The sequence below is a fragment of the Cupriavidus sp. 05N39 genome (genome assembly GCF_056397325.1).
In genome coordinates, this window is sequence record NZ_JBFTNE010000003.1 from 114,372 (window position 1) to 172,042 (window position 57,671).

Annotated in this window: 52 protein-coding genes (1 of these 52 only partly in view); 25 read left to right on the plus strand and 27 right to left on the minus strand. The window is 65.4% G+C overall.

Going from position 1 to position 57,671, the window contains the following annotated elements:
• The 11 genes from pnp to AC1DN0_RS02435 all read right to left on the minus strand — a co-directional run.
• Positions 1-891 carry the 5' end (the start) of a polyribonucleotide nucleotidyltransferase gene (gene pnp / locus AC1DN0_RS02385; protein WP_477111089.1) on the minus strand. The gene continues 1,305 nt to the left of window position 1, outside the view, so 891 of the gene's 2,196 nt are visible here — the first part of the coding sequence; its start codon is at positions 889-891; its stop codon lies off the left edge, out of view.
• A 460-nt stretch (positions 892-1,351) separates the two neighbouring features.
• On the minus strand, positions 1,352-1,624 hold the full coding sequence (gene rpsO, locus AC1DN0_RS02390; protein WP_035868720.1) for a 30S ribosomal protein S15: 273 nt from the start codon (positions 1,622-1,624) through the stop codon (positions 1,352-1,354).
• A gap of 202 nt (positions 1,625-1,826) precedes the next feature.
• On the minus strand, positions 1,827-3,071 hold the full coding sequence (locus AC1DN0_RS02395) for a branched-chain amino acid ABC transporter substrate-binding protein (RefSeq protein WP_441630155.1): 1,245 nt from the start codon (positions 3,069-3,071) through the stop codon (positions 1,827-1,829).
• A gap of 204 nt (positions 3,072-3,275) precedes the next feature.
• Entirely contained in the window at positions 3,276-3,482 is a 207-nt protein-coding gene (locus AC1DN0_RS02400) for a hypothetical protein (RefSeq protein ID WP_441630157.1), read from the minus strand.
• Positions 3,483-3,716: 234 nt separating this feature from the next.
• Positions 3,717-5,255 carry a 2-isopropylmalate synthase gene (locus tag AC1DN0_RS02405; RefSeq protein WP_477145509.1) on the minus strand — a complete coding sequence of 513 codons (1,539 nt, stop codon included), beginning with the start codon at positions 5,253-5,255 and terminating at the stop codon, positions 3,717-3,719.
• Between the two features lie 370 nt (positions 5,256-5,625).
• Complete coding sequence (gene lysM, locus AC1DN0_RS02410; RefSeq protein WP_441630161.1) at positions 5,626-6,117, minus strand: peptidoglycan-binding protein LysM; 492 nt, start codon at positions 6,115-6,117, stop codon at positions 5,626-5,628.
• A gap of 162 nt (positions 6,118-6,279) precedes the next feature.
• Positions 6,280-7,182 (minus strand): CDP-diacylglycerol--serine O-phosphatidyltransferase, encoded by a 903-nt coding sequence (pssA, locus tag AC1DN0_RS02415; RefSeq protein WP_477102672.1) that lies wholly within the window; start codon positions 7,180-7,182, stop codon positions 6,280-6,282.
• A gap of 42 nt (positions 7,183-7,224) precedes the next feature.
• A complete protein-coding gene (locus AC1DN0_RS02420; protein WP_035868739.1) occupies positions 7,225-7,869 on the minus strand; it encodes a phosphatidylserine decarboxylase in 645 nt (214 codons plus the stop codon).
• A gap of 156 nt (positions 7,870-8,025) precedes the next feature.
• Positions 8,026-9,042 (minus strand): ketol-acid reductoisomerase, encoded by a 1,017-nt coding sequence (gene ilvC, locus AC1DN0_RS02425; protein ID WP_043344720.1) that lies wholly within the window; start codon positions 9,040-9,042, stop codon positions 8,026-8,028.
• A gap of 97 nt (positions 9,043-9,139) precedes the next feature.
• On the minus strand, positions 9,140-9,631 hold the full coding sequence (gene ilvN / locus AC1DN0_RS02430; protein WP_035868746.1) for an acetolactate synthase small subunit: 492 nt from the start codon (positions 9,629-9,631) through the stop codon (positions 9,140-9,142).
• Positions 9,631-11,391, minus strand: a complete 1,761-nt coding sequence (locus AC1DN0_RS02435) for an acetolactate synthase 3 catalytic subunit (protein ID WP_035868748.1) — start codon at positions 11,389-11,391, stop codon at positions 9,631-9,633. The genes ilvN and AC1DN0_RS02435 overlap by 1 nt, the downstream gene beginning before the upstream one ends.
• A gap of 375 nt (positions 11,392-11,766) precedes the next feature.
• Between AC1DN0_RS02435 and AC1DN0_RS02440 the strand changes: the two genes are divergently transcribed.
• The 10 genes from AC1DN0_RS02440 (at position 11,767) to AC1DN0_RS02485 (ending at position 19,588) form a co-directional block, all read left to right on the plus strand.
• On the plus strand, positions 11,767-12,333 hold the full coding sequence (locus tag AC1DN0_RS02440; protein WP_035868751.1) for an RNA polymerase sigma factor: 567 nt from the start codon (positions 11,767-11,769) through the stop codon (positions 12,331-12,333).
• On the plus strand, positions 12,330-12,764 hold the full coding sequence (locus AC1DN0_RS02445) for a DUF3619 family protein (RefSeq protein WP_477111090.1): 435 nt from the start codon (positions 12,330-12,332) through the stop codon (positions 12,762-12,764). Before AC1DN0_RS02440 ends, AC1DN0_RS02445 begins: the two co-directional genes overlap by 4 nt.
• A 1-nt stretch (position 12,765) precedes the next feature.
• Complete coding sequence (locus AC1DN0_RS02450; protein ID WP_477111091.1) at positions 12,766-13,518, plus strand: DUF3106 domain-containing protein; 753 nt, start codon at positions 12,766-12,768, stop codon at positions 13,516-13,518.
• Between the two features lie 276 nt (positions 13,519-13,794).
• Entirely contained in the window at positions 13,795-14,361 is a 567-nt protein-coding gene (locus AC1DN0_RS02455) for an RDD family protein (protein ID WP_477145510.1), read from the plus strand.
• Positions 14,358-15,335, plus strand: coding sequence for an esterase/lipase family protein (locus AC1DN0_RS02460; RefSeq protein ID WP_477102673.1), 978 nt, complete (start codon positions 14,358-14,360; stop codon positions 15,333-15,335). The genes AC1DN0_RS02455 and AC1DN0_RS02460 overlap by 4 nt, the downstream gene beginning before the upstream one ends.
• 335 nt (positions 15,336-15,670) lie before the next feature.
• On the plus strand, positions 15,671-16,561 hold the full coding sequence (locus AC1DN0_RS02465; RefSeq protein ID WP_477145521.1) for a UDP-2,3-diacylglucosamine diphosphatase: 891 nt from the start codon (positions 15,671-15,673) through the stop codon (positions 16,559-16,561).
• An 87-nt stretch (positions 16,562-16,648) separates the two neighbouring features.
• Positions 16,649-17,794: a glycosyltransferase family 4 protein gene (locus tag AC1DN0_RS02470; RefSeq protein ID WP_441628042.1), complete on the plus strand. Its 1,146-nt coding sequence runs from the start codon at positions 16,649-16,651 to the stop codon at positions 17,792-17,794.
• Positions 17,694-18,194 (plus strand): diacylglycerol kinase, encoded by a 501-nt coding sequence (locus AC1DN0_RS02475; protein WP_441628044.1) that lies wholly within the window; start codon positions 17,694-17,696, stop codon positions 18,192-18,194. Before AC1DN0_RS02470 ends, AC1DN0_RS02475 begins: the two co-directional genes overlap by 101 nt.
• Before the next feature lie 114 nt (positions 18,195-18,308).
• Positions 18,309-19,007 (plus strand): TetR/AcrR family transcriptional regulator, encoded by a 699-nt coding sequence (locus tag AC1DN0_RS02480; RefSeq protein WP_441628046.1) that lies wholly within the window; start codon positions 18,309-18,311, stop codon positions 19,005-19,007.
• Entirely contained in the window at positions 19,004-19,588 is a 585-nt protein-coding gene (locus AC1DN0_RS02485) for an LOG family protein (protein WP_441628048.1), read from the plus strand. Before AC1DN0_RS02480 ends, AC1DN0_RS02485 begins: the two co-directional genes overlap by 4 nt.
• Positions 19,589-19,624: 36 nt before the next feature.
• Here the strand turns inward: AC1DN0_RS02485 and AC1DN0_RS02490 are convergent, their stop codons facing one another.
• Together AC1DN0_RS02490 and AC1DN0_RS02495 are read right to left on the minus strand one after the other, a co-directional pair.
• The gene (locus AC1DN0_RS02490) at positions 19,625-20,656 is read right to left on the minus strand and encodes a Bug family tripartite tricarboxylate transporter substrate binding protein (RefSeq protein WP_441628050.1); all 1,032 of its coding nucleotides are present in this window, start codon (positions 20,654-20,656) and stop codon (positions 19,625-19,627) included.
• Between the two features lie 162 nt (positions 20,657-20,818).
• Positions 20,819-21,727 carry a LysR family transcriptional regulator gene (locus tag AC1DN0_RS02495; protein WP_441628178.1) on the minus strand — a complete coding sequence of 303 codons (909 nt, stop codon included), beginning with the start codon at positions 21,725-21,727 and terminating at the stop codon, positions 20,819-20,821.
• A 167-nt stretch (positions 21,728-21,894) separates the two neighbouring features.
• Here AC1DN0_RS02495 and AC1DN0_RS02500 point away from each other — a divergent pair, with 167 nt between their 5' ends.
• Complete coding sequence (locus AC1DN0_RS02500) at positions 21,895-23,091, plus strand: M20 aminoacylase family protein (protein WP_477111092.1); 1,197 nt, start codon at positions 21,895-21,897, stop codon at positions 23,089-23,091.
• Positions 23,092-23,293: 202 nt separating this feature from the next.
• Here the strand turns inward: AC1DN0_RS02500 and AC1DN0_RS02505 are convergent, their stop codons facing one another.
• The 5 genes from AC1DN0_RS02505 to AC1DN0_RS02525 all read right to left on the minus strand — a co-directional run bounded on the left by AC1DN0_RS02505 (position 23,294) and on the right by AC1DN0_RS02525 (position 29,069).
• A complete protein-coding gene (locus AC1DN0_RS02505; RefSeq protein ID WP_441628054.1) occupies positions 23,294-23,911 on the minus strand; it encodes a DUF924 family protein in 618 nt (205 codons plus the stop codon).
• Between the two features lie 39 nt (positions 23,912-23,950).
• The gene (locus AC1DN0_RS02510; RefSeq protein WP_441628056.1) at positions 23,951-24,370 is read right to left on the minus strand and encodes a group II truncated hemoglobin; all 420 of its coding nucleotides are present in this window, start codon (positions 24,368-24,370) and stop codon (positions 23,951-23,953) included.
• 53 nt (positions 24,371-24,423) lie between these two features.
• Positions 24,424-27,054, minus strand: a complete 2,631-nt coding sequence (locus AC1DN0_RS02515; protein ID WP_477145511.1) for an ABC transporter permease — start codon at positions 27,052-27,054, stop codon at positions 24,424-24,426.
• Positions 27,055-27,245: 191 nt separating this feature from the next.
• Positions 27,246-27,863: a DUF4126 domain-containing protein gene (locus tag AC1DN0_RS02520; RefSeq protein WP_441628060.1), complete on the minus strand. Its 618-nt coding sequence runs from the start codon at positions 27,861-27,863 to the stop codon at positions 27,246-27,248.
• 108 nt (positions 27,864-27,971) lie between these two features.
• Positions 27,972-29,069, minus strand: coding sequence for a substrate-binding domain-containing protein (locus tag AC1DN0_RS02525; protein WP_441628062.1), 1,098 nt, complete (start codon positions 29,067-29,069; stop codon positions 27,972-27,974).
• A gap of 142 nt (positions 29,070-29,211) precedes the next feature.
• Here AC1DN0_RS02525 and AC1DN0_RS02530 point away from each other — a divergent pair, with 142 nt between their 5' ends.
• Entirely contained in the window at positions 29,212-30,066 is an 855-nt protein-coding gene (locus AC1DN0_RS02530) for an ABC transporter substrate-binding protein (RefSeq protein WP_441628064.1), read from the plus strand.
• Positions 30,067-31,141: 1,075 nt separating this feature from the next.
• Here the strand turns inward: AC1DN0_RS02530 and AC1DN0_RS02535 are convergent.
• Positions 31,142-32,086 (minus strand): LysR substrate-binding domain-containing protein, encoded by a 945-nt coding sequence (locus AC1DN0_RS02535; protein WP_045238672.1) that lies wholly within the window; start codon positions 32,084-32,086, stop codon positions 31,142-31,144.
• A 219-nt stretch (positions 32,087-32,305) separates the two neighbouring features.
• Here AC1DN0_RS02535 and xdhA point away from each other — a divergent pair, with 219 nt between their 5' ends.
• The 6 genes from xdhA to AC1DN0_RS02565 all read left to right on the plus strand — a co-directional run bounded on the left by xdhA (position 32,306) and on the right by AC1DN0_RS02565 (position 41,026).
• Positions 32,306-33,832, plus strand: a complete 1,527-nt coding sequence (gene xdhA / locus AC1DN0_RS02540) for a xanthine dehydrogenase small subunit (RefSeq protein ID WP_477111093.1) — start codon at positions 32,306-32,308, stop codon at positions 33,830-33,832.
• A gap of 12 nt (positions 33,833-33,844) precedes the next feature.
• Positions 33,845-36,208 carry a xanthine dehydrogenase molybdopterin binding subunit gene (xdhB, locus tag AC1DN0_RS02545; RefSeq protein WP_477145512.1) on the plus strand — a complete coding sequence of 788 codons (2,364 nt, stop codon included), beginning with the start codon at positions 33,845-33,847 and terminating at the stop codon, positions 36,206-36,208.
• A 69-nt stretch (positions 36,209-36,277) separates the two neighbouring features.
• Positions 36,278-37,312: a xanthine dehydrogenase accessory protein XdhC gene (gene xdhC, locus AC1DN0_RS02550; protein ID WP_477111094.1), complete on the plus strand. Its 1,035-nt coding sequence runs from the start codon at positions 36,278-36,280 to the stop codon at positions 37,310-37,312.
• Complete coding sequence (locus AC1DN0_RS02555; RefSeq protein WP_441628074.1) at positions 37,309-38,355, plus strand: adenosine deaminase; 1,047 nt, start codon at positions 37,309-37,311, stop codon at positions 38,353-38,355. The genes xdhC and AC1DN0_RS02555 overlap by 4 nt, the downstream gene beginning before the upstream one ends.
• Positions 38,356-38,417: 62 nt before the next feature.
• Positions 38,418-39,749 carry a guanine deaminase gene (gene guaD / locus AC1DN0_RS02560; RefSeq protein ID WP_477102385.1) on the plus strand — a complete coding sequence of 444 codons (1,332 nt, stop codon included), beginning with the start codon at positions 38,418-38,420 and terminating at the stop codon, positions 39,747-39,749.
• A 176-nt stretch (positions 39,750-39,925) separates the two neighbouring features.
• The gene (locus AC1DN0_RS02565; RefSeq protein WP_441628078.1) at positions 39,926-41,026 is read left to right on the plus strand and encodes a fatty acid desaturase; all 1,101 of its coding nucleotides are present in this window, start codon (positions 39,926-39,928) and stop codon (positions 41,024-41,026) included.
• Between the two features lie 27 nt (positions 41,027-41,053).
• On the opposite strand, the gene AC1DN0_RS02570 is transcribed toward AC1DN0_RS02565, so the two are convergent.
• Positions 41,054-41,911 (minus strand): NADPH-dependent F420 reductase, encoded by an 858-nt coding sequence (locus AC1DN0_RS02570; protein WP_477145513.1) that lies wholly within the window; start codon positions 41,909-41,911, stop codon positions 41,054-41,056.
• A 301-nt stretch (positions 41,912-42,212) separates the two neighbouring features.
• On the opposite strand from AC1DN0_RS02570, the gene AC1DN0_RS02575 reads away from it, so the two are divergent.
• From AC1DN0_RS02575 to AC1DN0_RS02590, 4 genes are all read left to right on the plus strand, one after another.
• Complete coding sequence (locus AC1DN0_RS02575) at positions 42,213-44,549, plus strand: TonB-dependent receptor (RefSeq protein WP_441628082.1); 2,337 nt, start codon at positions 42,213-42,215, stop codon at positions 44,547-44,549.
• Between the two features lie 129 nt (positions 44,550-44,678).
• Positions 44,679-45,776 carry a cytochrome D1 domain-containing protein gene (locus AC1DN0_RS02580; RefSeq protein ID WP_441628084.1) on the plus strand — a complete coding sequence of 366 codons (1,098 nt, stop codon included), beginning with the start codon at positions 44,679-44,681 and terminating at the stop codon, positions 45,774-45,776.
• Positions 45,777-45,980: 204 nt separating this feature from the next.
• Positions 45,981-46,961: an amino acid ABC transporter substrate-binding protein gene (locus AC1DN0_RS02585; RefSeq protein WP_441628086.1), complete on the plus strand. Its 981-nt coding sequence runs from the start codon at positions 45,981-45,983 to the stop codon at positions 46,959-46,961.
• 35 nt (positions 46,962-46,996) lie between these two features.
• Positions 46,997-48,337, plus strand: coding sequence for an ArsB/NhaD family transporter (locus AC1DN0_RS02590; RefSeq protein WP_441628088.1), 1,341 nt, complete (start codon positions 46,997-46,999; stop codon positions 48,335-48,337).
• Between the two features lie 69 nt (positions 48,338-48,406).
• Here AC1DN0_RS02590 and AC1DN0_RS02595 read toward each other — a convergent pair whose 3' ends face one another.
• From AC1DN0_RS02595 to AC1DN0_RS02615, 5 genes are all read right to left on the minus strand, one after another.
• Positions 48,407-49,189 carry a hypothetical protein gene (locus tag AC1DN0_RS02595; protein WP_441628090.1) on the minus strand — a complete coding sequence of 261 codons (783 nt, stop codon included), beginning with the start codon at positions 49,187-49,189 and terminating at the stop codon, positions 48,407-48,409.
• 11 nt (positions 49,190-49,200) lie between these two features.
• The gene (locus AC1DN0_RS02600; protein ID WP_477145514.1) at positions 49,201-50,076 is read right to left on the minus strand and encodes a DUF2092 domain-containing protein; all 876 of its coding nucleotides are present in this window, start codon (positions 50,074-50,076) and stop codon (positions 49,201-49,203) included.
• 46 nt (positions 50,077-50,122) lie between these two features.
• Positions 50,123-50,419, minus strand: coding sequence for a hypothetical protein (locus AC1DN0_RS02605; protein WP_045238578.1), 297 nt, complete (start codon positions 50,417-50,419; stop codon positions 50,123-50,125).
• Between the two features lie 205 nt (positions 50,420-50,624).
• Positions 50,625-51,365 (minus strand): acetoacetate decarboxylase, encoded by a 741-nt coding sequence (locus AC1DN0_RS02610; protein ID WP_477145515.1) that lies wholly within the window; start codon positions 51,363-51,365, stop codon positions 50,625-50,627.
• A 25-nt stretch (positions 51,366-51,390) separates the two neighbouring features.
• Positions 51,391-52,839 carry a patatin-like phospholipase family protein gene (locus AC1DN0_RS02615; RefSeq protein ID WP_441628096.1) on the minus strand — a complete coding sequence of 483 codons (1,449 nt, stop codon included), beginning with the start codon at positions 52,837-52,839 and terminating at the stop codon, positions 51,391-51,393.
• A gap of 374 nt (positions 52,840-53,213) precedes the next feature.
• Here AC1DN0_RS02615 and AC1DN0_RS02620 point away from each other — a divergent pair, with 374 nt between their 5' ends.
• Positions 53,214-54,743: a sensor histidine kinase gene (locus AC1DN0_RS02620; protein ID WP_477111095.1), complete on the plus strand. Its 1,530-nt coding sequence runs from the start codon at positions 53,214-53,216 to the stop codon at positions 54,741-54,743.
• Complete coding sequence (locus AC1DN0_RS02625) at positions 54,740-55,414, plus strand: response regulator transcription factor (protein ID WP_441628102.1); 675 nt, start codon at positions 54,740-54,742, stop codon at positions 55,412-55,414. The genes AC1DN0_RS02620 and AC1DN0_RS02625 overlap by 4 nt, the downstream gene beginning before the upstream one ends.
• A gap of 36 nt (positions 55,415-55,450) precedes the next feature.
• Here AC1DN0_RS02625 and AC1DN0_RS02630 read toward each other — a convergent pair whose 3' ends face one another.
• Positions 55,451-55,735, minus strand: a complete 285-nt coding sequence (locus AC1DN0_RS02630) for a hypothetical protein (protein ID WP_441628104.1) — start codon at positions 55,733-55,735, stop codon at positions 55,451-55,453.
• Between the two features lie 217 nt (positions 55,736-55,952).
• Between AC1DN0_RS02630 and AC1DN0_RS02635 the strand changes: the two genes are divergently transcribed.
• Positions 55,953-56,828, plus strand: a complete 876-nt coding sequence (locus tag AC1DN0_RS02635) for a transporter (RefSeq protein WP_441628106.1) — start codon at positions 55,953-55,955, stop codon at positions 56,826-56,828.
• A 17-nt stretch (positions 56,829-56,845) separates the two neighbouring features.
• Here the strand turns inward: AC1DN0_RS02635 and AC1DN0_RS02640 are convergent, their stop codons facing one another.
• Positions 56,846-57,607 (minus strand): bestrophin-like domain, encoded by a 762-nt coding sequence (locus AC1DN0_RS02640; RefSeq protein ID WP_441628108.1) that lies wholly within the window; start codon positions 57,605-57,607, stop codon positions 56,846-56,848.
• Positions 57,608-57,671: the final 64 nt, after the last annotated feature.

Below are 57,671 nucleotides of genomic sequence, written 5' to 3' on the forward strand. Positions count from 1 at the left end.
GTTGCCCACTTCGACCTTGTCGGCTTCCACGCCGGCTTCGGCCAGCTTGGCCGTCACGGAGGCGTAGACTTCCTTGAGCTTCTGGCTGCGCGCCGACTTCTGGCGCAGCTGGTAGGCGTCCTGCAGCAGCGGCAGGGCGATCTCGCCAACCTTGGCGATCAGCGCTTCGTTCTTCGGTGCGGCGGTCCAGTCCCACTCCGGCTTGCCGCCGTCGCGCACCAGCTCATGGATGGCGTTGATGGCGGTCTGCATTTGCTCGTGGCCATAGACCACGGCGCCCAGCATCACTTCTTCCGACAGCTGGCGGGCTTCCGACTCCACCATCAGCACGGCGCGCTCGGTACCGGCAACCACGAGGTCCAGTTCCGATGCGGCGATCTGCGAGCGGGTCGGGTTCAGCAGGTACTGGCCGTCCTTGTAGCCAACGCGCGCTGCGCCGACCGGGCCGCTGAACGGAATGCCCGACACTGCCAGGGCAGCCGACGCGCCGATCAGGGCGGGGATATCCGCCGGCACTTCCGGGTTCAACGACAGCACGTGGATGACCACTTGCACTTCGTTATAGAAACCTTCCGGGAACAGCGGGCGCAGCGGACGGTCGATCAGGCGCGAGGTCAGCGTCTCGTTTTCCGACGGACGGCCTTCACGCTTGAAGAAGCCACCGGGGATCTTGCCGGCGGCGTAGGTCTTTTCGATGTAGTCGACGGTCAGCGGGAAGAAGTCCTGGCCGGCCTTGGGCGACTTGGCAGCGACAACGGTGGCGAGCACCACGGTGTCTTCAATGTCGACGATCACGGCACCGCCAGCCTGGCGGGCAATCTCGCCAGTTTCCAGGCGCACCTTGTGCTGGCCCCACTGGAATTCCTTGACGATCTTATTGAACATGGTCATGAGCGTTCCTTTAATTCGCGCTTGCACGCTTGTGCAACGCCCGCGTTAGCAGCCGCGGGCGAACTGCCGGATCATCGTCGGTCGCAGTTGCAGGGAAGTGCTATGCCATTCCAGTGCGGCACCTGCTCAGTTGGTGCTCAGGTGGATACCGCCCTGGAATGACACAAAACCCCGTTTCCTTGCCCGACTCCGGTATTTGAATGACTGCAGACGAATCACTGCAGAAAAAGCTAAAGAACGAAGTAACTTACTCCGTTGCACGTCTTGGCGCAACGGGCGCCAGCCCGGGGGGCATGGCGCCATCAAGTGAAATAAAAATCACTTTAAGCGATTCAAGGCATCGACCTTCCGGCCGCAAAAACAAAATGCCTGCATCAGCGGGGCTGACGCAGGCATTCGTGGCTCACGCGAAGGCGTGCAGTGCATCCATTCGTGCTGCCATCCGGACGATCCTGACTGCTTACTTACGCAGGCCGAGCTTCTCGATCAGCGAACGATAACGGTCGGCATCGTTGGCCTTGAGGTAGTCCAGCAGGCGACGACGACGGCTCACCATGCGCAGCAGACCGCGGCGGCTGTGGTGATCCTTCATGTTGGCCTTGAAGTGGGGGGTCAGTTCGTTGATGCGGTTGGTCAGCAGGGCAACCTGGACTTCCGGGCTACCGGTGTCGTTGGCGGCGCGTGCGAACTGCTTGATGACTTCGGTCTTGCTGTTGATTTCGGCTACTGCCATGGTGATTTCCTTTTCACTTGCGAACGCTACAGCGCGGAATGTGCCGTATGCGTCGTGCCTTTGATGTTGCTGTCAGGCAATTTCCGTCCTGGCCGGACCGATTGAGCAACCGGTTGGCCGTGACAGCCGGCGATTATAGCGGAAATTGGGATGGGGATGGAATTTGCCCGGTTGCGGGCTGGTTGCCCCCGCCGAATCCCCGCTAAAACCTCTCCATCTTGCAACTGGTGGACAGTGTAGTCTGGGCGGACTTCAGCTTCCTGACAGTCCGGAACCCATACCCCGATCCTTCGTTATCGAACCGCACATCCCCGCCCTGCCGCTCCATCACGGAAACATAAAGCGGCTGCAGCACCTGATGGTCATCGGCCCGGATAGTCGCCTCATGAAAATCGTTGACATAGCGCATACCCTCGAGCGCCCGCGCCACCTTGACGGCATCCGTCGACCCTGCCTTCTCGATCGCCCGGGCCAGCATCTCCACCATCATCTGCATGCGCAGGTGCACGTAGTCGTCCTTGGGCTCCGGGTAGCGCGCCCGGAACGCCTGGTAGAACGCATCCGAAGCCGCGCCGCCCACGTTCGGATGCCACTCGGCCACCGCCAGCACCCGCCCGACCCCGGCATCGCCCATGGCCGCCGGCGCGCCCAGGCCGTTGCCATAGAACGTGTAGAACTTGGCTTTCAGTCCGCCTTCGCGCGCTGCCTTGACCATCAGCGTGAGATCGTTGCCCCAGTTGCCCGTAATCACGGCGTCCGCGCCACTGGCCTTGATCTTGGCGATATATGGGGCGAAATCCTTGATTTTGCCGATCGGATGAAACTCATCGCCCACGATGTGCAGCTCAGGGCGTTTGGCGGCCAGCATCTCGCGTGCCGAACGAGCCACCTGATGGCCAAAACTGTAATCCTGGTCGATCAGGTACACGCGCCGCACGCTGGTATCGGCGCGGATGACCTCGGTCAGCGCCTGCATGCGCATGTCTGCACTCGCATCGAAGCGGAAATGCCAGAAACTGCAGCTTTCGTTGGTCAGCGCGGGATCGACCGCGGAATAGTTGAGAAAGAGCACGCGCGCCTCGGGCTGGCGCGCGTTGTGCCGATTGATGGCGCCCACCAGCGCGCCAGCCACCGCCGAACTATTGCCTTGCAGGACAAAGGGGATATTCCTGTCCACCAGGCCGCGCAACTGGATCAGGCTCTCGTCGACATTGCCCTTGCTATCGAAGGTAACGAGTTCAAAGGGACGCGGGCCCTCGGCAGTCTTGACGCCGCCACGCGCGTTGACGCGATCGATGGCAATCCGCAGGTTGCGCACAACGGCATCGCCCGCGTTGGCAAAGGGACCGGACAACCCCTCGATCATGCCGAGACGGATCGGCTCCTGCGCGCCGGCCCCTGCCGCTACCGCGAGCAAGCAAGCTGCCAGCCATCGTTTACACCACATCGAGAGACCTCCCGCTAAAGCGCTGCATGGTAAGCCAGGGAGCAGGCAGAGGCAAATGGGCGCACCTTCGCGGCAAAACGCGGAATTGAGCGAGAATAGCCCAAGCGGCGGCAAAAATAGAGGAAGTTGAAGGGGAGAACGCAGGACCAGCGGTCGCCGGCTCCTGTATTCGGCCCCAAGCCGGCGCATACCGGCGCGCGGACGCTAGCACCAGAGCTTTTGCCAGTGCTTCGTCCAGTTGAAGTGAAAGCGCTGCGCGAAGGGGGCGAGAGTCATCGGCTCCAGCGTGCTTCGAAACGCACCGTTCTTGCTGCCCTGCTCCGCCACCGGGTCTTCGAGCCAGAGGACGAACTCTATCAGGCGGAGGTCGTGGCGCAGCACGCCGCCGCCATCGAAATGGAAATTGAACATTGACGGCCAGTTGCCTGCTTGGGCTCGCGGGGCTTGCCGAACTGCTGTTCTATATACCAGATCACGCCCGCCCCCCTCGCCAACGGGCCTGACCGGCGCCGGTGAGGTGTGAGCGGGGCCGATCGTGGAGCGTGCGCGGAACGCAAAACGCCCGCCGTCGTCCTCGTGGGAACGCGGCGGGCCGATTCAAGCCCCGCTGCCGCCTGGGCCGCGGGCTTACCGGTCAGATCGGGATCAGATCTGCGGGTTGATCTTCTGCACGGCCTTGTCGTGCAGCTTGTTCAAGGCAGCCAGGTAGGCCTTGGCCGAAGCGGCCACGATATCGGGATCGGTGCCCACGCCGTTGACGATGCGCCCACCCTTGGACAAGCGGACCGTTACCTCGCCCTGCGCCTGCGTGCCGGCGGTAATGGCATTGACGGAATACAGCACCAGTTCGGCGCCGCTGTTGACCTTGCCTTCAATCGCGTGCAGCGTGGCATCGACCGGACCGTTGCCCTCGCCTTCSCCGGTCWGCTCCYKGCCRTCCATATTGAAYACCACGCGCGCATGCGGGCGCTCGCCGGTTTCGGAGTGCTGCGACAGGGAGATAAAGCGGAAGTGCTCGTTGACGTCGTGTGCCTCGTCGGAAACGATGGCCATGATGTCTTCGTCGAAGATCTCGGACTTCTGGTCGGCCAGTTCCTTGAAGCGAGTGAAAGCAGCGTTGACTTCGCTCTCGCTTTCCAGTTCGATGCCGAGTTCCTGCAGGCGCTGCTTGAAGGCGTTGCGGCCCGAGAGCTTGCCCAGCACGATCTTGTTGGCGGTCCAGCCCACATCTTCGGCGCGCATGATCTCGTAGGTATCGCGCGCCTTCAGCACCCCATCCTGGTGGATACCCGAAGCATGGGCGAACGCGTTGGCGCCGACCACGGCCTTGTTGGGCTGCACCACGAAGCCGGTGATCTGCGATACCAGCTTGGAGGCCGGCACGATCTGCGTGGTGTCCACACCGACGTCGAGGTCGAAGTAGTCGCGGCGCGTCTTCACCGCCATCACCACTTCTTCCAGGCTGGTATTGCCGGCGCGCTCGCCCAGGCCGTTGATGGTGCACTCGACCTGGCGCGCGCCGCCGAGTTTGACCGCTGCCAGCGAGTTGGCCACCGCCATGCCGAGGTCGTTATGGCAATGCACGGACCAGATGGCCTTGTCGGAATTGGGGATGCGCTCGCGCACCGAGCGGATCAGCCCCGCATAGCCCTCCGGCACGGCATAACCCACGGTATCCGGCAGGTTGATGGTGCTGGCGCCTTCACGAATCACGCCTTCAAGCACGCGGCACAGGAAATCCATGTCCGAACGGCTGCCGTCTTCGGGCGAAAACTCGATATCGTCGGTGAACTGGCGCGCAAAGCGTACCGCCAGGATGGCCTGTTCATAGACCTGGTCCGGCGTCATGCGCAGCTTCTTTTCCATATGCAGCGCCGAAGTGGCGATGAAGGTATGGATGCGGAAGGCGTTGGCCGGTTTCAGCGCCTCCGCCGCGCGCGCGATATCGCGGTCGTTGGCGCGGGCCAGCGAGCAGATGGTCGAATCCTTGACGACCTGCGCGATGGAGCGAATCGCTTCAAAGTCGCCGTTGGAGCTGGCCGCAAAGCCGGCTTCGATCACGTCGACCTTCAGGCGCTCCAGCTGCCGCGCGATGCGGATCTTTTCCTCGCGGGTCATGGAGGCGCCTGGCGACTGTTCGCCGTCGCGCAAGGTGGTGTCGAAAATAATGAGTTTGTCGGACATGAGTGGGGCTCCTGGGCTTATCTTTGTATCTGGCGAATCAAGTTGCTGTCTCGGCATTCGCCGTCTTGTTTTGCTGTGCTGCTGTATTGGTGCTGAATGCAAAACGCCCCGGCGTGCAGTGATGCAGGCCGGGGCGTTTTATGAATCCTGTGTGACTTGGCGCGAGGGTCTTGGCTTCCCTCAGCGCAAACGCGTCCCGACCTGATGACCTAGTAGGCCACCTAGAATGGTGCGGGCGAGTAGGGCTTGGCGCGAAATCATGTCAGCGACTATAGCCGAGATGCCGGGCGTGTGCAATATGATCGCGTGAATCGGGGTGATCGCCGGGAAGAAAGGCCCCAGGGGCGCCCTGCCCCTGGGATGCCAGGCGTCAGGCCTTGGGCGGGATGCGCAGCTTCTGGCCGGGATAGATCTTGTCCGGATGCGACAACATGGGCTGGTTGGCCTCGAAAATGGTGGTGTATAGCGCACCGTTGCCATAGGCCGTCTGGGAAATCGCCCACAAAGTGTCGCCCTTGACCACCGTATGCCATGTCGACTCGATCGAGTCGACATTGACCGACATCTTGTCCTCGACCTTCTCCACACCCTGGACATTGCCGCAGCACAGGACGATCTTCTCGCGGGTCGCCTGATCCGGCGCCACGCCGAACACCGTCACCAGCGCCTGTGCACCGTCAACCTGCACCATCAACCCGGTGGCATCCAGGTTCATCTGCTTGATGTAGCCCTCGATGGCATCGCCAGCCGCGCGGTTGGCCGCGTCGACGTCCGCCGACGGTGCATCGGCCGGCGCGGCCTTGGCTGCGCTGCCGCCGAACAGTTTCTCTCCTGCTTCCTTGATGAAGTCGAGCATGCCCATGAGAACCTCCAGTTGGTCAGTGATAAGTGGACAACAGTGGATACAGCAAACCACGGCAAACCGCACCGCTAGCCTGCGCCCCGGCCTTGCGGGCCAGACAGCGCAGAGTTCTGGAAAACAAAAAGTAAAAAGGCGCCGTAGCGCCTCTTTACTGACCTGCCGTCAGGAACGTTCATTCCCGCCGTCCCGCGCCGTCCGGATGCCTGCCGGCTTGCCATGCAACGCATGCCAGCCCCATAGCAGGTAACCGGAAATGGCGTATGCCACGAACAGCCCGAACAACGCCACCGGCGGATCCGTCGAGACCACAACAAACAGCACCAACACCAGCACCATCATGCCGAAGGGCACGCGGTAGCGAACATCGAGCGCCTTGCCGCTGTAGAACGGCGCGTTGGAGACCATCGAAAGCCCGGCATACAGCGTGATGCCGAATGCCACCCACGGCATCCACAGTTCCTTCACCGGCAGCTTGTTGTCGATCACCAGCCAGACAAAGCCGGCCACCAGCGCCGCCGCCGCCGGGCTGGGCAGCCCCTGAAAGAAGCGCTTGTCGACCACGCCGATGTTGGCGTTGAAACGTGCCAGCCGCAGTGCCGCGCACGTGCAGTAGACAAACGCGGCGATCCATCCCCACTTGCCCAGGTCGTGCAGGATCCACTCGTACATCACCAGCGCCGGCGCAACCCCGAATGAGGTCATGTCCGACAACGAGTCATATTGCTCGCCGAACGCGCTCTGCGTGTTGGTGATGCGCGCCACGCGGCCGTCCATGCCATCCAGCACCATGGCGGCGAAGATGGCGATGGCCGCGCTGTCGAAGCGCATGTTCATGGCCTGCACGATGGCGAAGAACCCGGCGAACAGCGCCGCCGTGGTGAACGCGTTGGGCAACAGGTAGATACCGCGCCGGCGCGGGCGCACATACTCGATATCGTGATCGTCGCCGGCTTCGTCGTCGAAGTCGTCGGGTTCGTTGCCGCGCAGCTGATTGTGACGGAAAGGACGCAAGTTCGTCACGTTGCCATTGCTAACGCGCTTGTTGCGTCGGTTGAAAGCACCCATGCCTGTTCTCCAGTGGGTCCGGTGTATTCCGGCCTGGCCGGATTAATCCAGTTCGGCCAGGATGGTCGACGAGGCCGACACTTTTTCGCCAATGGTGACGCGCGGGCGTGCATCCACCGGCAGGTAGACGTCGACGCGCGAGCCAAAGCGGATGAACCCGTAGCGCTGGCCACGCGAAAGCGTTTCGCCAACCCGGGTGTAGCAGAGGATTCGGCGGGCCACCAGGCCAGCCACCTGTACCAGCGTCACCACCTTGCCGTCAGCGGCACGGCGGATGACCACAGCGTTGCGTTCATTCTCCAGCGAGGCCTTGTCGAGGTCGGCGTTGACGAACTTGCCGGGGAAATACTCGACCTTCTCTACCTTGCCATCCACGGAGACGCGGTTGGAGTGTACGTTGAACACGTTCATGAAGACACTGATCTTCAGGGCCTCCCGTCCTGCGTAGGGATCCATGGTCTTCTCGACCACCACGATACGGCCGTCGGCGGGAGCCAGGACTGCGTTCGGCTGGGCCGGGATGGGCCGCGGCGGATCGCGGAAAAACTGCAGCACGAACAGCGTAATGATCCACAGCGGCAAGGCCCACCAGAAGCCAGCGCTGACCTGCACCAGCAGCGAGATGACAAAGGCGCCGGCCAGGAACGGCCAGCCTTCACGGGCGATCAGCGGATGAGGATAGTTCATGCAGTGCTTGGATAGAGGAATAAAGTCTGACAAGGATAACAAAAAGCCGTTCAGTCCCCGCCCGAATAACCCCTCGAAGCGGGGATATTGCGCGGAATACTGAACGGCTGCGGCCCGCGCCGTCAGTAGCGGCGGGCCGTCGGGCTGCAATACAGCTTAGTTCTTCGACTGGTCGACCAGCTTGTTCTTTGCGATCCAGGGCATCATGGCGCGCAGCTTGGCACCCACTTCCTCGATCTGGTGCTCGGCCGTCAGGCGGCGGCGCGAGATCAGGGTCGGGGCGCCGGCCTTGTTTTCCAGCAGGAAGCTCTTGGCGTATTCGCCGGTCTGGATGTCGGTCAGGCATTGCTTCATGGCCTTCTTGGTCTCCTCGGTCACGACGCGCGGGCCGGTGACGTATTCGCCGTATTCGGCGTTGTTGGAGATCGAGTAGTTCATGTTGGCGATGCCGCCTTCATAGATCAGGTCGACGATCAGCTTGAGTTCGTGCAGGCACTCGAAGTAAGCCATTTCCGGCGCGTAGCCGGCTTCCACCAGCGTCTCGAAGCCAGCCTTGATCAACTCCACCGTACCGCCGCACAGCACGGCCTGTTCGCCGAACAGGTCGGTTTCGGTTTCTTCGCGGAAGTTGGTTTCGATGATGCCGGCGCGGCCGCCGCCGTTGGCGGTAGCGTACGACAGGGCGATGTCACGGGCGGCGCCGGACTTGTCCTGGTGCACGGCGATCAGGTGGGGCACGCCGCCGCCTTGGGCGTAGGTCGAGCGCACGGTGTGGCCCGGGGCCTTCGGCGCGATCATGATCACGTCGAGGTCGGCGCGCGGGATCACGGCACCGTAGTGCACGTTGAAGCCGTGGGCGAAGGCCAGCGCTGCGCCTTGCTTGATGTTGTCATGCACTTCGTTCTTGTACACGTCGGCGATCTGCTCGTCCGGCAGCAGGATCATGACAACGTCGGCGTCCTTGACGGCGTCGGCCACTTCCTTGACTTGCAGGCCAGCGTTGACGGCCTTGTTCCACGATGCGCCGCTCTTGCGCAGGCCGACCGTCACCTTGACGCCGGAGTCGTTCAGGTTCTGCGCGTGGGCGTGGCCTTGCGAGCCGTAGCCGATGATGGTGACGTTCTTGCCCTTGATCAGGGAGAGGTCGGCGTCCTTGTCGTAAAACACTTTCATGATAATTCCTTCGATCTTTCGTTTTCGTGTGTCGGGTTGGCGGCTACCGCCCGGCTAGTGCCGGCACCGGCGCCGCCGCTGGATACTGCAATCGGGTTCAGACCTTCAGGATGCGCTCGCCGCGGCCAATGCCCGAGCCGCCGGTACGGACGGTCTCGAGGATGGCGGCGCGGTCGATGGCGTCGAGGAAGGCATCCAGCTTGCCGCCGTTGCCGGTCAGCTCGATGGTGTAGGTCTTCTCGGTAACGTCGATGATGCGGCCGCGGAAGATGTCGGCGGTGCGCTTCATTTCCTCGCGCTCCTTGCCCACCGCGCGCACCTTGACGAGCATCAGCTCGCGCTCGATGTGCGCGCCTTCGGTCAGGTCCACCACCTTGACCACTTCCACCAGGCGGTTCAGGTGCTTGGTGATCTGCTCGATCACGTCGTCCGAACCACTGGTGACGATGGTCATGCGCGACAGCGAAGCGTCTTCGGTGGGTGCCACCGTCAACGTCTCGATGTTGTAGCCGCGCGCCGAGAACAGGCCAACCACGCGCGACAGCGCGCCGGGTTCATTTTCCAGCAGGACCGAAATAATATGTCGCATTACAGGTCCTCCGCGCCAAGCAGCATTTCGGAGATACCCTTGCCGGCCTGCACCATCGGCCACACGTTTTCAGTCGGGTCGGTCTGGAAATCAAGGAACACGGTACGGTCTTTCAGGCGGAACGCTTCGCGCAGGGCGGGCTCGACATCGGCCGTCTTTTCGATGCGCATGCCGATATGGCCATAGGCCTCGGCCAGCTTGACGAAGTCGGGCAGCGCATCCATGTAGGAGTGCGAGTAGCGGTTGTCGTACTCGATTTCCTGCCACTGGCGCACCATGCCGAGATAGCGGTTGTTGAGCGCGCAGATCTTCACCGGGGTGTCGTACTGCAGGCAGGTCGACAGTTCCTGGATGTTCATCTGGATCGAGCCTTCGCCGGTGATGGTCACCACTTCCTTCTCGGGGAAGGCTTTCTTGATGCCCATCGCGTACGGCAGGCCCACGCCCATCGTGCCCAGGCCGCCGGAATTGATCCAGCGGCGCGGCTCGTTGAACTTGTAGAACTGSGCGGCCCACATCTGGTGCTGGCCCACGTCCGAGCAGACAAAGGCGTCGCCGTGGGTCAGTTCCCAGATCTTTTCCACCACGTACTGCGGCTTGATGATCTCGGATTCGCGGTCGTACTTGAGGCAGTCCACCGAACGCCACTGCTCGATCTGCTCCCACCACTTGGCCAGGGCCTCGCGCTTGGGCTTCACGTCGCTGGCCTGCAGCTGCGCGATCAGTTCCTGCAGCACATCCTTGACGTGGCCCACGATGGGAATGTCGACCTTGACCCGCTTCGAGATGGAAGACGGATCGATGTCGATATGGATGATCTTGCGCGGCTGCGAGGTGAAGTGAGCCGGATTACCGATCACGCGGTCGTCGAAACGGGCGCCGATGGCAATCAGCACGTCGCAGTTCTGCATGGCCATATTGGCTTCATACGTGCCGTGCATGCCGAGCATGCCGACGAACTGCTTGCTGGTGCCAGGGAACGAGCCGAGACCCATCAGCGTGTTGGTGACCGGATGGCCGGTCAGCGCGGCAAGCTGGCGCAGCTCCTCGCTGGCGTTGGCCAGCACCACCCCGCCGCCTGCGTAGATGAACGGACGTTCGGCGCCCTGCAACAGCGCGAGCGCCTTGCGGATCTGGCCCGAATGGCCCTTGTTCACCGGGCTGTACGAGCGCATGTCGATCGACTTGGGGTACTCGTACTTGCAGGAATTGCGGGAAACGTCCTTGGGAATATCGACGACAACCGGGCCAGGACGGCCGGTCGCGGCGATATAGAACGCCTTCTTGATGGTCGAAGCGAGATCGCGGACGTCCTTGACCAGGAAGTTGTGCTTGACAATGGGGCGGGTGATGCCGACCGTGTCGCATTCCTGGAAAGCATCCTGCCCGATGGCGTGCGTCGGCACATTGCCGGTGATGATCACCATCGGGATCGAGTCCAGGTAGGCCGTGGCAATGCCCGTCACCGCATTGGTGACGCCGGGACCGGAGGTCACCAGGGCGCAGCCCACCTTGCCGGTCGCACGCGCATAGCCGTCTGCGGCATGAACCGCGGCCTGCTCGTGGCGCACCAGGATGTGCTCGATCTTCTTTTGCTTGTAGAACTCGTCGTAGATATACAGCACTGCGCCGCCGGGGTAGCCCCAGACGTACTCGACGCCTTCTTCGGCAAGTGCGTGAACGAGAATTTCCGCCCCGATCATTTCGGGTGCGGCAGATGAATTGCTGTCTGCGTGGAATTCCGCGCTGGGCATGTTCATTTCAGTCCTTTGCAATTTTCGGCAAAAAATTGTTCGGATGCTCTCTGCCGGGCTTGTGGCACGGGTTCAAGCGGTGCGCGTCTGCATGGAAGACCGCCTCATAAGCGGCCGGATGAGACAACCACTGATGTCGTGTGAACCAGCGATGATACTGTATTGGATCAGGCTGGTCTACGGGCTTTTTTCATCCCGGGGGCTTCGCGCAAGATTCGGGAACGCGCTACCCAATACCTACCCCGCGCCTGAATGACCACAAGAGAGAACAAGGATGGTCACAGGGGGGGTTATTTGCTAGCATCCCACCATTTTGGACGTGCAAGAAGCCGTTTCCTGCACATCCGTCGGCCAAGGCCCCACCGTCTGTACCCCGCCTGCATGGCTACCGATCAGGAACTATCCGACTTTCTCGCCAGCGTCGAGCGGCGCGCCTTCAAGCAGGCCGTGTTTGCGGTGCGCGACGACGAAGCCGCCCTGGACATTGTCCAGGACGCGATGATCAAGCTCGCCGAAAAATATGGCGACAAGAACGCCGCGGAACTCGCGCCGCTGTTCCAGCGCATACTGCAAAACACCATCCACGACTGGTTCCGCCGCCAGAAAGTGCGCAATACCTGGGTCACGCTGTTCTCCAACCTGCGCGACGACCGCGAAGGCGAGGATAATGACCTGCTCGACACTTTCGAGGCCGAGATCGGCACCGAATCCGCCGAGAGCAGCGCCGACAAGGTCGAGCGCGCCCAGACCATGCACATCATCGAACAGGAGATCCAGCGCTTGCCGGCACGTCAACGCGAAGCCTTCCTGATGCGTTACTGGGAGGATATGGACGTCGCGGAAACGGCTGCTGTCATGGGATGCTCCGAAGGCAGCGTCAAGACGCACTGTTCCCGTGCCACGCACACACTGGCGCAGGCATTGCGAGCGCGGGGGGTCCGACTATGAGCACGAGAAACGAAAAAGAAATCAACGAACGCCGCCTGGCACACGAGATTCGCACGGCACTGGATGCCTCGGCGAATACGTTGCCCGACAATGTGACCGACCGGCTCGCCGCCGCGCGGCGGATAGCGCTGTCCCGCAAGAAGGCGCAGGCCGCCGTTGCCGCGCCGCAACTGGCCACGGCCGGGATGCACACGGTCTCCTTCGACGAGGATGACTCGCCGCTGCATCGCGCAGGCGCATGGCTGCGCCGCCTCGGACTGGTGTGGACGCTGGTGGCCCTGGCCGCCGGACTGATCGGCATTTACCACTGGCAGCAGCAGCAGCGCGTCGATGAGCTCGCGGATGTGGATGCCGCCATGCTGCTCGACGATCTCCCGCCCACAGCCTATGCCGACCAAGGCTTCCACGTGTTCCTGAAGCGCGGCCAGTAACATGACCAGCGCCCACCTCAACCCCGACGCACCGCGCCGGCGGCTGGCAGCCTTGCTGCTGGCCGGGATGGCTGCCGCCGTCACTTTGTACCTGGGGCCGCTTACGTGCCACGCGCAGGGTGGCCGCGCGCCCGCTGCCGCCGCCGTCGCAAACGCCCATCCGGCCTGGGAGGAACTCAACCCCGTGCAGCAGCGCGTTCTGGAGCCGCTGGCCGGGGAGTGGAACACCTTCCCCGAGTTGAACAGGCGGAAATGGCTGCAGATCGCAGAGCGCTATCCAAAGTTTTCGCCCGCCGAACAGGCACGCCTGCAGACGCGCATGACCGAATGGGTCAAGATGACACCCCAGCAACGCCGCCTGGCCCGCGAAAACTACCAGATCACGCGATCGGTGCCGGCCCAGAAGAAGGCCGAAGCCTGGGACAAGTACCAGCAGTTGCCGGAAGAGCAGAAGAAGAACCTGGCGGCGGCCGAGAAGGTGCCGCGCCGTCCGGGCGCAGTCAGCGCACTGCCTTCGGGCAAGCGGCTGCCCGCCGAGACCACGCGGCAATTGCACCTGGAAAAGAAGGCGCCGGCCAGCGCCACCTCCAACGCCAGGCGCACGCCGGCACCCAAAGCCGCCCCACCGGCGCCTGAGCCCCAATCCACCCCGACGGCGGTCGCCGCGGCCCCGGCGACGGACACCCCGCGCGAGGCCGCCACCGAAGCCGCCGCCAGCAGTGCCGCCAGCCCCGACGAGCCGGTGCGCCGCTGAGAACCTGCGGTAGCGCTGCCCGTACTGCCATACCCTGACGATCCCGGCTTTTGGCATAATGCCGCTTGTGCTGCCCCAGCCGCGCTTGTTTCCAGCCTGGCGGCCCTGCTTCGCCGCCCGGCTCGCCGTGGACGCCGCTGCCGCGAATGACTTGGGAGTCATGGGATCCCCCCGGATCCCATCATCCGGCAGCCTTATTTACCAGGCGGCGCGCTGCCCGCTCAGGCATCACCGCCGAGCCGGCGCCGGACCCCGCCGTTTTCCCGTCTGATCGCCATGCCTGCCGTCACCACGCCCAAGTCCAACGCCAAGCCGGCTGCATCCGCCGCGCCAGCCAGCCCCGTGGGGCCCGGCCAGGCGCCGACGATCCGCCGCCGCATCGCCTGCATGCTGTACGAGGGCGTGTTGCTGTTCGGCGTGCTGAGCGCCTCTACCGGGCTCTACCTGCTGGCGCGCCCTGGGCTGCAGCAACTGGGCCTGGATGGCCGCTTCACCATGCWATGCTGGAGCTTCCTGGTGCTGGGCTGCTATTTCGTCTGGTTCTGGCAGCGCAACGGCCAGACCCTGGCCATGCAGACCTGGCGCATGCGCGTGGAGACGGCCGCGGGAACGCCCCCGCGCTGGCCGCAGGCGGCGCTGCGCTACCTGCTGGCATGGCTGTGGCTGCCACCTTCGGCGGCGGCCGGCCACTTCCTCGGCCTCGTCAAGGGCCCCTTCATCGGCGTGCTGTGCGCCGGACTGCTGCTCTGGATCCTGCTGGCCTGGCTGGACCCGAGGCGGCAGTTCCTGCACGACCGCCTCGCCCGCACCCGCCTGACCGACCTGCGCCCGCCCAAGCCATGAACCTGTCGGCCGCCGCCTTGCGCCGCACCGCGGTGGCATTGCAGGCCGCCGCAGCACTGGGCTGCGCCACCGCACTCCATGACTGGTATGACTGGTCCCTTGCCCCAGCCCTGCTGGCCGGCATCGGCGTGGTGCTGGCGGTGCTGGGGCTGGCCGTMGCCGGCGCCTTTGCCATTTCCCTGCGCGGCATCGGCGAGCCCGCCGAGACCCGCCCGCCGCTCCCGCACGCCTTGCTGGACACCCGGCCGTCGCCGTTGACGCTGCCGCGGGCGCTGGCCTGCTACTTGCGCGAATACGCCGCTGTGTTCCGCATGTTCAACTGGCTGCAGCCATTCTGTTCGCACCGGCGCCTGCGCCCGGCCAATGCGCCGAGTTCGCGTCCGCCGCTGCTGCTGGTGCACGGCTACGGCTGCAACCACGCGGTCTGGCTCGATATGCAGCCCGCCCTTGCGGAGGCCGGCTATCACTGCGAGGCGATCGACCTGGACCCGGTCTTCGGCGACATCGATCACTATGCCCTCGAAGTAAGCGCCGCCATGGCACGCATCGCCGCCACCACCGGCCAGCCTCCGCTGCTGCTCTGCCACAGCATGGGCGGCCTGGCCGCGCGTGCCGCGCTGGCCGGCAGGGGGGCGCCGCCGCCGTGCCGCGGCATCGTCACGCTGGGCACCCCGCACCACGGCTGCGCGCTGGCCCGCTACGGCGGCGGTTTCAACGCGCGCCAGATGCGCTGCGGCAGCGCCTGGCTGCGCGCGCTGGCTGCGCGGGAAACGCCCCGCCAGCGCGCCGCGCTGGTGTCGATCTTCAGCTGGCACGACTCCATCGCGGGCCCGGCCGGCACGTCCTGGCTGGAAGGCGCCCATCACGTTCCCCTGGCCGCCATCGGCCATGTCAGCCTGTTGCGGCACCCGCAGGCCACGCAGGCCGTGTTGCGCGCGCTTGCGCAGTTGTCGGCGGTGGCGCCGGCGGCCTGAGCCGCCGGCGGACGTTGCCGGGTTTCGATTTCGGCACTGTTGGCCTTTGCAGCCAAGGGCTGTCGCCGTTTCTTGTACGGCGCTGGTTTTTTGAAGCCCAAGCCCGGCACGCAGCGTCCCTCATCGCGCATGGCATCCTCGCAACGGTCATATGACGTTCATGTTTCCGTCACTGCTCCGTCACGCGCTGCTGGCCCAATGCAGCCATCGTCGCTACCGGGGCCACCATGGTTCAAGCTCTTCGTTCTGCCTGCGGACGTCTGGCCAAGGCCATGTATCTGCTGGGCAGCCGCACCGCCGAGTCTCAATCCCTGCCCGCCGCGCTGGCCGCATTCATGCCACCGGGCAGTACCTTGCAGCAACGGCCTCCCGCGCGTACCGCCACCTCTCCCGCCCCCGCCGCCCCGCCGGACACCACAGTCCAAACCCCGCACCCTTCCCACCCGATCCGCCATTACCGTGCCATCTGGCTGTCGGACATCCATCTCGGCACGCCCGGCTGCCAGGCCGACTACCTGCTCGACTTCCTCAAGCACAATGAATCGGACCAGCTCTACCTGGTCGGCGRCATCATCGACGGCTGGCAATTGCGCCGCGGCTGGTACTGGCCGCAAAGCCACAACGACGTGGTGCAGAAGCTGCTGCGCAAGGCGCGCAAGGGCACCGAGGTGATCTACGTGCCAGGCAACCACGATGAGGTGGCGCGCCAGTTCGACGGCCTCGCCTTCGGCGACATCACGGTGCGCGAAGACGCCATCCACGTCACCGCCGCCGGCCGCAGGCTGTGGGTGGTGCATGGCGACCTGTTCGATGGCGTGGTGCAGCACGCGCGCTGGCTGGCCTACCTGGGCGACTCGCTCTACACGCTGATCCTGGCCATCAATCGCCACTTCAACCGCATCCGTGCCCGTCTCGGCTTCCCGTACTGGTCGCTGTCGCAATACCTGAAGCACCAGGTCAAGAACGCGGTGAATTACATCAACTCGTTCGAGCAGGCGATGGTGGACGAAGCGCGCCGGCGCGGTTGCGACGGCGTGGTGTGTGGCCATATCCACAAGGCCGAGATCCGCGAGGTGGACGGCCAGCTCTACTGCAACGACGGCGACTGGGTGGAGAGCCTGTCCGCCCTGGTGGAAACCCAGGACGGCGAGCTGCAGATCGTCTACTGGACCACCCTGCTCGATGCACCGGCCACGGCCAGCCGCCGCGCCACCGCCACGGCCTGACGCGGCTCGATGCGCTCGCCAATCAACTTGATCGCCCTGGCGCCGCCGGGGCCCGTCACCCACGCGGCCCGGCCGCAAGGAGCACGCATGAAGATCCTGATCGTCACCGATGCCTGGGAGCCGCAGGTCAATGGCGTGGTGCGCACACTCAAGTCCACCCGCCGCGAGCTGATCGCGATGGGACACACGGTGGAACTGATCACCCCGCAGGAATTCCGCACCATTCCTTGCCCGACCTATCCCGAGATCGCGCTGTCCCTTTTTGCCGGCGCCAAGGTCAGGGAGCGTATCCGGTCCTTCGCGCCGGACGCCCTGCACATTGCCACCGAGGGACCACTGGGGCTGGCGGCGCGCCGCCATGCGATCCGTGAGCGGCTGCCCTTCACCACGGCATACCACACGCGCTTCCCCGAGTACGTGCAGGCGCGCTTCGGCATCCCGCTGGCGTGGACTTATCGCTTCCTGCGCTGGTTCCACGGCCCGGCGCGCGCGGTGATGGCACCGACACCCGTGGTGTTGCAGGACCTGCGCAGATTCGGCATCACGCACGGCGTACTGTGGACCCGCGGCGTCGACCTGGATGTGTTCACCGCGCAGCAGGTCAACGTGCTCAACACGGCGCACCCGATCTTTCTCTATGTGGGCCGCGTCGCCGTGGAAAAAAACGTCGAGGCCTTTCTCGCGCTGGACCTGCCGGGCTCCAAGTGGGTGGTCGGCGACGGGCCGGCACTGGCGTCGCTACGTGCGCGCTATCCGGGTGCCAGCTACCTCGGGGTGCTGAGCCAGCAGGAACTGGCCAAGGTGTATGCTTCAGCCGACGTCTTCGTATTCCCCAGCCGCACCGATACGTTCGGGCTGGTCTTGCTCGAAGCGCTGGCCAGCGGCCTGCCGGTGGCCGCCTATCCGGTGACCGGGCCGATCGATGTGCTTGGCGACAGCGGCGCCGGGGTGATGCACGAAGACTTGCGCGAAGCTTGCCTGGAGGCGCTGCGCATCGACCGTGCCACCGCCCGCGCCCATGCCGAGCGGTTCTCGTGGCGTGCCGCCTCCGAGCAGTTCCTGACTCACCTGCAGCCACTGCCGGCCGTGCGCGCGGCGCTGAACGGCAACGCCGCACGTACCACTTCCGAACATGCCGACTCCGCATCGCCCGCCGTCCGACCCGCACCGCCCGCCAGCGCCCCAGACCTCGGCGCCAGCCCAGGACTCGCCGAACAACGACTACACGATTGAGCAGAATCCCCACAAAGGCAATCGCGGCCTGGCACGGGCCTGGCATGCCGGCATCAATTCGCTGTCCGGCCTGCGCTATGCGGTGCTGGAAGAGAGCGCATTCCGCCAGGAACTGACGCTGGTGGCCATCCTGACTCCCTGCGCCCTGCTGCTGCCAGTCGGCATTGTCGAGCGCATCCTGCTGCTGGGCACCTTGCTGCTCGTGCTCATTGTGGAGTTGCTCAACTCCAGCGTGGAAGCTGCGGTCGATCGCATCTCGCTGGAGCGCCACAGCCTGTCCAAGCGCGCCAAGGACTTCGGCAGCGCCGCGGTGATGCTGGCGCTGGTGCTGTGCGGCGGCACCTGGCTCGCCATTGCCGGACCGATCGTGGTGGACTGGCTGCGGGCGCTGGCAGCCTGAGGGTGGGCGATTCCGACGTCAGACAGGGCGTCCGTGGACGATACGGCATTGCGGCAAACGGTGATTGCTTATAATCGCCTTCAACTTACCGAATTGCCGCTCGCCCGGTCGCCCATGGAACCCAAACAGCAAACCGGCCCCCGCCGCACCCGGGACCGCATCCTAGACGTCTCCCTGCGCCTGTTCAACGAACTGGGCGAGCCCAACGTCACGACCACGACCATCGCGGAAGCCATGGAGATCAGCCCCGGCAATCTCTACTATCACTTCCGCAACAAGGACGACATCATCAACTCCATCTTCGTGCTGTTCGAGCAGGAGATGGAGCGCCGCCTCAAGATGCCCAACGACCGCAAGGCCACGCTGGACGAGAGCTGGGGCTACCTGCAGTACATGGCGGAGTTCATGTGGACTTACCGCTTCCTCTACCGCGACATCAACGACCTGCTGGCGCGCAACCGCATGCTTGAGACCAACTTCAAGCGCATCGTCGAGCAGAAAAAGCGCTTTGCGATGGAGATCTGCCGGCAGTTCCAGGAAGACGGCGAGATGGAAGCCACGCCCGAGCAGGTCGATGCCATCTGTACCAATATGGTAGTGGTAGCCACTTACTGGCTGTCATTCCAGTTCGTCCAGCATCCGCGCCAGTACAACGATCCCGAACAGATTCGCGGCTACCTGCACGGCGCGAGTTATCACATCTTCTCGATCCTCGCCCCTTACCTGCGCGGCAAGGCCCGCCAGGCGTTCGACGTGCTGGCCCAGGAATACGCCGCCGCCAAGGCGGCACAAACAGCAAAGGAGAAAAAGTGAAGTCCGTTTGTATCTATTGCGGCTCCAGCCCCGGCAACCGCCCCGAATACGCCGCCGCGGCGCGCAACATGGGCAAGCTCCTGGCCGAGCGTGGCCTGGCGCTGGTCTACGGCGGGGGCAAGGTCGGGCTGATGGGTATCGTGGCCGATGCCGTGCTGGCACACGGCGGCACCGCGATCGGCATCATTCCCGATGCGCTGATGCAAAAGGAAGTCGGCCACCGCGGCCTGACCGAGCTGCACGTGGTGCGCAACATGCACGAGCGCAAGCAGATGATGGCCGACCGCGCCGATGCCTTTATCGCCATGCCTGGCGGTGTCGGCACCTTCGAGGAACTGTTCGAGACCTTCACCTGGCTGCAGCTGGGCTATCACGCCAAGCCGGTGGGGCTGCTCAATGTGGCGGGCTTCTACGACAGCATGCTCGGCTTCATGCAACACGCCGTGGACGAAGGCTTCCTGAAGCAGGTCCACAATGACCTGCTGCATGTGGCGCCTACGCCCGAAGGCATCCTCGACAAGCTCGCCAACGCGCCGCGCTTGCTGGTGGACAAGTGGCAGGAGAAGCGCGAGGAGACCTGATGATGCTCCCGGCGGCCGGACTCCGGCCGCCGGGGACTACATCGGCTTGAGGCCAAGCGCATTCACCATGCCGCGATAGCGGCTCAGCTGCGCTGCCTGCCAAGCCTCGGCCTCCTGTTCACTGCCCGAGCGCATCACCGTGCGCCCTTCCGACTCCAGCCGGGCCCGCAGCTCCGGCTGGGCCAGCGCCTGGCCGATAGCCAGGCGCAGCTTGCGCACCACGTCGTCGGGCGTGCCTTTACGCACGTAATAGCCGCCACCGATCACGTACTCGAAATCCGACAGCAGCTTGCTGTCCCGCAGGGTCGGGATATGCCGCAACTGCGCGGGCAGCGTCTTGGAAAAACTGCTCACCACCTTGATCCGGCCCTGCTTGGCCATGGCATCCATGCTGACCTGATAGGGCAGCACCGCGAAGTCGACCTGGCCACCGGCCAGGTCCTGCAGCGCGGGCGCGGCGCCCTTGTAGGGCACGTGCAGGAATTTCGCGCCGGTGCGCTGGCCCATATATTCCGTCAGCACGTGGTAAAGCGAGCCAACGCCAACGCTGCCATACGTGAGCGGCTTGGCGCCCGGCTTGCGTGCCAATTCGACGAATTCATCCAGTGTCCTGGCCGGCAGGTCACCGCGCACCAGGAGCACGATGGTGGCCTCGGTGATGGGCTGCACCAGCCGGAAGTCCTCGGGCTTGTATTTGGCGGACGCGTTCAGCAGCGGCGTCAGGATGACTTCGTTGGCGGAGCCATGCAGCATGGCGTAGCCGTCCGGCGGGCTGTTCAGCACGCGCATGGCGCCCAGCACGCCGGTGCCGCCCGCCACATTCTCGACCAGTACCTGTTGGCCAAGCGCCCGGCTGATGGGTTCGCTGAAGATGCGCGCGGAAACGTCGCTCGCGCCGCCGGCAGGATATGGCACCACCAGGGATACCGGCTTGAGCGTGGGATAGGCAGGGCCCTCGGCGAGTGCCGGCAAGGCGATGCACGCCATGCCGAGCACGGCCGCCAGCCATCGCATCGCACCGCGCGCCCCTTGCCGGTTCCATCCGCTGCCGGGCATCAAGCTGTTCATCGTTCCCTCCATCTTTGTCTCTGGCTTTTTAGTTTTTGTGCACGGCGGCCCTAGCCAATCCGGCGCCGCCAGTCTAGCAATGGYATTCTGGCCGCAGCAATGACAAAGAGAGGGTGAAATCGTTGCACGCAACGCAACGATTCCCGAAGCACGCCGTCCGCATCAGACCTCCGGAAAGTCCTTCACCACATGGCGCAGCATATTGCTCGCCGCGGGCGAGAGATGGCGCCCGGCGCGCGTAATGATGTGGTTGCGGCTGTTGTTGAGGATGGGATTGGCCAGGGGCAACGAGACCAGTTGCTTGAACTGTGCGCCCTTGAGCGGCACCGAGCGCGGCGTCATGATAAAGCCAAGCCCGAGCGCAGCGAACTCCCACAGCACCTTGAAGGAATTGGTGACCAGCATCGGCTTGAGGCTGATGTGCTCGTCCAGCTCGGCGGCCTGGATATGCTTGCGCACGCCGAACGACTCCACCAGCGTGGCGCCGGCATGCGGGGCAAGGTCGGAAAGCTTCAGCGCCTTGCGCGACTTCGCCAGCGGATGGTCGCGGCGCACGTGCACCCGGATCGGCGAGGCGCGCGAGAAGTGCGAGCGCAGGCGCACGTCGTTGGGCGGCTGGAAAGCGAAGCCGATATGCGCTACGTCGTCCACGATGGCGCGCACGGTGTCATCGGTGCCCGCCACCTGCATGCCGTAGGTCACCTGGGGATATTTGCGCATGAAGCCCTGCAGCACCGGTTCCAGCAGCAGGTCAACAAAGCCCTCGCCAAACACCAGGTTCACATGCCCGCCGCGCGCGTTCTTCAGGTTATTCACCTCCGCCAGGAAGGTGTCCTGCAGGTCCTGCTGGCGCCGCGCAAAGAGCGCCATCATGTGCCCGGCATCGGTGGCGACCACGCCACGGCCACAGCGCTCCAGCAGCGTCAGGCCGGCATCCTTCTCCAGTTTGGCGACCGCGCGGCTCACAACCGACGGATCCAGTCCCAGCACCTCGGCCGCGCCGCGCACGCTGCCGGTCTCGATGATCTGCAGCAGGCACAGAGCGCGCCTGCGATCCAATACGTCTTCCAACATTCACTCCTCGCGGGCGGCTGGCGCCGCCTCTTTTGCACAGGCAAGTATCGTTGCATGCGGCACAACGTTCCGGGTATTCGATTGTCATGATTCCAACGGTCGGCAAGACTGAGAATCGGCGTTTTCCCTCACTTTTCCCTCACTTTTGCCGGAGACGCCGCATCATGACCCTCACGCCCCCGACCCTGGCCCCGCTTTCGGGCCCACTACCTGAGGAACTGCTGGCCCGGATGCAGGCGTGGCGGCACGATATTCACACGCACCCCGAAACCGCGTTCACCGAGCACCGCACCTCGCGGCTGGCCGCGCAAGCGCTGGCGAACATGGGCCTGGAAGTGCATCAGGGGCTGGCCGGAACCGGCGTGGTCGGCACCTTGCGGCGCGGCACCGGCCCCACTATCGGCCTGCGCGCCGATCTTGACGCCCTCGATATGCATGAGCTTGGCGATGCGCCGCATCGCTCCGCAATCCATGGCAAGATGCATGGCTGCGGCCATGACGGCCATACGGCCATGCTGCTGGGCGCTGCGCACTACCTGTCGCAGGACGAGGGCTTCAGCGGCACCGTGCATTTCATCTTCCAGCCGGCGGAAGAAAACGAGGGGGGCGGGCGGGTCATGGTGGAGGCTGGCCTGTTCGAGCAGTTTCCCTGCGACGCGGTGTTCGCACTGCACAACTCGCCCAACCTGCCACTGGGGACGTTCTCCACGCGGACCGGGACGATGACGTCCAACTCCGATACCTTCGAGATCGCCATCGTCGGCAAAGGCTCCCACGCGGCACAGCCCGAGGCGGGTATCGATCCCATCGTGGTCTCGTCGCAACTGGTGGCGGCGCTACAGGCCATCGTCAGCCGCAATGTCAGCGCGGTGGATTCGCTGATCGTCAGCGTCACGCAGATCCACGGTGGCGACACCTGGAACGTGATTCCCGAGCAGGTAGTGCTGCGCGGCACCTGCCGCTCGTTCCGGGCGTCCACGCGCGCCAGGGCCGAGGCACGCATGCGCGCGGTCTGCGAAGGCATCGCCATGGCCTCGGGGGCGAAGATCGAACTGCGTTATTTCGCGGGCTATCCTGCCTGTGTGAACACGGAGCGGGAGATGGAGATGGCGGCCAGCGCGGCGCGCCGGGTGGTGGGTGCGCCGCGCGTCGATACGAACTGCCTGCCGCGCACGGGATCGGAAGATTTCGCCTATATGCTGGAGCAATGTCCGGGCGCGTATGTGTTCCTCGGCGCCGCGCGAGAGGGGGACAACCCGCCACTGCATAACCCGTACTACGATTTCAATGACGAGATCCTGCCGCTGGGCGCTGCGTACTGGATCGAGTTGGTGCGGCTGGTCTTGAAGCCGGGGCAGTAGCATCGTCCGGGTCCGCTCAGAACGATGCATCCGACTCCCATCGGAAAGATTGCTCTTGCCCGGCATGCGACAGCCGTGCCTGCGGGGCGTTTCGACGGAGAATTTTCGCGCCAATAATCAGATTTTTCCCAAGAAAAGTTAGTCGTCAATCTTTTATAAAAAAGGGGCTTTTGGCCAGCACAATGGCGTTGTACGGTCTCTATCAGAACGATGAGCCCGGCCCCCTCAGGAAAGCGCTCTCTTCCTCCGTATCCCGCCGCCCCAGCACTGCATTGCGATGCGGAAAGCGTCCGAAGCGCCCGATCACCGCACGGTGCCTGATCGCCCACTCGACCACGTCCACCCTGCCCTCGCTCTCCTCGCGCAGCGTTGTCATCAGCTGCACGGCGATGTCCTGGTCGGCAAGCGCTTCGGAGTGCTCGAACGGCATATAGCAGAACATGCGATGGAATGGCGTTGGCAGCAGGCGATCGGCGCCGCTCACCACCATCTGGCGGGCCGTCGCCAACGCCTGCGCGTCAGAGGCGAAGCTGCGCGGATCGCGGCGAAAGACGTTGCGCGGTACTTGGTCCAGCACCACGATGCGCGCGCAGGCACCCTCGGGAGTTTGCACCCAGCCGGCATGGGCGCCGGCGTGCGTCGCTTCCCACAGCGGCAGGAAGGCTGCGCGCATGGTGGCGTCGAAGTCATCGGACTTGGTGAACCACTGCGCGCGCGAACTGTTCCACTCTGGCGAGCCGGCCGCGCCAAACCAGAAATCAAGCACGCGCCCGGCGTCGGTGGGCAAGTCAGTGACAGCGTCGAGATTCGTATTGGTCATGGCGTATTGGCGGATAGCCCGATCGATGGCGCATTGCCGTCAACGCGGTACATTGCGCATCCAGTCGGCGGTACCGAAGAAGGCCTGCATCAGGCGCAGTTGCAAGTCTTCGGGCAGGCCCACGTCCTGCATGGCCAGCGCCATGCAGCGCATCCACTGGTCGCGCTCGCTGGTGCCGATCTCGAACGGCATATGGCGCGCGCGCAAGCGCGGGTGGCCAAAGCGCTCGATAAAGTGATTGGGGCCGCCCAGCCAGCCGCACAGGAACCAGAACAGCTTGTCCCGCGAGCCATCCAGGGAGGCGGGATGCATGGAACGGAGCCCCTTGAACTCGGCTTCGAGATCCATCAGGTCGTAGAAACGATCGACGAGTTCACGCACGCGCGCCTCGCCGCCGATCAGCGCATAGGCGGTGACTTCGGTGGCGGCGGATTCTTCAGGTTTGGATTCGGTACTCATAAGACACTCGGAAATTCTTGAGGCACGGGCTGCACGAGCGGCGCGGAAACCGCTCAGGCTTCGCGCAGCGTGGCCAGCGCAGGCTGCCGCAGCACCTCGCGCAAACCCAGCCAGCCGCCCGCGAAAGYGCACAGCATGCCAGAAAACACGCCGGCGGGCACGATCCAGCCATTGAAGCGGAACGGGAAATCGAATACGAACTGCGACAACCCCCAGCCCACGGCAATCGCGCCCAGGCTGGCCAGCAGGCCCGCCAGGCCACCCACCACCAGAAACTCGGCGTACTGGGTCTGCCGCACCATCGCCGCGGACGCGCCCAGCGCCTTGAGCAGCCCGGCATCGCGCTTGCGCTCGTCGCGCGCGCCGGACAGCGCCGCGTAGAGCACGGTGACACCGGCCGCCAGCGTGAATACAAACAGGAACTCCACTGCCGCGATAACTTGGTCGAGCACGTCCTGGATCTGGCGCAGGATCAGGTCGGTGTTGACCACCGTAATGTTCGGGAATGCCGCCACCAGCTGGTTGCCCAGCGCGGCCTGCCGGGCCGGCAGGTGGAAGGCGGTGATGTAGGTCTGCGGCATGCCCTGCATGGCGGCGGGCGGCAGGATGACAAAGAAGTTCACCCGCATCGAGCCCCAGTCCAGCTTACGCAGCGACGTCACCGGCGCCTCCACCGACTGCCCGGCCACATCGAAGCGCAAGGTATCACCCAGCCGGATCCCCAGCGTCTTGGCGATGCCCTCCTCCACCGAGGCCCCGGCCTTGCCRCCGCCGAGCCAGTTGCCCGCCACCACGCGGTTGCCAGCCGGCAGCGCGTCGGTATAGGACAGGTTGAACTCGCGCTCGACCAGGTTGCGGGCACGGCCATCCGGGAAGCGCTCGGCGCGCACCGGCTGGCCGGCGATATGCGTCAGGCGTCCGCGCACCATCGGGTACAGCAGGTCGTCGATGCCGGCGTGCTGCAGCATGCCGGTCAGGGGCGCGCGCTGGTCGGGCTGGATATTGATGATGAAACGGTTGGGCGCGTCCGCCGGCGTGGCGTTGCGCCATGAGGAGATCAGGTCGTTGCGCGTCATGCCAAGCAGCAGCAGCGCCATCAGGCCCACCGCCAGCGCGACCGTCTGCAGCACCGTGACGCCGCGGCGGCGCTCCAGCACCGCCAGCGCGAAGCGCCAGCCCACGCTGCCGCGCGCCAGGCGGCCGCCGCGCATCAGCCGGGCCAGCAAGATCAGCAAGCCAAGGGCCAGCAAGGCGAACACGGCGCCCGCGGCCACGAAGCCGCCGGCGGTGGTCAGCCCCAGCTTGAGATCGCGGGCGGCCACCAGCAGCAGCGCCACGAAGGCGCCAAGGCCCAGCCCGTAGGCGATCCAGGTCGACACAGGCGGCGCGCCGATGTCGCGTCGCAGGACACGCAGCGGCGGCACCCCGGTCAGCGCCAGCAGCGGCGGCAGCGCAAAGCCAGCCAGCAGGACGATGCCCGCCAGCAAGCCCACCACGGCCGGCAGGACCGAGGGCTGCGGCAACGTCACGGTAAGCAGGTTGCCCAGCGAGAGCAGCAGCCCGTAGTGCGCCAGGTAACCCAGCGCCACGCCGGCGGCCGCGCCGCCGATGCCCAGCAGCAGGAACTCCAGCCCGAAGGCCAGCAGGATCTCGCGGCGCGACAGGCCCATGCACTTGTAAACCGCGCAGGCGTCGGTATGGCGCTGCATATAGCGGCGCGCCGACATGGCGATCGCCACCGCCGCGATCATCGACGAGAGCACCGCCACCAGCGACAGGAAGCGTTCGGCACGATCCAGCGTGGCGCGCATTTGCGGCTGGCCGGATTCGAGCGACTCGACACGGGTGTTGCGCAGCGCGCGCTTGTCGATCTCGGCGACTGCCCACTGCTGATAGGCCTGCGCGGCGGCGTCGGGGCCGGCTACCAGCAGGCGGTATGTGACCCGGCTGCCCCAGCCGACCAGCCCGGTGGACTCCAGGTCCGACAGCGGCAGCATCACACGCGGCGCGAAGTTCATGAAGCCGGCACCGCGGTCCAGTTCCTGCGTGATGATGCGTTCGATGCGAAAACCGCGACTGCCCAACTGGATGGTGTCGCCCAAGGCCACGCCGAGCGAATCGAGCAAGGCCTCGTCCACCCAGACCGTGCCTGCCGCAGGAATGCCGGTGGCTGGCGCATCCGGCCCGCCACGCTCACCCGCCACCTTGACCTGCCCGCGCAGCGGGTAACCGGTGCCAACGGCCTTGAGCGCGGCCAGTTGCGAAGCGGCCTCCGCTGGCACCGCGCCGGCCGTGCCCTGCGCGGCTGCCTTGGCCGGCGCGCGCGCGCTCGCCATGCTGGGAAAGGTGACGGTCTGCGTCGTGACCAGGCCCGCCTGGGCGGCGTGGCCGGCGAAGACGGCATCGAACGGCTGGTCGGACACGATCAGCACATCGGAGGCGATCATCTGGCGCGCATCGCGCTCCAGCCCGAGCCGCATGCGGTCGGCCAGGAAGCCCACGCTGCTGAGCGCCGCGACGGCCAGCACCAGCGCGAACAGCAACAGGTTCAGTTCGCCGGCGCGCCAGTCGCGCCGCGCCATGCGCAGCGCCTGGCGCCAGGGCGAGAAGCGCGCCGGGCTGGCGCCGGACGGCATGGCGGCGGCGATGGCGGGAACAGTCCGGGAAGCGGGTTCTGAAGACATGGATCAGTTATCTCTTGTCCGTGCACGAGCATCATGGCGGCCTGCCGGGCAGGCCGCGCGGGTATCGATGATATCGGGAGATATCGGCAAAACAGCAAGCGGCAAAACAGCAGGTCCGGGCGCCTCGCCATGCTGACGGCGGATGGCTGGCGGACACTCGCCAACCGGATCAGGGCCAGATTATGGCGGCACTAGTGCCTGGGCTGGCGCCCGGCCGGCGCAGTGGCCGGCGCACGCTTGGCCAGGGCATCGCGCAAGCGGCGCACGCCGCGCCACAGCTTGGGCAGCAGCCACACCGCCACCAGCAACAACAGCGCCAGCACCACCAGGAAGACCACCGGCAGGAAAAACGCCAGCAGCAATCCGCTGCTGGCGGCTACATCTTCGCTAAGTGAGGCAGCCCAGTTCGAAAACGGTTCCGGGGATACATTGATCAGCGCGCGCGTGCCGGCCTTGGCAGCGTGGGCGGTACCGGCCAGGGTGCCGCCCACCAGCCCGGCGGCGACCATCCACTGCGGATCAAGCTGTCCGAACGCCGCGGCGGCCAGGATCGCACCGGCGGGAATGCGGATAAAGGTCTGGATGGTGTCCCAAAAGGAATCGAAGCCGGGTACCTTGTCGGCCACGAATTCGGCCAGGGCCAGCACCGCGGCCAGCGCGATCACCCACCACGACTCAAGCGCCTGCAGGCCGGGTGGCAGGTGCAGCCAGCCGGCGCGGCCCAGCGCGCCGGCCGTGAAGACGGCCAGGTAGAGGCGAAATCCGCTGGTCCAGGACAAGCCCGCAGCCAACGCGGCCGTTTCTAGCATGGCACTCCTTGCAGGGTCAGGGCGGCCGGCATGTAGCCCCGCCCATGACTGCAGTTTAATACGCGGGCACGCAAGCGGCCGGAAACCGGCCCTGGCCCGGCACCGGCGTCAGCTGCCTTCCTTGCCGTCGGGGCCGTACCAGGGGAGTGCCTGCTGGGGCGTCAGGATGCCATCGGGCTCGGCCATGGTGTAGCCCGGCAAGGCCTCGATACGGCGCGCGAAGGCAGGATCCGCCATCCGCGCCAGCAGCGCGTGCGCCCAAGGCGCGATCTGGTCGTTCTTGCGCAGCGCCAGGTAGTACGCCTCGCGCGTCAGCGGCACGAAGGCCAGCCCATGGGCCTCGGCATTCATGCGCAGGCCGAACCCCACCTCGGCGCTGCCGGCATGCACCGCTTCAGCCACTTTTTCGTTGCTGAATTCGGGGGTTTCGTAACCGACGATCTGGTCCGGAAAGAGGCCGTGGGTGGCCAGCAACTGGTCGAACAGCATGCGCGTGCCCGAACTGCGCTGCCGGTTGACGAAGCGCGCCCGGGTACGGGCCAGGTCGCGCAGGTCGCGGATCTGGCGCGCCAGGCCGGGCGTCACGATCAGGCCCTGCTCGCGCCAGGCGAGCCGGATCAAGCGCACGGCAGCCGGACGCAGCCATTTGCGCAGCGTCACATGCGCCACCGAGCCGGCGGTCTGGATCGGCGAAACGTAGAAGCCGGCCACCTCGGACTGCCGCTCCTGCAGGCAGATCAGGCCCTCCACGCTGCCGCAGAACACAGTATCGAGCTGCAGGCCGCCCGGCTCGTCATGCAGCGCGTCCGCCAGGACCTCCATGGCGGGGTCGTGGCTGCCGGAAAAACGGATGCGGGTCTGCGGCTGGGCGGCATCGTCGAGATCCGCCAGGAAATCCACCATCGCCTTCTGCACGATCGGATCGATGGATTCACGCAGGCGCCCTTCCGCGCGCAGCAAACGCTCGCCGAACAGCGTCAGCGTGGCACCCCGGCCACGCTCCATGTCCAGCATGCTGCGCCCGAGCATCTCCTCCCACGACCGCATCACGCCCCAGGCATGCCGGTAGGACAGCCCGATCTCGCGTGCCGCGCGATGCAGGGAGCCGGTCTCGCGCACGGCCTTGAGCAGCTGGAACACCTTGCCGTTGGAGCGTGGATTGTCATCCACGGCCACTACCGGAAACAGATCAAAGCGGAATGTCATATGAAACGCTTTTCATATTTACTTTAGAGATGTGGCTCATCGACAATCGAATGCCTTGATTTCCACGGTATTCGCCGCATTCTCACCGATCCTGTGAGTTGGTGGCAATTCTGTTTCTAAAAACATAAGACACGGAGCGACCATGCCGGGCTCAACCATCTCTTGCCTTTTTCATCACATCTCTGGCCGTACCGCCGCTTCCCTGGGCTTGGTTTGCCTGGTCACGCTGAGCGGCGCCACTGGCGCGCTCGCCGGCGAACTCAAGCTGGCTACCACCACCAGCACCGAGAACTCGGGCCTGCTCAAATTCCTGCTGCCGAAGTTCGAGCAAAAGAGCGGCGTCACGGTGAAGGTGATCGCGGTGGGGTCGGGCAAGGCGATGAAGATGGGCGAGATGGGCGACGTCGATGTGCTGCTGGTGCACGCGCGCAAGATGGAAGACGAATTCATGGCCGCGGGCTACGGGGTTAATCGCCGCGACGTGATGTACAACGACTTCATCGTGGTTGGGCCTGCCGGCGACCCGGCCAGGCTGAAGGGCGAGAAAGACGTTATCGCGGGCTTCAAGAAGATTCCTGCGGCCGGCAGCAAGTTCATCTCGCGTGGCGATAATTCCGGCACCGACGTGATGGAGAAGGATTACTGGAAGCAGGCCGGCATCGAGCCCAAGGGGCAGCCGTGGTATGTGAGTGCGGGGCTCGGGATGGGGGAGGTGTTGACCATGGCGGCGCAGATGCCGGGATATACCCTGTCGGACCGGGCCACCTATGGCGCGTATCGCGCCAAGACGGGGCTGGCCATTTTGCTGGAGGGCGATCCGAAAATGTTCAACCCATATGGGGTGATTGCTGTTAATCCAGTTAAGCATCCGGGGACCAACTATGCGGATGCGATGAAGCTGGTGGAGTGGGTTACCTCCAAGGAGGGGCAGGATGCTATTGCGGCTTACAAGGTGGAGGGGGAGCAGTTGTTTTTTCCTAGTTACAAGGGGAAGTGACGGTGGGGGGGTTAGGAGGAACGCAACCGTTGGCTCTTTTTGCGGGATTGGGAATTGGTTTGGGCGGTGTTGGTTGTTGTACCCAACTGCGTACGACATCCCCCTGCGGGGGATGCCGGTCACTCTTCTTTGCCTCGGCAAAGAAGACTAACGAGAAGAAAGCCGACCCTGCCGGGGGCAGAGCAATCAGGCCTATGAGGCTCGGTGGTTTCGTCGTACGGCCCTGAGTGTTGGCTGGCGTGCCTTGCCGGCTCGAAGGGCCGTGAAATCGCATGACCCATGGGTTTCGTGGTGGGGCCCCTGACCTCGTGCGCGGTGCCCGCTCCCACATCTGCCGTTCGCGACGCGAATTGCTGCAGCGTATCGTGCCTTGCTGGTTTCGTGGTTTTGTCTCTCACGGCGAATACCGTGCCATTTGACACCCTGCCGTACCGGCGCTGGCTATGGCTGGACGCCAGCTTCGTCGTTTCGTGGTGGGGACCGTGGCCCGGTCAGCGAACACGGAAGCATAGGGTGATGGTGTTGGCGGTTCGCTACCACTTCGTGAGCGAGGCCGCAGGTTGAGCGGGGGGGCCACCGCGCCCACCACGAAACCCATTATTGAAAAGTTGCGCGGCGTTCGCCACCGCGAACGGCAGGGACCGAACAATCGCCGCGCTTGCCGCCAGAGACAAACCACGAAACAGTAAGCCTCGAAGAATCGTGGCCCGTTGCCCCGCGAACGGCAGATGGGTGAATGGGCAGGGCGCCCGCCATCGGGGGCCGCACCACGAAACCCGTGTGGCCCGCAGCGCTATCGCCGTTGAAACCGGTAGGACATGCCAGCCGAAGCCACTGCCCGCACGACGGAATCACTGCCGCCAAATCGTCTGATTGCTCTGCCCCCGGCAGGGTCGGCTTTCTTCTCGTTAGTCTTCTTTGCCGAAGCAAAGAAGAGTGACCGGCATCCCCCGCAGGGGGTTGTCGTACGCTGTTGGGTACAACAACCAACACCGCCCAAACAAAACCCCAAACACCCAACAACACGCCAACTGTTCTGCCCTTGGGTTCAAAAACCACCCTCAATTAAACCCCCCTACCCCTCCCTAACCAACTGCGGCAAAACCGGCAACTCCCCCGCCACCTCAGCAATCATCCTCCGCATCCACATAACATCCGGCGCAGCATGACACCGCTCATGCCAAAGCTGATAAAACCGCATCCGCGGAAACACCACCGGCGAAGGCACCATCTTCAACGGCAGGTACTGCGCATAGTGCGCGGCAAACTGCCGCCCCGTGGTGAACACCATATCGGTCTTCATCAGCACATACGGCACCAGCCCGAAATACGGCAACGTAACCTGGATATTGCGCTTGTACCCCTGCTCAGCCAGCGCCTGGTCAATCATGCTGCGCTGCATCGAAGCATAGGGCGCGGGCGCAAGATGAGGCATCTCCAGGTAATGCTTGAGGGTCAGCCCCTTGCGCGCCAACGGATGCTGCGCCCCCAGCATGCACACCACCTCATCGTCGAACAGCGGCGAGATATGCAGATGTTCCGGCGGCGACAGCCAGTTGCCGACCACGATGTCGAGCTGCCCTTGTTCCAGGCTGTCGAGGAAGTCGCTCGATGACGTCATCGGGTGCACGAACAGCTTGGCGCCGGGCGCAAGCCGGCGCACACGCTCGACGATATTGGGCAGGAAGAAGGCGTCCAGGTAGTCCGGCGCCCCCAGGTGGAAGGTACGGGTAGTGGTGGCGGGGTCGAAATGCTGGGGCGGCCGGGCGATGCGGTCCATGGCCGCCAGGCTCTGCTCGGCCAGTTGCAGCAGCTCACGGCCGCGCTCGGTCGGCACCATGCCGCTCTTGCCGCGCACCAGGATGGCATCCCCGGTGATTTCCCTTAGCCGCTTGAGCGTATTGCTGATAGCGGGCTGCGACTGACCGAGCCGGACTGCGGTGCGGGTCACGCTCTGCTCGGTCAGCAGCGTGTGCAGCACCCGCAGCAAATAGGTATCGAGATGGTCGCGTCCGTGCATGGCGAGGGGGCGCCAGGCGCGCATGGCAGCCGGTGGCGTGGGGGGTGGGAACGGCGCATAGTGTATGTCAGGCACCCCGTCATTGGTCAAATCCGGCTGCCGCACTCCTCGTCAGCCGTGCAACGCTCTCCCCTCTTGATGGGGCATATCACCYGGGCCGAATATTGCATCATCGGCACCAGTGCTATGTTTGCCCCCATCACAAAGAGAGAAGACACCATGGAGACGCAAACCATCCGCTTTTACCACCGCGGCCAGGTCCAGGAGGTCGCCGATGCCCCCGTGACCCGCACCGTGCTGCAGTACCTGCGCGAGGACGCGCGCTGCACGGGCACCAAGGAGGGCTGCGCCGAAGGCGATTGCGGTGCGTGCACCGTGGTGCTAGGCGAACTGGGCGAGGACGGCCAGGTCGCCTTCAAGGCGGTCAATTCCTGCATCCAGTTCCTGCCCACGCTGGACGGCCGCGCCCTGATCACCGTGGAAGACCTGCGCCAGGCCGACGGCGCGCTGCACCCGGTACAGCAAGCGATGGTGGAGTGCCACGGCTCCCAGTGTGGCTTCTGCACCCCCGGCTTCGTGATGTCGCTGTGGGCGCTGTACCAGCAAAAGGCCGAAGACGCCGGCACCGGCCGCGCGCCGGCCCGCGAGACCATCTGCGACGCCCTCACAGGCAACCTGTGCCGCTGCACCGGCTACCGTCCCATCATCGAGGCCGGCCAGCGCATGATGGCGCTGCCGGCGCCGCAGGCCAGCAAGCTGGACCCGCGGCAGATCGCCGACACGCTGCGCTCGCTGCAACGCGAAGGCACGTTCCACTACAGCGCCGGCGGCCAGCACTTCTACGCGCCCCGCACGGCATCGGCTTTCGCCGCCATCAAGGCCGCGGAGCCGGGCGCGCGCATCCTGGCCGGCAGCACCGACGTGGGCCTGTGGGTGACCAAGCAGTTCCGGGAGCTCGGCAACCTGCTGTACGTGGGCCAGGTATCCGACCTCAACAGTATCGAGCAGGTGGACGGCGCCGTGGAAATCGGCGCGGCGGTCTCGCTGGAGCGCGCCTATGCGGCGCTCAATGCCACGCACCCCGAACTGGAAGAAATGTGGAAGCGTTTTGCCTCGCTGCCGATCCGCAACGCCGGCACGCTGGGGGGCAATATTGCCAACGGCTCGCCCATTGGCGACTCCATGCCCGCGCTGATCGCCCTTGGCACCGAAGTGGTGCTGCAGCGCGGCGAAGCGCGCCGCGCGCTGCCGCTGGAAGACCTCTACCTGGCCTACCAGAAGACCGCCATGGCCGAGGGCGAGTTCGTCGCGGCCCTGCGCGTGCCGCTCGCGGGGCCGGAGCACTTCCGTACCTACAAGCTGTCAAAACGCTTTGACGAGGACATTTCCGCTGTCTGTGCGGCCTTTGCGCTGACGCTGGAAAACGGCGTGATCCGTCATGCACGCGTGGCCTTCGGCGGCATGGCCGCCACGCCCAAGCGCGGCGCCCTGACGGAAGCCGCGCTGGTCGGCCAACCCTGGACCGAAACCACCGCCCGGGCCGCCATGAGCGCGCTGGCGCAGGACTTCACGCCGCTGACCGACATGCGCTCCACCGCCGCCTACCGCAGCCGTGGCGCCGCCAACCTGCTGTACCGCTTCTGGCTGGAAACGCGCGCCGACGCGCTGCCAGCCGCCGCCGTCAATGTCCGCGCCCCCGGCGCCGGCCAGATCGTCGCCACCGTCGCCACCGTCGCCACCGCATAAGGATAGATCGGCATGAACAAGCAAACCGAACCCTTCCTGCTCGACGCCGAGATCGAGGCCAAGGCCGCCGTCTCCACGCCACAAGTGGGCATTTCGCGCCCGCATGAATCGGCCCACCTGCACGTGGCCGGCACGGCCACTTATACCGACGACATTCCCGAGCTGGCCGGCACGCTGCACGCCGCGCTCGGCATGAGCACGCGCGCCCACGCCCGCATCAAGTCGATGTCGCTCGACAAGGTGCGCGCCGCGCCGGGCGTGGTGGCGGTGCTGACCGCCGAAGATATCCCCGCCGCCAACGAGTGCGGCCCGATCATCCATGACGACCCCATCCTGGCCAACGGCCTGGTGCAGTTCATCGGCCAGCCGATGTTCGTGGTGGTGGCCACCTCGCACGATGCCGCGCGCCGTGCCGCACGCCTGGGCAATGTCGAGTACGAGGACCTGGCGCCGGTGCTGTCGCCCGAGGCGGCGCACCAGGCCGGCAGCTATGTGCTGCCGCCGATGCACCTGACACGCGGCGAGCCGGCCAGCCATATCGCCGGTGCTGCGCACCGGGAGCAGGGCAGTATCCGCCTGGGCGGCCAGGAGCAGTTCTACCTGGAAGGCCAGATCGCCTACGCCGCGCCGAAGGAAAACGACGGCATGCACGTGTGGTGCTCGACCCAGCATCCCACCGAAATGCAGCATGCTGTCGCGCATATGCTGGGATGGCACGCGCACCAGGTGCTGGTGGAATGCCGGCGCATGGGCGGCGGCTTCGGTGGCAAGGAATCGCAATCGGCCATGTTCGCCTGCTGCGCCGCGCTGGCCGCGTGGAAGCTGCTGTGCCCGGTCAAGCTGCGTCCGGACCGCGACGACGACATGATGATCACCGGCAAGCGCCACGACTTCGTCTTCGATTTCGAAGTCGGCCACGATGCCGATGGCCGCATCGACGGCGTGTCGGTGGAGATGGTTTCGCGCGCCGGCTTCTCGGCCGACCTGTCCGGCCCGGTGATGACCCGCGCCATCTGCCACTTCGACAACGCCTACTGGCTGCCGAATGTGCAGATCGACGGCTACTGCGGCAAGACCAATACGCAGAGCAATACCGCCTTCCGCGGCTTCGGTGGCCCGCAAGGCGCCTTTGCCATCGAATACATCTTGGACAACGTGGCGCGCACCGTGGGCCGCGATGCGCTCGACGTGCGCCGCGCCAACCTGTACGGCAAGACCGAGCGCAATGTCACGCCTTACGGCCAGACCGTGGAAGACAACGTCATCCACGAACTGCTCGACGAACTGGAGGCCAGCAGCGCCTACCGCGAGCGCCGCGAGGCAACGCGCGCATTCAACGCCGGCAGCCCGGTACTGAAGAAGGGCATTGCCATCACCCCGGTGAAGTTCGGCATCTCCTTCAATGTGGCCCACTTCAACCAGGCCGGCGCGCTGGTGCACGTGTACAACGACGGCTCGGTACTGGTGAACCACGGCGGCACGGAAATGGGCCAGGGCCTGAACACCAAGGTGGCGATGGTGGTGGCGCACGAACTCGGCATCCGCCTGGAACGCGTGCGCGTCACCGCCACGGATACGAGCAAGGTGGCCAACACCTCGGCCACCGCCGCGTCCACCGGCACCGACCTGAACGGCAAGGCCGCCCAGGACGCGGCGCGGCAGATCCGCGAGCGGCTGGCTGCCTTTGCCGCGCGCCAGGCTGGCGTGGACGCGGACAGCGTGCAGTTCGGCGACGACCTGGTGGTGGCGGGCGAACTGCGCCTTGACTTCAGCGACCTGGCACGCCAGGCCTACGTGTCGCGCGTGCAGTTGTGGTCCGATGGTTTCTACACCACGCCCAAGCTGTACTGGGACCAGTCCAGGCTGCAGGGCCGGCCCTTCTACTACTACGCCTATGGCGCGGCCTGTTCCGAAGTGCTGGTGGACACGCTCACCGGCGAATGGCGCCTGTTGCGCGCGGACGTGCTGCACGATGCCGGCCGCTCCCTCAACCCGGCCATCGATATCGGCCAGGTCGAAGGTGGCTTTATCCAGGGCATGGGCTGGCTGACCACCGAGGAATTGTGGTGGAACAAGGATGGCAAGCTGATGACGCATGCGCCTTCGACCTACAAGATCCCGACCGTCAACGACTGCCCGGAAGCGTTCACCGTGCGGCTGTTCGAGAACGACAACGYGGARGACAGCATCCAYCGCTCGAAGGCSGTSGGCGAGCCGCCGCTGCTGCTGCCGTTCTCGGTGTTCTTCGCCATTCGCGATGCGGTGGCCAGCGTCGGGGATTACAAGGTGAACCCGCCGCTGGTGGCGCCTGCGACGAGCGAGGCGATCCTGGATGCGGTGGATGCCGTGCGGGTGGCTGCGCCGGTAGTGCAGTGAGCCGCACCCTCTGACACCGTAGCGACGTAACCAGCCTCACCAAAAGCATCAACCTAAAAAGGCATCACCATGCAGGACGCGCCCCTCAAACCCTTCCGCTTCGCCGACGCCACCCGCCTGGTGCGCGCCGGCGTGCCGGTGGCGATGGTCACCATCGCCGAAGTCAGAGGCTCGGCCCCGCGCGAGGCGGGCGTGCGCATGCTGGTGACCGCCGACGACCTGGTGGGCACCATCGGCGGCGGCCATCTGGAGTGGCGCGGCATGGAGATCGCGCGCACCATGCTGGCCGAGCGCGATGCGACGCGGCAGATCGTGCGCATCCCCCTGGGCCCGGCCCTGGGCCAATGCTGCGGCGGCGTGGTCCAGCTCGCCTTCGAGGTGCTGGGCGAGCCCGACCTGCCCTGGCTCGATGCGGTGCAGGCCGCCTTCTCCGCCGGCCGCGCGCTCACGCGCACCGTGCCGGCGGCCGGTCCGGTGCGGCACGCGGCGGCGCAGGCGGTCACGCCCTCGGTGAGCTTGCAAACCGATGGCGCCTGGACCGACGTCATGGTGCCCGATGAACTGCAGGTGGTGCTGTTCGGCGCCGGCCACGTTGGCCATGCGCTGGTCAAGGTGCTGGCCAACCTGCCGTGCCGGGTGCACTGGGTGGATGAGCGCGACACCTTGTTCCCGCCGGGCCTGCCCGACAACGTCACCCCGGAAGCCACGGATATCCCCGAAGCGGTGGTCGACCATGCCCCGGCCGGCAGCTATTTCCTGGTGATGACGCACAGCCACGCCCTGGACCAGACGCTGTGCGAGCGGATCTTGCGGCGCAATGACTTTGCCTATTTCGGCCTGATCGGTTCCAAGACCAAGCGCGCGCGCTTCGAGCATCGCATGGCGGAGCACGGGATTGACCCTGCCCGCTTTGCGGAAATGACGTGCCCGATGGGCGTCTCCGGCATCACGGACAAGGCTCCGGCTATGATTGCGGTTGCCATCGTCGCCCAGTTGCTGCAGGTTCGCGACCAGCGTCTCGCCCATCTGGGCGCGCTGAGCGCCAACCGCGGCGGCCAGGCGGCGAACACGACGCAAACCAAGACCGCAAAAGGAACCCCATGACGCTCGATGCCGCGCTCGCAGACCGTATCCGCCTGACGCCCAAGGCAGAACTGCACGTCCATATCGAAGGCACGCTCGAGCCCGAGCTGATCTTCCGGCTGGCCCAGCACAACAAGGTCAAGCTGCCGTATGCCAGCGTGGAATCCCTGCGCGAAGCCTACGCCTTCACCGACCTGCAATCCTTCCTTGACATTTACTACGCCGGCGCCAGCGTGCTGCTGACCGAGGACGATTTCTTCGACATGACGATGGCCTACGTGCAGCGCGCCGTAGCCGACAACGTGCGCCACGCCGAGATCTTCTTCGACCCGCAGACCCACACCGCGCGCGGCGTGCCCATCGGCGTGGTGATCGACGGCATCTCCGACGCGCTGGCCCAGGCCCGCACCCAGTTCGATTTCTCCAGCAGCCTGATCCTCTGCTTCCTGCGCCACCTGTCCGAGGAAGACGCCTTCGCCACGCTGGAAGCGGCGCTGCCCTACCGCGACCGTTTCGTCGGCGTGGGCCTGGATTCCTCCGAGCAGGGCAACCCGCCGGAGAAGTTCGCCCGCGTCTTCGCCCGCGCCCGCGAGCTGGGCCTGCGGCTGGTGGCGCACGCCGGCGAGGAAGGCCCGGCGCAGTATGTCACGGACGCGCTCGACATCCTCAAGGTGGAACGCATCGACCACGGCGTGCGCGCCATCGACGACCCCGCCCTGGTGGCGCGGCTGGCCCGCGAGCGCGTGGCGCTGACGGTGTGCCCGCTGTCCAACCAGAAGCTCAAGGTCTATCCCGACCTGCGCGACCACTCGCTGCACCGCCTGCTGGAAGCCGGCGTGCTGGTCACGCTGCACTCCGACGACCCCGCCTATTTCGGCGGCTATATGAACGCCAACTGGGAAGCCACCTTCGAAGCCCTGCCGCTGACCGCGGACGACGGCCACAAGCTGGCGCGCAATAGTTTCGAGGCGTCCTTCCTGCCCGCCACGCAGAAGGCCGCCTTCCTCGCCGAAGTCGACCACTTCTGGCAATCCCCCCTGCCCGCGACGGCCTCCACGGCCTGAGCGCGGTTCACACCAAGATGCCGGCGCGCCACGCGCGCGCCGGCGCATGACGAGACATCGCTATGACGACCACGCCCCCCAACCCGTCCATCACCCGCGCCATCCGTGGCCGCGTGCTGCACTTCCTGCGCGATCCGCAGTTTCATGACGACGCGTATCAGTATTGGGAAGACGGGGTGCTGGTTGTCACCGCCGGGCATGTCGCCGCGGTCGGCGACTACGCCGAGCTGGCCGCGCAGATCCCGGCCGGCGCCGAAGTGATCGACCGCCGCGGCAAGCTGATCGTGCCCGGTTTTATCGACACCCACGTGCATTACCCGCAGACCGACATCATCGCCTCGCCCTCGCCCGGCCTGCTGCACTGGCTGGAAACCTACACCTTCCCCGAGGAGCGCCGCTTCGCCGAGCCGGAGTACGCTGCGGCGGTGGCAGGCTTCTTTGCCGACGAGCTGCTGCGCAACGGCACCACCAGCGCCGTGGCCTGGAGCACCGTGCACACGGCCTCGGCCGACGCGCTGTTCGCCGAAGCGGACCGGCGCAACCTGCGCCTGGTGACCGGCAAGGTGCTGATGGACCGCAACTGCCCCGAATTCCTGCGCGACACCGCCGAGTCCGGCGCGCGCGATTCGGCTGACCTGATCTCGCGCTGGCACGGCAAGAACCGCCTGTCGTACGCGATCACGCCGCGCTTCGCGCCGACCTCCAGCGAGGCGCAACTGGCTGCCTGCGGCGAACTGGCCAAGGCCTATCCCGACGCCTATATCCAGACCCATGTGGCGGAAAACCGCGACGAAGTGAAGTGGGTTGCCGAACTGTTCCCGCAGGCGCGCAGCTATCTCGATATCTACGATCACTACGGCCTGCTGCGTCCGGGCGCGTTCTACGGCCACGCCATCTACCTCGACCAGGACGACCGCAAGCGCCTGGCCGACAGTGGCGCCGCGGTGGCGCACTGCCCCACCTCCAACCTGTTCCTGGGCAGCGGCTTCTACGACTTCCACCAGTCCGACGCCTATCGCCTCAACGTGACGCTGGCCACCGACGTGGGCGGCGGCACCTCGTTCTCGATGCTGCGCACCATGAATGCCGCGCACAAGGTGGCGCGCATGGGCGGCTATCACCTCACCGCGCTGCGCATGTTCTACCTGGCCACCCGCGCCGCCGCCGATGCGCTGGGCTGGAGCGAGCGCGTGGGCAGCTTCACGCCGGGCTGCGAGGCCGACTTCATCGTGCTCGATCCGCAGGCCACGCCGCTGATCGCCCGCCGCAGCGAGCGCTCGGAGACGCTGGAAGAGCAACTGTTCGCCTTCGCCATGCTGGGCGACGATCGTGTGATCGATGAGGTCTATGTGATGGGCGAGCCGGCAAGCGCGTCGGCCTCCGTCGCGCATTAATCATCACTTTCCACCGGGAAGCACCGGGTCCTGGCCACGCCGGCTTGACCCGGATCAACACCCCTGTCACGCAATCCTTCTAAGCTGTCACACCGTCGGCCCCCTGTGGCCGTGCATCGCCAGTCCCGGGCACAGCCAGGTGCCCGACCCCGCGTTCGACAACTGAAGGTTTTTGAATGATTGCCACGCAGCAAGCCCCCTTTCCGGAGCCGATTTCCCCTGAAGCGCCCCTGCCCTCGCGCAAGATCATCCGCGGCTGGCTGATCCCGCTGGGTCAGCGCAGCACCTCGCGCGCGCTGGCGCTGTTCGCGCTGGATACGGCGCTGTTCGTGGCCGCGCTGGCCGGGGTGGTGATGTTCTCCCACTGGCTCGCCAAGCTGGCGGCGGGCGTGCTGACCGGCATCATCATCGCCCGCCTGTTCATCATCGGCCACGATGCCTGCCACCAGAGCCTGACGCCCCGGCGCGGCCTCAACAAATGGCTGGGGCGGCTGACCTTCCTGCCGTCGCTCACGCCCTACAGCCTGTGGGAAGTCGGCCATAACGTGGTCCACCACGGCTATTCCAACCTCAAGGGCTTCGACTTCGTCTGGGCACCCTACTCGCTCGAGGAATTCCAGACGCTGCCGCGCTGGCGCCGCGCGCTGGAGCGCGTCTACCGCAACGGCTTCGGCGCGGGCCTGTACTACCTGGTCGAGATCTGGTGGTTCAAGATGTTCTTCCCCAGCCGCCGCCAGATGCCCACGCGCCGTGCTGTCTTCATGTGGGACTGCACGCTGGTGGCGATCTTCGGCGCCGCCTGGATCGGCGCGCTGGCCTGGCTGGCGGTGGCCAGCGGCCAGTCGGTCGCGCTGCTGGTGGGCCTGGGCTTCGTCGTGCCCTTCCTGGTATGGAATTTCACCGTGGGCTTCGTGCTCTATGTGCACCACACCCATACCAGCGTGGCCTGGTACGAGACCAAGACCATGTGGGCACGCGCCCAGCCTTTCGTCTCCACCACCGTGCACCTGCGCTTCCGCTACGGCATCGGCGCGGCCCTGCATCACATCATGGAGCACACCGCCCATCACGTTGACATGAGCGTGCCGCTGTACCGCCTCAAGCGCGCGCAGGCGCTGCTCGAACACGCGCTGCCGGGCCGCATCATCATCCAGAACTTCACCTGGCGCTGGTACTTCCAGACCGCGCGCCGCTGCAAGCTGTACGACTTCAAGGCGCTGTGCTGGACGGACTTCCGGGGCCGGCAGACCAGCGTCAACGCGCCCGTGCCGGCATAAGCGCCGCGCCCCGGCCAGCCGCCGGGGTTACTTCGGCTGCGCGGCCGCCTTGCCGCTGACCTCCGCCATGCGCGCCCGCATGGCATCGGCCGAACCGATCTGGTGGAACAGCGGGCCGCCCGGCGCAAAGCTGTCGGCCGTCRCCAGCCGCCCGATCACCACCGGTTCGAAGCCGGCATCCCGCACCAGTTGCTCGCCAACGCGCAGCGCGGCGGGATCATCAGCCGCGATCGGCACGGCAATCAGCCCTTCGGCGCGGTGATGCTCGCTCGCGAATTTGGTGGCGCCCATGAAGTTGAAGGCACGAACGATGCGCGCGCCGCGCAGGTACTTTGCGGTGGTAATGCCGATGCCCTTGCGTGCCGCCTCTTCCGCGATGGCGCCATCGCGCGCCCGGATGGCATTGGTCGCATCCACCACGATCTTGCCGGCAAAGGCCTTGCCATGCTCGGCGGCGATATCGGGCAAGGCCTTGTATGGAACGGCCAGGAAAATCACCTTGGAAAAGGCCAGCGCCTCGGCCACCGTGCCCGCGCGGGCGAGCGGGCCGAGCTTGTCGACGAGCGGCTTGAGCTCTTCCGGATGACGCGAGGAGAACATCACAGGATGTCCCGCGCGCACCCACAAGCCGCCGACCGTTCCTCCGATACGGCCGGAGCCGATCACACCGATGGGAATCGGGCCGCCATCCCGGCTCGCCTGCGCACGCAAGCGCGCGGGCAACACGCCCAGCGCGAGCAGGGCAAAACCGAGACTGCCGCTTAGCAAGCGGCGGCGCCGGTCAACCGTACCGGCCTGACCGGCGCAAGCCACGGCGGCGGCCCCGGCGAAGCCGGTGCGCTCCGCACGGCTAGGCCTGAAGACGGGACGATCGGGAAACGGCATGGCGAACTCCTCGATCCGGTGAGGATCACGATGCTGCGACACAGCAAAACGGAGCGCCACGCCTTTCGGAAAGCCCGGTGCGTGGCGAAGCGCTCTCGGGGGCACCTTCAAACTCTAGGCGAAAAATGCAGCGCCCGCGACAAACCGCCTGCGCGGCAGCCGGTTCGATTTGGCATGCGCCGGGCCGTGCACTACAGTAAGTATCACTTGCATCACCCTGGACGGCGTCGGCGTGCGCGATGCCTTGGTGACCGTGCGCCGGAATCCGTGCGCTTGCGTCCTTGTCCTCACGGAGAAGGTAATGCTCCCCGCCCTCCCCCGACCGCGCAGCCCAGGCCTGGCGCACGCAGCGCGGCGAACGGCGGCGAGGTGCGCACTGCTGGCGCTGGCCGCGGGCGCTCCGGTGGTTCTGGCCGCCGAAACGCCGCGGGACTTGCCCGCCGACGAGGTGCACAACCTCAAGGAAGTCACCGTGGTCGCGCCCGCGCCGCTGCCCTCGTTCTCCATCCCGCGCGAGGCGTTTCCCGGCAATGTGCAGACCGCCACGGATGCCGACATGGAGCGCGCCAAATCCGGCAACCTGTCATCGTTCCTCGGCGAGAACATGGAGAGCGTCGTGATCAACGATGTGCAAGGCAACCCGTACCTGAAGGACATCCTCTACCGCGGCTACCGGCTCTCGTCCACCCTTGGCGCGGGCCAGGGCCTGGCGCTCTACCTCGACGGCGTACGCCAGAATTCGGCGCTGGGCGACGTGGTCGACTGGACCGCGATCCCCGAGGCCGCCATCAGCACCATTACGCTGGTGCCGGGCAGCAATCCGCTGTACGGGCTCAACGCGCTCGGCGGCGCGCTGGCGCTGACCACCAAGTCCGGCGAGACACACCCCGGCGTGGAAGCCGACCTGAGCGTCGGCAGCCACGGCCGCGCGCGGCTGGATGTCAGCGCCGGGCAGATGCTGGGCGACGGCTGGCACGCCTTCGTCGCGGGCACGGGGTTCCGGGAGGACGGATGGCGCGAACTTTCCGGCAGCTGGCTGGGCAATCTCTTCGCCAAGGTAGGCCGCTCCACCACGGACACGCAATGGAGCGTGAGCCTGCTTGGCAGCACCAGCAGCCTGTCCGGCAACGGCTTGGTTCCCGACAGCATCTATGGCGTCCAGCGCAATGCCATCTACACCGCGCCGGACATCGCGCGCACACGCGCGTTCCAGGCGACGCTGAACGGCGCACACCAATTCAATGCCGAAGACCAGCTGGCACTGACCGCCTATCTGCGCGTGGGGCGCGCGCAGGCAACCACGGGCGACGTCAGCGACGCCTACCTGGACCGCCTGCTCGACTGCCAGGGCAACGCCGGCGACGACGGGTGCCAGCCCGGCAATGCGCCTGCCAACGCCGTGTTCAATACCTCGACCGTCAACACGCATGACTATGGCCTGTCCGCGCAGTGGTCGCATACCGGCGACATCCACAGCGCGGTACTGGGCGCCGCGGCCGCGCTGAGCCGCGCCGCGTACCGCCAGGACACACAGCCGGCCACATTCAACGCAGATCGCGTGGCGGTGGCGGACCCCGCTTCCTCGCCCACCACCGCGGCCTCGCTCGATGGCCGTACCACCACCTTCAGCCTGTATGCATCGGACACCATCAAGCTGTTGCCGCACAGTTATCTCACCGCGAGCGCACGCTGGAACACTTCGCGCACGCGCACCGAGATGACGTTGCCGAATGCCTCCGACGAGAGCTTCACGTTCTCGCGGCTCAACCCCGCGCTCGGCCTCTCGCACCAGTTGCTGAGCGGTCTCACCGTTTTCGCCTCGGCCTCGCAGGGCACGCGCATGCCCACCGCCATCGAGCTTGGCTGCGCCGACCCGGCCAATGCCTGCCAGTTGCCCACCGGCCTGCAGGCCGATCCTTACCTGCGGCAGGTGGTGTCGCGCACGTACGAATTCGGCGGCCGCTGGAAAGCCGCCGATGCCACCGACCTGACGCTGGCGCTGTACCGCAGCGACAACCGCGACGACATCCTGTTCGAGCGCTCGCCGGTCAGCCCGCTCGGCTTCTTCACGAACTTTCCCAAGACCCGCAGCCAGGGCCTGGAACTCGGCCTGCGCCAGCGTCTTGGCCGTCTGACGCTGCGCGCCGGCTACAGCTACCTGCAAGCCACCTACCAGGCCGACGGCCAGATCCAGACGCCGTTCGCGGCGCCCGTCAATGTGCGTCCCGGCACCCGCATGGCCGGCGTGCCGCTGCACAGTTTCAAGCTCGGCGTGGACTGGCGGGCAACGGACTCCGTCACGCTCGGCGGTTCCATGATTGTTTCCTCCTCGCGGCCCGTTGCCGGCAACGAAGACGGTGCATTGACCGCGCAGGATCCGCGTCTCGCCAGTACCGCCGGCTTCGCCCTGTTCAACCTGCGCGCGAGCTGGCAGGTCGACCCGCGCTGGCAGCTCTATGCGCGGGTGGACAATGTATTCGACCGCCGCTATGAAACCTATGGACAAGCAGGCCTCAGTGTATTTCCCGGCGGCACGCTGCTGCAGCCCGGCGCGTCGGTGCCGACCGAGCGCTTCGTCGCGCCGGGCGCGCCGCGTCTGTTCCTGGTGGGGGTGCGCTACGAATGGGATGGGCGTTAGCGGCTGCGGGCGCACCGAAAGTCCTTGGCAGCGACCACACCCTCGCCAAGAATAGAGCGACGCAGGGTTGCCATCCCGGGATGGCATGAAGCCGGCCGTCACGGCGAGCAACGCAATCGGGAGGCGCGCATGGCCACGGAAAAGGGATATCGCTGGCCGGGCCGGACCACGCTGGCGCTGTGTGCCGCGCTCGCCTGCGCCGCGTGCGCGTGGCGCGCACAGACGCCTGTCTCCCAGCCCGCCACGGCCTATGTATCCAGCGAGACCGGCGGCATCGCGGTGATTGACCTCGGCCGGCTCGAAGTCGCGCGCACCCTGGACACCGGCGGCAAGGGTCCGCGCGGCATCGGCATCAGCGCGGATGGCCGCTACCTGCTGGCCGCCAACAAGGGCACCAGCGACCTTTCCGTCATCGACGCGCGCGACGGCCAACTGGTCAGGCGCATACCGATCGGCAAGAACCCGGAATTCGTGCGCGTGTCCGGCGGGCAGGCCTTCGTCACCTACGAGCCCGGCGAACGCAACGGGCCACCCGGAGCGGAACCCGCGCCGGAAGCCGGCAAGCCAGCCAAGGCCGGCGACGGCGCCCCGGTCCCGGCGGAAATCGCGGTGATCGATCTCAAGGACTGGCGCGTCACGCGCGCCATCCCCAGCGGGCTGGAAACCGAAGGCATCGAATTCTCGCCGGACGCTCGCCTGCTGCTGGTCACCAACGAGGGCGACGACACCGTCTCGGTCTACGAGCGCGCCAGCGGCCGCCGCCTCAATCTGCTCAAGACGCCGCCGGGATCGCGGCCACGCGGCATCAAGGTGAGCCCGGATGGGCGGCGCTATATCGTCACGCTCGAATCGGCGAACGCATTCCTGGTGCTCGACGCGGCCGACTACCGCATCCTGCGCACGGTGCCGACACGCGCCGGGCCCTACGGGGTCGCGTTCGACCGCGCCGGCGAACGCCTGTTCGTCGCGGCCTCGCGTGCCGACACCATCCAGGTCTTCGATGCGGGCAGCTATGAAAATATCGCCAACATCGCTACGGGCAAGCGCTGCTGGCATTTCAGCTTCACCCCCGACGACGCGCGGCTGCTGATCGCCTGCGGCCGCTCGAACGCGGTCTATGTGGTGGACGCGCGCAGCTACCAGCCGCTGCGGGAAATCGCCGGCGTCGCGCTGACCTGGGGCATCGTCACCTACCCGAAAAGCCCCGGGACGCTGGATGCGCCATGAACGCCGAGGCACACGATGTCTCATCGCGCCAGCGTCCGTGGATCGCCCGCATATAGGCCGAAAGGCCAATTGACGCACCAGGGAATCGCGGACAAAGTGAATCAGTCTGGAGCGCAATTCCATGTCGAGACTGGCTCAGGGGCCCGCATGACCCTCCTTCGGCGCGTCGTCAGAATGCTCTTGCCGGCTACGCTTCCGTGGCTCATGGCCGCCGGTTTGCCGGCGCATGCCGCGGACGGCGATACGCTTGCGCAGGCCAGGGCGCGCGGCACGCTGCGCTGCGGCGTCAGCGAAGGCATTGCAGGGTTCTCGGCGAAGGATGCCTCGGGCCGCTGGTCAGGCATCGATGCCGATTTCTGCCGCGCCGTAGCGGCCGCGGCCCTCGGCCAGGCGGACAAGGTGACATTCGTTCCGCTGAAGGCTTCAGGCAGGTTCCCGGCACTGCGCACCGGCGTGGTGGACCTGCTCAGCCGCAACACCACGTGGACCCTGGCGCGCGAGAGCACGCTGCGCGTGCAATTCGCCGGCATTCTCTATTACGACGGCCAGGCGTTCATGGTGTCCAGGCAAAACGGCATCCGGTCGATTGCGGGACTCGATCACGCCACGGTCTGCGTCGAAAAGGGCACGTCCAGCGAAGACCATCTGGCGACCTACTCCGCAGCGAATCGCCTGAGCGTGAAACCGCTCGTCGTGGACTCCGCGACGGAGGTGGCCGACGCCTTTTTCTCGGGGCGCTGCAGCGCCTACACTGCCGACGCGTCCCAACTTGCGGCCGCGCGCCTGCGCGTCCGGGACGGGTCGCAAGCCTATGCCATCCTGCCCGAGCGGATATCGAAAGAGCCGCACGGTCCGGTCGTGCGCAACGACGACCAGCGCTGGCTGACGCTCGTCCGTTGGGTACTCTTCTCGCTCATTGCCGCGGAAGAAGCCGGGATCACGCAAGCCGACGCGAGCGAACACATGCGGAATCCAGCGGTGGCCCGCGCATTCGAAGCCGGCGCGGACGCCAGCCAGGCGCTCGGCGTCGAGCCCGGCTGGGCCGCGCGCGCGGTGCAGAGCGTGGGCAACTACGGAGAAATGTTCGATCGCAATCTCGGCGCGCAAAGCCCGCTCGGTCTCGAACGCGGACTTAACCGGCTCTGGACGCAGGGTGGCCTGATGTACGCGCCACCGGTGCGCTAGGTCCCATCGATGCAACGGGCAGCGGAGGCCGCCGCATGAGCGAACTGCAGATCTACATCGTCCTTGGCGTATTCGGGGCCGTGATTCTCACCATCGCCTTCAACCTGCTGGACATGGCGGTGGCTGCCCTGGTCGGCGTGTGCATCCTGATCTCCCTGGGGATCCTGAACGAGCAGGATCTGCTGAGCGCCACCCGCACCTCCGGCGGCCCCATCAGTCTGCTGTTCGGTGGCATGGTGGTGGCGCGGATCCTGTCCACCACCGGTCTCTTCGACCGCATCGGCGACCTGTACCTGAGTGCCACGGGCGGAAGCGGCAGACGGTTCCTGCTGTTGCTGATCGCGCTGGTCGCGCCCCTGTGCGCCTTCCTGCCGAACGCGACCACGGTCATCCTGATCGCACCCATCATCATCCGGGTTGCCATCGCCCTCGAAGTGGACTTTGTCGGACCAATGGTGCTGACCGCCATCGTGAGCAATTCCGCAGGCCTGCTGACGCTGGTGGGAGACCCGGCGACATTTCTCGTGGGCAGTTCCATCGGCATGACGTTTGGCGAGTACCTTCACCGCGTGAGCCTGGGCGGCGTCATCGCCTTGCTCGTCATCGTCCCGCTATTGCCGCTCCTGATGCCGGACCTGTGGCGCCTGCGGCGTCCGCTGCCGCCGCGCGCGCAGCTGCGCAAGCTCGAGCGGCCCATCTACGCGGCGCTCTCGCTCGCCGTCCTGTTGACAATGGTGGCGCTGTTCGTTTTCGGCGAGTACCTGCCCACGCGGCTCGTGCCGCCCACGGTCGCGCTGATCGCCAGCGCCCTTGCCCTGCTGGTCGGATATGAAGCCCGCTTCGAGCCGACCGACAGCGTGCTGCGGGACGTCGACTGGAAAACCCTGTTGTTCCTTGGGTGCATCTTCTGCCTGGTGCAAGCGGTGACCAAGACGGGACTGATCCAGGTCATGGCGCTGAAGCTCCAGGATTCGTTCGGCACCCAGCTCACGCTCGTTGCACTAGTGATGATTGCAACAATCGGGGTGCTTTCAAGCCTGCTGGCCAACGTTCCCGTGGCGGCGGCGTCGATCCTGATGGTCAAGGGCTACCTGGTCGCGGCGGAAGTGGTGCCCGACGCAGCGCTTGCGGAGCAGTTCACCCAGTGGCCGGCGGCCGCGATTCCGGTGTTCGTCGGGATGATGTTCGGCGCAACGCTCGGCGGCAACGCCACCCTCATCGGCGCATCGGCCAACATCGTGGCCGCCGGCATCTGCGCGCGCGAGGGCAAGCCGGTCACGTTCGCCACATACATGCGCTATGGACTGCCAATCACCGTGGCCCAGCTGGCGGCGTCGGCGGTCTATGTGATCGTGCTAGCGCGGTTGATGCGCTGACGACGGGGTCCGGGTATTCGCAAACCCCGCGCAAACCCCGCGCAAACCCAGCGGAAATCCAGCCGATGCTCAGGCTGGCGTTGGCACCACGCGATAGTAGACGCCGTTGGCGCCATAGGAGGGCTTGAACCACGTGTTGCCGCACAAATAGTAAGTGCCGCCCTGCACGGTGGGCGTGATGCAGCCCGCTGGCAGCGTCGGGTAGATCGCCCCCATCGCAAACGCCGTACTGGCCGGGGCAGCGGCAGCCGTCGCCCCGGCGACCACGCCGGCGTTGTAGGCATTGGATGTAGCGGCGGCCGTATTCGCCGATGCCACGGCCGCGCCTGCCGCCACGCCGACCACCACGCCCGCCGCGGCGGCCCCTGCGGTGGACCAGCCACCGCAGTTGTAGCACCCGGACCCGTAGTTGTTCACGACGACCGGCGGATGGTACGCGGGGTACGTCGCACCGTAGTAGGGACTGTGGTACGCCGTCGCGCCCGAGGAGTTCGTATAGGTCGTATAGCCGGATCCCGTGGCGTGCGTCGCCGTGCCGCCATACGCACCGGTGGCGGTAGTGCCCTGCCCGTAGGTGTGGGTCGCGGTCCCGCCATAGCGGTTGGTGGCGGTCGTCTGCCCGGAACCTTCCGCGTGCGAGGCGGTGCCGCCGTAGCGGCCGGTTGCGGTCGTGCCCTCCCCGTAGGTGTGCGTTTCGCTGCCACCCCAGGCGTTGCTCCGGGTCGTGGAATCCGAACCTGGCGCGTGCGATGTGCTGCCTCCGCGATAGTTGGCGTGCGACCACGCCCCCACGGGACCGGCCGCGAGCGCCGGGATCAGCAACCCCAACAGATGGATCACGGCTTTCTTCATGATGCGTCTCCTCATTGCCCCTTGGCCGGCCTGGACTTCGGAGGAGGCTTCATGCCCGGCCCACCCTTTGCATCCGGCGGCTCGAACGCAATGCGCGCCGCGCCGGCCGCGCTGGCTGAAACGAAGGCGCTTGCGGGAACGGCGGCGTCCAGCTCCCAGTTGGAGAGTTCCRGCACATGGCGCAAGCGGGTACGGTCATTAAGGTAAACGGCATAGATGCGGCGCGGCAGCTTGTCCTGCGTGCCGATCCAGGCCTGCACGAACACATCCCCGGTGACATACGCCACCATGTCCGTTGTCGTATTCCCGACCACGCCTGACTGACCGATATAGAACGCGGTCTTCAGTCCGCCGGCGATGTCCTTGTAGGGATCCGTGACGATCACGTCGGTAAACGGGAAATAGATCGCCGCGGTATCGTAGGCCTTCTGCAGCGCGGCGTCGATGGTCGGCGGCGCGTCCGCGACGGCGACGAGGTTCTCTGCCGGCGCAAGTGCCATCATGCTCTTGCCGTCGTAGTAGAACTCCGAGGGGGGCCCGTCTCCGAGCGTGACGATCTTGAGCTTGTCCGGCCGCTGCATGACCACCTGCGATTTGGTGGAATAGACGAGCGGCGGACCGAGGCGGCTAGGACTTTCATAGGAGACAACGGCCGTGAACGCCATCGTCCTGGCAGCGGCCAGGCGGGCGCTCGCCCCTTTGAGGATGTCTACCGCGCGCGGTTCGATGCCGGCCTGGAACGCCGGCGCGGCAGCCTTGGGCACCGGCTTGGCGGCGGCCTTCGGCTTGTTCTGCGCCGGCTGGGACGGCTGTGCCATGCCGTTCGCGGACAGCAGCAAGCCCAGCACCACAAAGGCTGCGCGCAACAGCAATTTCTCGTTGATCATCGCGGTCTCGGTAGATCATTCAGTCTGGTGTTGCACCCGACGGCGATCACGGAATCATGCCGCACTCGAACATCTTGTTGACGATCGGCGCCGCCACCCTGTTGATGAACGCGTTGCGCATCTGCGGATCGTCGCGCAGCAACTGCACGGCTTCCTGCTCCTTCGCGGGCTTCGGCTGCCCCTGTTTCTGGGCTTTCTCCTGCCATAACTGCTCGCAGGACGCGCGCTGGTACTTTTGAACGAGCTTCTCGGCGACCTCGTTCATGATCGGGTACTGAGCCCTGGCGACACCCGCAAACAGCAGCGCCGGCACCACCGCAAACCACAGCAGACGCCTGGTCATGATCTTCCTCGCTTCGTCGTGTCGATGATGGTGACGAGGCAGCGAATGTGCAGGCACTATCGCTTCCGGACACGCTGCCTGACCCTGGATTCCCTCAGCACGGGTCCGTCACGACCTGACGCCAGGGAAGAGCCATTCCATCCATAGACTATGCAACCCGCCGGGGGGCCGATATAGGACCATGGTCCAATGCGCGCGAACGCCATCACGCGGCGAGATAATCGTGGACCACGGTACCCAGCCCGAGCGTCAGGTCGGTCAAGATATGCACGCCCGAGATCACTTCGAGCAYCGGCAGCGACGCAACCGGCGCGAGCGCGTGATGAAACAGCTCGAGCCCGGCCGGCCCTTCCCAGGCCCCCTTCACGGTGATGTCTTCGCAGAAGTAGCGCACCAGTTCGCAAATACGAGCGGTGCCATCCACATGCGGAATGATCTTGAGCAGGAAGTTGGGTGCCGACAGCGACGCCAGGATCTTGTCGTGGTCAAGCGCCCTGTGCTTGTACCCCATCGTCGCCACGGCGATCGGGACCGGGCCGTAGCGCAACACGCCGCCGATCGTATCCTTTTCGATGCGTAGCTGCGGCGATGCCAGCTTCTTGGGAAAGCCCCAGATTTCACGGCCCGCCGCGATCGGCGATCCATCGTCGAGAAACATCGCGTGCACGTAGCCGCCGGTTTCGCCGCGAAAGCGCACCGGGATCACCTGGCCGCTTTCCGTATAGTCGCCGAAGCCGGTCGAATCCGGCATCCGGATAAATTCAAACTTCACGACCGGGTCGGTCATCTCCAGCGGGGCGGGAATGACGGCAGCCAGCGCGGCGGGATCGGTCCGGTAGGTAACGATCAGAAACTCGCGATTGATAAAACGATAGGGGCCCGGCGGGAACGCGGGACTCGTGAGCGGCATCGCGAAGGCGAGCCTCTTGATCTCTGCTTCGGTCATGGCGTGTGTTCCTGTTGGCGGGGCGCTACGAGGTCATGTCGTAAATGCCGATCCCGCTGGTAAGCGCCAACGCTTCCTTCCATTTCGGACTGGCGACGGCGCGGCGTGCGTCCTCAAGCCCGCCGTTCCACAGATCGGTCACCGTGGCGCGCGAGAACTCGTAGTCCTTGAAATCGGAGGATTGCGTGTTGTGCCGGTTAATGAAATGCAGCAGCGCGACGGTGCCGCGCGTGCTGATCGCCGTGAGCCGCTCCACATCCGGATCCGACTGCAGCGCCTTGGGCAATTTGTCGATGACACGGCGCAGTGCGCCGCGAAGGCCTTCGATTTCCCTGACGCGCATCGTGTTGAAGCGCGTCTTGCTTGCATACTGGATGTCCTTGACTCGTTCCTGGACCTGCCGCAGATTCTGCGGCATCTCGCCCGCCCCGCTGAATACATCGACCTGCAAGACCAGCGCCCCCAACCGGAAGTTCTCGTCGACGATGTACCACAGCGGCGAGTTCGAAACGATGCCGCCATCCCAGTACAGTTCCCCGTCCACCTCCACGGGCGGGAATCCCGGTGGCAGCGCACCGCTCGCCATCACGTGCTCGGGCCCGATCTGCATCTGCGCGTTGTCGAAATAGACCGAGTTCCCGGAGCGCAGGTTGACCGAACCCAGCGAGAGCCGCACATCCTTGCGGTTGATCACGTCGAAGTCGACCAGTTTCTCGAGTGTTGCCTTGAGCGGCCGAGTGTCATAGAAACTCAGGGCTTCGATGCTGCCGTCGGGTGCCAGGAAAGGCGGGGGAACCCGTGGCGTGAAGAAGCCAGGAACCCCGAACGTTACCGAGGATGCCGCGCTGAAGGCATTCAGCATCGGACGCCACGGGTCCAGGTAGGCAGGTGGAATAAATGGCGCATGCGCCGACATCCGGTCCCAGAATTCGCTCAGGCGCTCCACGCGGCGCTCCGGCGCATTGCCGGCGATCAGCGCGGCATTGATCGCCCCGATCGAAACGCCGGCAACCCAGTCAGGCATCAGGCCGCAGTCGGCAAGTCCAGCAAAGATGCCCGCCTGGTACGCACCCAGCGCGCCGCCGCCTTGCAGGACCAGAATCGTATGGTCGAACCTTCCCCCGAGCGCGGCTGCATCCGAAGGGGTCGCTTTTTTTGGCTGCGCCATGATCGTTCCCGGGGAATGGAGCCGGTGGTGAGACGTGATGAGATTGTGGAGCGCTTCACCCGCGACGATAGCGCCGCGCTCAGAGCCGTGCGCACAGCCAGGCTCCCTGACGTCGGCCTGGCCCGCCGTGGCGAACGCAGGCACGAGAGGCTGAAAGCGGGACCATGCGGCCAGCCAAATACACTCACCTGAAAAAATAGTCCGCGTGCAATGTGCCGGCAATTGGACCTTGGTCCCATTCGATCGCGAATTCGAGCATCCGGCCGGCCTCACCCGCTGGGTATCGCCGCTTTCGTAGTTGCGCAATCGAGACTAATGCCTTTTACAAAGGGACGACAGCGCCTAAACTTTTTTTGCCCATATGCCACTTGATAACCGGTTTGCCCTGGCCGCCAGTGATGCTTCATTCACCCCAGCGCCCTGTCGCAAGCCAGTATCCGCCAGCAGAAACGGAATTGCGTCGCGTTTCAGGGACGCGATGCAGCAACAAATCAAAGAGGGATATGGGACAGGTTCGCTTCATGGCCCTGCGGAGATGTCCGGTAACGCGCACGTTGTTGCAACTGCGCAAGCGCCTGATACGACCGCATGCGCGCTGAGTTGCTCGTCTGCTCGCCGGCTTGCCGACGGCAGCGGGTTCGCGCAGGCCGCGCGAACCACTGACAGGGGAGCACGGCGCCATGACCATCGTTCACACCGCTGCCGTCCTGGAGGCTGCGCTCATCGCACTGCTGCTGATGTTGCAGTTCCGGCGCGCGCGCCATCGCCAGGCACCCGCAGCCACGGATGCGCCGATCACCCCGGCCCTTGGCACAACAAAGCCGCCGCACCGGCCTTTTGCTTTTAACTTCCTGCGTACCCGTGTCGCCAACGCAACGTGGGAGCAGCAGGCCACAGGATCGTCCGCGGAACAGCCATGCCCTCGCGAAGCGCCAGGATCTCGCCAGTCCTGGCGGCAGAGCTGGCGCCCCATCCGCGCGCGCCTCACTGCCGCCGGCGGGTTCCGGCGCACCGCCGCTCACCATGAGCCGCATGAAGCCCTTGCGGAAGCGCGCGGCGATCTGCCAGAAAGCGCCCGCGACGCCACGCGGCGAGTGCAGCGCGACGAGACATTGCGCTGCACGCTGGAACTGTTGCCGTTTGCCATATTGATGACGAATGCGCATGGCCGGATCGTGCTGGCCAATGCCAGCGTGGCAACGCTCTTCGGCTATCGCCAGGATGAGCTGATCGGCGCTAGCGCGGACGCGCTCGTTCCCGGATTGCAGGGCGATCCCGTCCGCCGTGCCGGCGCCGTGGACGCGCCGCTGGCCTGGGCGACAGGCGGTACGCGCGACCTGTTCGCGCGGCGCAAGGATGGCACCGAATTCCCGGCGGAAATCACAGCCAATCGCGCTTGGTCCGACGACGACCCGCTTACGCTGACGGTCATCATTGACCGGACAGAGCGGTACGAACTTCAACGCAACAGGCAGGAGCTCGCCCACCTGACTCGTGTCTCCACGCTCGGAGAACTGGCAAGTTCGCTCGCGCACGAATTGAACCAGCCGCTCACGGCCATCCTGAGCAACGCGCAGGCAGCCCAGCGATTCATGGCGAAACAACCGATCAATCTCGCCGAAGTGCGCGAGATACTGCAGGACCTGGTCGATGACAACCATCGCGCGAGTGAAGTGCTTCGCAGGATCCGTGCGCTCGTCAAGAAAGGCGAACTCGAGGCAGCGCCGCTCAGCCTTGCCCGCGTCATCGGCGATGTGGTCTTGCTGGTGCACAGCGACGCGATCGTGCGCGGCATTCGCGTGCTGCTGAACGTCGATCCCGGACTGCCGCCCGTGCAGGGCGACAGCGTCCAGGTGCAGCAGGTCGTGCTGAATTTGTTGCTTAACGCATTCCACGCGACGGAGTCCCGCTCGGCGCACGATCGCGAGATCGTGGTTGGCGCCGCGCTCGATGGCGCCGGCATGGTGCGCGTCTGGGTACGCGATCGCGGACCCGGCCTCGCCGCCGACAAGCTGGACAAGCTCTTCAAGCCGTTTTATACGTCGAAGCGCGAGGGGCTCGGGCTCGGGCTGTCGATCAGCCGCACTATTGTTGAAATGCATGGGGGCCGCATCTGGGCGGAAAACAACAGTGGCCATGGCGCCACCTTCCATTTCACTTTGCCCATCGCCACTGAAGCCGAGTGCCTTCACTCCGGACAACGACCATGAACCACGCCACACCAACCGTCTTCGTGGTGGATGATGACGACGCAGTGCGCCGGGCGTTGACGCGCCTGATCCGCTCCGCAGGCTACCGGGCCGAAGGGTTCGGATCGGCGCTCGAGTGCCGTGCGTACCTCGAATGCGGTCCGCCCGCGGACTACAACGCCTGCCTGGTACTCGACGTGCAACTGCCTGACTTGAACGGCCTGGAGTTTCAGCGCGAATTGCGCGGAGCAGGCATGCCCCTGTCGATCATCTTCCTCACCGGACACGGCGATATCCCGATGAGCGTCAGCGCGATGAAGGCGGGCGCGACCGACTTCCTGGTGAAGCCGGTCAGCGATACCGACCTGCTCAATGCCATCGAGACCGCATTGGGGAGCGCGTCGCAAGCGCTCGCGAGCCGCATCGAAATCGAATCGATTCACAATCGCATCGAGCGGCTCACGCCGCGCGAGCGGGAAGTGCTGGCGCTGGTGGTCGAAGGCCGCCTGAACAAGCAAATGGCTTGCGAACTGGGCACGGCCGAAAAGACCATCAAGGTCCACCGTGCCCGCGTGATGAAGAAGATGGAGGCACATTCACTGGCAGAGCTGGTGCGGGTCGCCGATAAGGCTGGCATTCATCTGCCGTCCCCTCACCAACCGCGGAGCCCCGCGTCAGTCGCGGCAACATGACCGCGCCTGCGTGTGCCTGGCTCCATCCGTGGATCTTCAGTTGCAGCCCTCATGCCGGGCCGTCTTGGCGCATGTCTTCCCGCTCGGGCTTGTATATACGCCCTTGCCATTCTTGGTCTTGGCCTCTCCGCCCTTGCTCGTCTCTGTCGTCGTCACGCCATTCTGATTTTTCTCGGACATCGCAGCGTTGCCCGTGTTCCGGTTATAAGCACCAGCCGATTCTCCATTGTTGCAAACCACAACGCCGCGCGCGTTGGTGGTGCATTCGGCAAACGCGTTCGAGCAAAGCATCACACATGCCAACAAAGCTAGAATTCTCATGGCTACCCCTTGTTATGGCCGGCACAAGGACCTTGCGCCATCGCATCCTCTGCTACAGAGTAGATCATTTCCGCCGGCTTCCCGTGCCTCTGGCAAAGACATGCCGATTGACTCGCGTTCCACCCAATCAAAGTCGGTTGAAGCGCGCAGACGGCGCGCGGACCGGGCAGGATTAACGACACGTGCCGTACGGCGCCTTCGGTACGCGAGCGCCGGCATGATCCTCCTTTGGGCAGTCTCCGGGTCTGCGCAGGAAATGGAGCCGCGCGCCTATTCCGCCGTGCCGGTCGGAACGAACTTCCTGTTGATGAGCTATGCGCGATCGAGCGGCGAGGTCCTGCTGGATCCTTCGCTGCCGGTGACCGACCTGCAAGCCACGATCAATACCTACGCAGCGGGCTACTCCCATAGCTTCGGGATTGCGGGACGTACGGCAAGCGTCGCGTTGTTGGTTCCTTACGCCAATGCGGACCTGACCGGCAACGTCGAGGGCGCGCCCGGGCACGCCTACCGGTCAGGCATGGGCGACATCAGGATGAGATTTGCCGTGATTCTGCTGGGTGGCGAGGCACTCACACCGGAACAATTCGCGCGACGCAGCCCCACCGCTTCACTCGGCGCCAGCCTCAGCGTGGTCGCGCCGACCGGCCAGTACCTGCCATCGCGCCTGGTGAACGTGGGTTCGAACCGTTGGGCATTCAAGCCCGAGATCGGGTTATCCCAGCCTCTCGGCAACTGGTTCGTGGAGGGAATGGCGGGCGTGTGGTTCTTCACCGACAACAACGACTTCTTCGGCGGCAATCGGCGCAGCCAGGAACCGCTGCCTGTATTCCAATGGCACGGAGGCTATAACTGGCGACCCGGCCTTTGGCTCGCTGCGGACGTGACGTATTTCACTGGCGGTCAGACAAGCGTAAATGGCGCTCAGGGCCAGGATCTGCAGCGCACCGTGCGCTACGGCGCCACGCTGTCCGTTCCGCTTGCGGCGCAATGGTCCGCGAAGCTCGCGTGGTCGCGCGGGCTGACAGCACGCATCGGCGGCAACTTCCAGACCGTTTCCATCACGCTTCAATACCGGTGGTTTGACCGCTGACCTGCTGGCCCGCCGACCTACTGGCCGAGATGGGCGAGCGCGTCGCGCATAGGCGCAAGCGACACGCTGACCAGCCCGTAGAGCGGCGTGCTCATCTCCTCGATCAGGAAAATCGCCCCTGCCGTCGATAGCGCGCACATCATCAAGGCTGCAATGATGGTCCCGTTGCGGTCGGCGAACAAGCCGAAGGTGCCGAACACAATGGAGAGCCACAGCACCAGCACGATCAGCAGGGATATCGGAATCGTAGCCTTCGTCTGCAGCAACGCCAGCCAGCGCGCAGCAAACACGTTATCGATAATCTGGAGGGCTTGCGCCTTCAGTTGACGCTGCCGGTCGTCGCGGGGCGCCAGTGCCTCCAGCGCGCGCTGGAACTCTTCCAGCCGGCTGACCGCTTCGGCATTACCCAGCGTCCCCAACTGTGTCTCGTCCAAAGAACCGAGGATCTGGACCTTTTCGGCGTAGATACTCTTGAGCAAGCCCCGGACCTCGCGCGTTTCCGGCCCATACTTGGCCAGCACGCGATCGAGATGGATGACGCTGGCGGAATTCTGCACAAGCTCGGCGCTCGTGGTGTCAAACGTGCCCTTTGCCGACGACACCAGCAGCCCGAGCACCAGCGCGGCCATCGTTGCGATCAGGCCGGTCGCCATTTTGACAACACCGATTGATTGATCGCTGAGGTGGTTCTCCGGCAGCACGGCGCGCGTGTACATGCCGACCAGCGAACTGCCGAATACGCACACGAACACGATCAGGGCGATGACGATGTGATTCATGCTTCAACCCTCCGCATGTGGTCATGAGCGCAGCGCCCGTGGGTATCCAGAGAGCTACCCGAGA

Excerpts from the sequence above, each read along its gene's own strand:
- AC1DN0_RS02525 (WP_441628062.1), bottom strand. The coding sequence starts at position 29,069 with ATGACATTCCGCTTTGATCTGTTTCCGGTAGTGGCCGTGGATGACAAT.
- ilvC (WP_043344720.1), bottom strand. The coding sequence starts at position 9,042 with ATGAAAGTGTTTTACGACAAGGACGCCGACCTCTCCCTGATCAAGGGC.
- AC1DN0_RS02475 (WP_441628044.1), top strand. The coding sequence starts at position 17,694 with ATGCCGACTCCGCATCGCCCGCCGTCCGACCCGCACCGCCCGCCAGCG.
- AC1DN0_RS02635 (WP_441628106.1), top strand. The coding sequence starts at position 55,953 with ATGATCCTCCTTTGGGCAGTCTCCGGGTCTGCGCAGGAAATGGAGCCG.
- xdhA (WP_477111093.1), top strand. The coding sequence starts at position 32,306 with ATGGAGACGCAAACCATCCGCTTTTACCACCGCGGCCAGGTCCAGGAG.
- AC1DN0_RS02630 (WP_441628104.1), bottom strand. The coding sequence starts at position 55,735 with ATGAGAATTCTAGCTTTGTTGGCATGTGTGATGCTTTGCTCGAACGCG.
- guaD (WP_477102385.1), top strand. The coding sequence starts at position 38,418 with ATGACGACCACGCCCCCCAACCCGTCCATCACCCGCGCCATCCGTGGC.
- AC1DN0_RS02490 (WP_441628050.1), bottom strand. The coding sequence starts at position 20,656 with ATGAACAGCTTGATGCCCGGCAGCGGATGGAACCGGCAAGGGGCGCGC.
- AC1DN0_RS02480 (WP_441628046.1), top strand. The coding sequence starts at position 18,309 with ATGGAACCCAAACAGCAAACCGGCCCCCGCCGCACCCGGGACCGCATC.
- AC1DN0_RS02580 (WP_441628084.1), top strand. The coding sequence starts at position 44,679 with ATGGCCACGGAAAAGGGATATCGCTGGCCGGGCCGGACCACGCTGGCG.
- AC1DN0_RS02440 (WP_035868751.1), top strand. The coding sequence starts at position 11,767 with ATGGCTACCGATCAGGAACTATCCGACTTTCTCGCCAGCGTCGAGCGG.
- AC1DN0_RS02620 (WP_477111095.1), top strand. The coding sequence starts at position 53,214 with ATGACCATCGTTCACACCGCTGCCGTCCTGGAGGCTGCGCTCATCGCA.
- AC1DN0_RS02450 (WP_477111091.1), top strand. The coding sequence starts at position 12,766 with ATGACCAGCGCCCACCTCAACCCCGACGCACCGCGCCGGCGGCTGGCA.
- lysM (WP_441630161.1), bottom strand. The coding sequence starts at position 6,117 with ATGGGCATGCTCGACTTCATCAAGGAAGCAGGAGAGAAACTGTTCGGC.
- AC1DN0_RS02605 (WP_045238578.1), bottom strand. The coding sequence starts at position 50,419 with ATGACCAGGCGTCTGCTGTGGTTTGCGGTGGTGCCGGCGCTGCTGTTT.
- AC1DN0_RS02395 (WP_441630155.1), bottom strand. The coding sequence starts at position 3,071 with ATGTGGTGTAAACGATGGCTGGCAGCTTGCTTGCTCGCGGTAGCGGCA.
- AC1DN0_RS02510 (WP_441628056.1), bottom strand. The coding sequence starts at position 24,370 with ATGAGTACCGAATCCAAACCTGAAGAATCCGCCGCCACCGAAGTCACC.
- AC1DN0_RS02640 (WP_441628108.1), bottom strand. The coding sequence starts at position 57,607 with ATGAATCACATCGTCATCGCCCTGATCGTGTTCGTGTGCGTATTCGGC.
- AC1DN0_RS02590 (WP_441628088.1), top strand. The coding sequence starts at position 46,997 with ATGAGCGAACTGCAGATCTACATCGTCCTTGGCGTATTCGGGGCCGTG.
- AC1DN0_RS02445 (WP_477111090.1), top strand. The coding sequence starts at position 12,330 with ATGAGCACGAGAAACGAAAAAGAAATCAACGAACGCCGCCTGGCACAC.
- AC1DN0_RS02400 (WP_441630157.1), bottom strand. The coding sequence starts at position 3,482 with ATGTTCAATTTCCATTTCGATGGCGGCGGCGTGCTGCGCCACGACCTC.
- AC1DN0_RS02555 (WP_441628074.1), top strand. The coding sequence starts at position 37,309 with ATGACGCTCGATGCCGCGCTCGCAGACCGTATCCGCCTGACGCCCAAG.
- AC1DN0_RS02470 (WP_441628042.1), top strand. The coding sequence starts at position 16,649 with ATGAAGATCCTGATCGTCACCGATGCCTGGGAGCCGCAGGTCAATGGC.
- AC1DN0_RS02420 (WP_035868739.1), bottom strand. The coding sequence starts at position 7,869 with ATGAACTATCCTCATCCGCTGATCGCCCGTGAAGGCTGGCCGTTCCTG.
- AC1DN0_RS02520 (WP_441628060.1), bottom strand. The coding sequence starts at position 27,863 with ATGCTAGAAACGGCCGCGTTGGCTGCGGGCTTGTCCTGGACCAGCGGA.
- xdhC (WP_477111094.1), top strand. The coding sequence starts at position 36,278 with ATGCAGGACGCGCCCCTCAAACCCTTCCGCTTCGCCGACGCCACCCGC.
- AC1DN0_RS02625 (WP_441628102.1), top strand. The coding sequence starts at position 54,740 with ATGAACCACGCCACACCAACCGTCTTCGTGGTGGATGATGACGACGCA.
- rpsO (WP_035868720.1), bottom strand. The coding sequence starts at position 1,624 with ATGGCAGTAGCCGAAATCAACAGCAAGACCGAAGTCATCAAGCAGTTC.
- AC1DN0_RS02575 (WP_441628082.1), top strand. The coding sequence starts at position 42,213 with ATGCTCCCCGCCCTCCCCCGACCGCGCAGCCCAGGCCTGGCGCACGCA.
- pssA (WP_477102672.1), bottom strand. The coding sequence starts at position 7,182 with ATGGGTGCTTTCAACCGACGCAACAAGCGCGTTAGCAATGGCAACGTG.
- AC1DN0_RS02535 (WP_045238672.1), bottom strand. The coding sequence starts at position 32,086 with ATGCACGGACGCGACCATCTCGATACCTATTTGCTGCGGGTGCTGCAC.
- AC1DN0_RS02565 (WP_441628078.1), top strand. The coding sequence starts at position 39,926 with ATGATTGCCACGCAGCAAGCCCCCTTTCCGGAGCCGATTTCCCCTGAA.
- ilvN (WP_035868746.1), bottom strand. The coding sequence starts at position 9,631 with ATGCGACATATTATTTCGGTCCTGCTGGAAAATGAACCCGGCGCGCTG.
- AC1DN0_RS02595 (WP_441628090.1), bottom strand. The coding sequence starts at position 49,189 with ATGAAGAAAGCCGTGATCCATCTGTTGGGGTTGCTGATCCCGGCGCTC.
- AC1DN0_RS02505 (WP_441628054.1), bottom strand. The coding sequence starts at position 23,911 with ATGACCAATACGAATCTCGACGCTGTCACTGACTTGCCCACCGACGCC.
- AC1DN0_RS02585 (WP_441628086.1), top strand. The coding sequence starts at position 45,981 with ATGGCCGCCGGTTTGCCGGCGCATGCCGCGGACGGCGATACGCTTGCG.
- AC1DN0_RS02530 (WP_441628064.1), top strand. The coding sequence starts at position 29,212 with ATGCCGGGCTCAACCATCTCTTGCCTTTTTCATCACATCTCTGGCCGT.
- AC1DN0_RS02500 (WP_477111092.1), top strand. The coding sequence starts at position 21,895 with ATGACCCTCACGCCCCCGACCCTGGCCCCGCTTTCGGGCCCACTACCT.